The organism is Streptomyces sp. NPDC037288, from assembly GCF_055603265.1.
Window position 1 is genome coordinate 54,234 of the sequence record NZ_JBVJVY010000028.1, and the last position, 57,671, is coordinate 111,904.

The following is a 57,671-nucleotide window of genomic DNA, read 5'->3' on the forward strand; positions in this document are numbered from 1 at the left end:
GTTGAAGATCCGCTCGGTGGCGATCGCTCCGCCCATCAGCGCGCCGATGTCGGCACCGATGAAGGTGACCACGGGAATCAGGGAGTTGCGCAGCAGGTGCCGGACGATCACCCGGCGCCGGGGCAGCCCCTTGGCGATCGCGGTACGGACGTAGTCGGCCCGCTTGTTCTCCGCGATGGCGGTGCGGGTCAGCCGGGTGACGTAGGCGAGGGAGACGGAGGCGAGGACCAGGCCGGGCAGGATCAGCTCGTCATAACCGCCGTAGCGCACGGACGGGCTGATCCACTGCCATCTGATGCCGAGCAGCAGCTGGAGCAGCAGACCGGTGACGAAGGTGGGGACGGAGATCACCACCAGGGTGGCCAGCAGCACCCCGGTGTCGACGGGCCGGCCGCGCCGCATGCCCGTCAGCACGCCCAGCGTCACGCCGACGACGATCTCGAAGAGGATCGCGACGATCGTGAGCCGGATGGTGACGGGGAACGCCGCTCCCATCAGCTCGGTGACCTCCTGGCCGTTGAAGGCGGTGCCGAAGTCGCCGGTCAGGATGTTGCCCATGTAGGTCACGTACTGCTGCCAGAGCGGCTTGTCCAAGCCGAACTCCCGCTCCAGCTGGGCGGCCGTCGCCGGGTCGCAGGCCCGCTCCCCGCACAGACCGGCGATGGGGTCGCCCATCACGTTCACCATCAGGAAGATCAGCAGCGTCGACCCGAAGAACACCGGGATCATCTGGAGCAGCCGCCTCGCGACGTAGCGCCCCATGCGGCTCAGCCGACCTTGATCTCGTTGTAGACCGGCACGCTGAAGGGGTTGAGCGCCACGTGGGAGAGCCGGGAGGTGTAGCCGGCGCTGCCGTTCTGGTACCAGAGCGGGATGGCCGCCATGGTGTCGCGGACGACCTCCTCGGCCTGCTGGAAGAGCCTGACGGCCGTGGCCTGGTCGGTCTCGGCGTTGGCCCGGTCGACGAGCCGGTCGAACCGCTTGTCGGACCACTTGCCGTCGTTGGAGGAGGCGCCCGTGTAGTACAGCGGCTGCAGAAAGTTCTGGATCAACGGGTAGTCCATCTGCCAGCCGGCCCGGAAGGGACCGGACATCTTCTGATGGGTGGTCTGGTTGCGGAAGTCGGCGAAGGTGCCGATCGGGTTGCCGACGCAGGCCCGGTCGTTGCCGAGGGCGTTGTTGATGGAGTTGCAGACGGCGTCCACCCACTGGCGGTGCGAGCCGGTGTCCGCGTTGTAGGTGATCGTCAGCCGGCCCCCGGGGATCCCGCCGCCCTCCTGGATGAGCTTCCTGGCCTGCGCCGGGTCGTAGTCGCAGGCGTGGCCGCACAGGCCGGGCTTGTAGCCGCCGGCCGCGCCGAGCACCGGGGAGGTCCAGTCGGTGGCCGGGGTGCGGGTGTTCCGGAAGATGGTCTCGGTGATCTGCTTCCGGTTGATCGCCATGGACAGGCCCGTGCGGACCTTCCGCGCCCCGCTGGTGTTCCACTTCGGGTCGTAGTAGGGGAAGGCCAGGGTCTGCAGGATGCCGGCCGGGGTGTTGATGTAGCGGCCGTTCAGGTCGGTCACGACGTTCTTGAGCTGGCTGGCCGGCACGTCGTCGACGAGGTCGAGGTTGCCGGCCAGCACGTCGGTGTACGCGGTGCCGCTGTCGGTGTACACCAGCAGGGTCACGCCGACGTTCCGGGCCGGGTCGGGGCCGGGGTAGGCGTCCCACTTCCTCAGGTTCATCGCGGAGCCCTTGGTGTACGACTCGATCTGGTAGGGCCCGTTGCCGACCGGTTTTCTCACCCAGGCCGCGTGGTCGGTGAAGAAGGCGCGCGGGAGGGGGACGTAGGCCGCGTAGCCGAGGGTGTCGGGGAAGCTGGAGAACTTCTGGTCGAGGGTGACGGTGAAGGTCCTGGGGCCGGTGACCCTGAGCCCGGACAGGGTGTCGGCGGTCTGCGCGCCGTTGTCGGGGTGGACCTTGTCGTAGCCCTCGATGTAGCCGAAGAAGTACGCGTTCTTCTGGTTGTTGCGCAGGCTCGCCCCGTAGTTCCAGGCGTCCACGAAGGACCGGGCGGTGACCGGTTCGCCGTTGCTGAACCTCCAGCCGTTCTTGACGGTGACGGCGAAGTGCCGCGAGTCCGGCGTGTCGATGCGCTCGGCGAGCATGTTCCGGGCCTTGCCGGTCTTCGGGTCGTACTTCTTCAGGCCGCGGAAGATCATGTCGAGGACCTTGCCGCCCTGCACCTCGTTGGTGTTGGCGGGCTCCAGCGGGTTCTGCGGGTCGCTCCAGGAGGAGGTCAGCACGCCGGGGCCGCCGAACCCGCCGCCGCCCCCGCAGGCGGTGACCGTCAGCCCCGCGGCGATCGCGCAGGCGGCCCATCCGGCGTGCGCTTTTCCACGCATGCAGTGCCTCCTCCGCGCTCACCGATCCGATACCGGCCACTATCGGATCCGATACGGGTCAATATCGGCTCACACGGCGCGTATCGCATGCCCGTCGCCGGATTGAGGGGCCTTTAGGGGGACAGGTCATCCGAATGCAGACAGCCACCTGGGCGAGCGCGGACGATCTTCCGCGGATGGCGCAACAGATCTCCGCGCAACGTTGCCGAAACGTTGGATTGCGACGTGCCGATGTACGCATTTCGACACACTACCGTCCGCATATCGAACTCATTGCCTGATTGGTCCAGTTGGTCCGATGTGAAGCACGGATTGATTACAGCGTGCTACCCGCGTAGCTACGGAACAGTCAAGTCTGAGCAAAGAACGTAAAGACGCAACCAAGGCGATCGAGAATTTATTGACCTTGAATGAATTGCGTTGAAAAAGTCCGGCGTAGCCCGTAGGGGAGCGCCCTGCGGAGCCTTGACCACAGGGCACGGAGCATCATGACCCCCGCATCTCCTTCCCCGGCCGCCCCACTCGAGGTGACCGACGAAGACAGCGCCGCATCGGCGAAGCCCGCCAACCCGAAGGGCACCGAGAGCCGCTCTCCGGGACGGCTGGCCTGGACCCGCTTCAAGCGGGACCGGACGGGCGTCATATCCGCCTTCGTGGTGATCTTCTTCTTCGTCGTCGGCATCGCCGCACCGCTGATCGCCAAGATGTACGGCAAGGACCCGTACACCACGTACGGCATGAACATCCCGGGCCTGCTCAACCAGTTCAACTACCCGATCAAGCCCAACGGCGGCATCAGCTCCGACTTCTGGTTCGGCATCGAGCCGCAGCTCGGGCGGGACGTCTTCACCTTCCTGCTGTACGGCATCCGCAACTCGCTGCTGATCGCCACCGCCGCCGCCCTGCTGACGACCCTGTTCGGCGTCGTCATCGGCATCACCGCCGGCTACCTGGGCGGCAAGACGGACTACCTCGTCGGCCGCGTGATCGACATCCTGCTGGCGTTCCCGCAGACGCTGTTCTTCATCGCCTTCTGGCCGGTGGTCATCGCGATCTTCGTCCCGCCGACCGACAACACCCCGGTCTGGCTGACCGTCACCAGCCTCATCCTCGTGATGACGGCCTTCGGCTGGGCCTCCATCGCGCGTCTGCTGCGCGGCGAGGTACTCGCCCTGCGCGAGCGCGAGTTCGTGGAGGCGGCCAAGGTCACCGGCGCCTCCCCGGCCCGGATCATCTTCAAGGAACTGCTGCCCAACCTGTGGACGCCGATCCTCATCCAGGCAACGCTCCTCCTGCCGACCTACGTCACCACGGAAGCGGCCCTCGCCTTCCTCGGCGTCGGCCTCTCGGACCCCACCCCCGACTGGGGCGTGATGATCCAGAACGGCGCCAAGGTCTACCAGGACGACATCACCTTCATGCTCTTCCCGGGCCTGGCCATGGTGATCTTCGTCGTCGCCTTCAACCTCCTCGGCGACTCGGTCCGCGACGCCCTGGACCCGAAGACCAAGCGCTGAGTTCCGCCCCGGCCGGGCGACGGGGCCCGGCCAGGCGCAAGCACCTCTCTTCCTCCACTACGAACGGGTCAGCCATGTCTCTCTCCCGCAGAAACTTCGTCATCGCCACCTCTGTCGCGGCCGCAGGCTCGACGCTGCTGTCCGCGTGCAGCAGCGGCGGCGGGGGCGGCAACGGCAGCCCGACCGACGGTGCCACCTCCTACACGGCCGCCAAGGTCGCCATCGGCACCAAGGCCGACTCGACCGGCCCGGCCCCGGAGATCCCCGGTGCGAAGAAGGGCGGCACGATCTACGGCCTGTCGCCGCAGGACTTCTCCCACCTGGACCCGCAGCGCATCTACTACGCGTACAACTCCTCGGCCGCGCTGCTCCTGCACCGCTGCCTGACCGGCTACAAGACCGACTCCCAGGGTCACCAGACGCTGGTCGGCGACCTCGCCACCGACACCGGCACCGCCTCCAAGGACAACAAGACCTGGACCTTCACGCTGAAGGAGGGTCTGAAGTGGGAGGACGGCAGCGAGCTGACCGTCGAGGACGTGCGCCACGGCATCGAGCGCCTGTGGGCCCCGTTCATCACCGAGTCCGCCACCTACGTCCAGATGGCGCTGACCGGCAAGGGCGCCAAGTGGCGTGACGCGTACGAGGGCCCGTACAAGGGCAAGCACCTCGACTCGATCGTCACCGACAAGGCGAAGCGCACGATCACCTTCCACCTGGCCGAGCCCAAGCCGGACTTCAACTTCACGCTGGGGATGCACTCGTACGCCGCCACCTCGCCGAAGCTGGACACCAAGGAGAAGTACGACAAGCGGCCGGTCGCCTGCGGTCCGTACAAGATCAAGGCGCACACCACCGACAAGTCGATGGTCCTGGTCCGCAACCCGCACTGGGACCCGGCGACCGACTCGATCCGCAACGCCTACCCGGACAGCTTCGAGTTCACCTTCGGCATCACGATCCTGGAGTCCACCGACCGCTTCATCGCGGACCAGGGCAACGACAAGCAGGCGGTGTCGATCTACAAGGAAGTCCCGGCCGAGCGCATCCAGAAGGTGCTCACCGACCCGCAGCTGAAGGCGCGTACCTTCAACGGCCTCCTCACCGGCCTGTACTACTACGCGATCAACACCAAGCGCGTCACCGACCTGAAGGTCCGCCAGGCCCTGAACCACGCCTGGCCGCTGCAGCAGATCCGGCAGATCTACGGCGGCCCGACCGCCGGCGACTTCGCGACCTCGATCATGAGCCCGGACCTCATCGGGTACGAGAAGTACGACCTCTACGGCAAGAACACCAAGCCGCAGGGAGACCCGGAGAAGTCCAAGGCGCTCCTGAAGGAGGCCGGCAAGCTGGGTGTGAAGGTCGTCTACGCCTTCCCGAACGACCCGACCTACATGAAGACCAAGGTCGTCATCGAGAACGCGCTGAAGGCGGCCGGCTTCACGCCGGTCATGAAGCCGATCGACCAGACCACGTACTACGACCAGATCCAGCAGATCGACAACAGCTACGACGTGATGTGGTTCGGCTGGTCCCCGGACTGGCCGACCGCCTACACCGTGATCCAGCCGCTGTTCGACGGCGCCGCCATCGGCAACGGCCAGAACAACATCTCGCAGACCAACATCAGCTGGATCAACGACGGGATCAAGAAGAACGCGGTGATCGCCGACCAGCAGGAGGCCGGCAAGGCCTGGGCCGCGCTGGACAAGCGGATCATGAAGGAGGTCGCGCCGATCATCCCCGAGACCTTCCAGCGCCGTTACTACCTGCACGGCTCGAAGGTCGGCGGCGCCCAGATGGACCCGCAGTTCGCCTCGACCCTGCTGTACAAGACCTTCGTGAAGGCCTGACGTACGACCCCTGGCGGGGCGGCCCCGGTGCCGCCCCGCCCTCTCAACCCCCTACGGCATCCGTCAGGAAAACCCAACTGCCATGCTCCGCTTCCTCATCCGCCGGACCCTCGGCGCCGCTGTGATCCTGCTGATCATCAGCGCCCTGGTGTTCGTCCTGTTCTACGCCGCTCCGCGCGACCCCGCCCGCATCGCGTGCGGCAAGGTCTGCACACCCGAGACCCTGGCCCTGGTGAAGAAGAACCTGGGGATCGACCACTCGCTCCCCGTGCAGTACTGGGACTGGCTCAAGGGCCTGTTCGTGGGGCGTGACTACACCTCGTACGGCCGCTGCGACGCGCCATGCCTCGGCTACTCGTTCCAGAACCGCGAGCCGGTCATGGCCACCATCGAGGACCGCTTCCCGACCACACTCTCGCTCGCTCTCGGCAGCTCCGTGGTCTTCCTGCTCTTCGGTGTCGGCACGGGCATGCTGGCCGCGGTGAAGCAGGGCAAGGCCCTCGACAAGGTCGCCAGCTCGGCCTCGCTGGTCGCGTCCTCGATGCAGATCTTCGTCGTCGGTGTCCTCGCCACGTACCTCCTCGTGGACCAGTGGCACCTCATGGACCGCGCCAACTACACACCGTTCACCGACGACCCGGGCAAGTGGTTCAGCGGCCTGCTGGTGCCGTGGCTGGTGCTGTCGCTGATCTTCACCGCCAACTACACCCGTATGACGCGTTCCCAGATGGTCGAGTCGCTCAGCGAGGACTACGTCCGTACGGCCCGCGCCAAGGGACTGTCCCGACGGGCGGTGTTCTTCCGCTTCGCCTGGCGCGGCGCGATGGGCCCGATCATCACCATCTTCGGCCTCGACCTCGGCCAGCTGCTCGGCGGCGCGATCATCACCGAGTGGACCTTCAGCCTCCAGGGCATCGGTACGCTCTCGGTGAAGGCCGTCGGCACCAACGACCTGCCGGTGCTGCTCGGCGTCGTCCTGGTCGCCGCTGCCGCCATCGTCGTCTCCAACATCATCGTCGACGCCGTGTACGCCCTCGTCGACCCGCGCGTGCGCCTCGCCTAAGGAGAGATCATGAGCACCCCCTTCCTCTCCCTGCGCGACCTCCGGGTCCACTTCTCCACCGAGGACGGCGTCGTCAAGGCCGTCGACGGGCTGTCCTTCGACCTGGAGAAGGGCAAGACCCTCGGCATCGTCGGTGAGTCCGGCTCCGGCAAGTCCGTCACCAACATGGCGATCCTGGGTCTGCACGACCCGCGGAACACCACGATGGACGGCGAGATCCTGCTCGACGGCAAGGAGCTGATCAGCGCCTCCGAGTCCGAGCTGGAGAAGCTGCGCGGCAACAAGATGTCCATGATCTTCCAGGACGCGCTGGCCTCGCTCTCGCCGTACCACACCATCGGCGCGCAGATCGCCGAGACGTACCGCAAGCACACCGGCGCCTCCAAGAAGGAATCCCGGGCCCGTGCGATCGAGATGCTCCGCCGGGTCGGCATCCCCCAGCCCGACACCCGCGTGGACGACTACCCGCACCAGTTCTCCGGCGGTATGCGCCAGCGCGCGATGATCGCCATGGCCCTGGTCTGCGACCCCGAGCTGCTCATCGCCGACGAGCCGACGACCGCCCTCGACGTGACGGTGCAGGCCCAGATCATGGACCTGCTCAAGGACCTCCAGCAGGAGTTCGGCACCGCGATCATCTTCATCACGCACGACCTGGGCGTGATCGCCGACATCGCGGACGACGTGCTGGTGATGTACGGCGGCCGGTGCGTGGAGCGCGGCACCAAGAAGCAGGTGCTGAGCGCCCCGGACCATCCCTACACCCTCGGCCTGCTGAACTCGATGCCGAGCCTGGACGGCCCGGTGGACGTGCCGCTGACGCCGATCCCCGGTTCGCCGCCCTCGCTGCTCAACCCGCCGTCCGGCTGCCGCTTCCACCCGCGCTGCGGGTTCGCCGAGAAGGTCGCCGACGGTCTGTGCTCGACCGGCCGCCCCGAGCTCGAGGTGGCCGAGGGCCGCGGCTCCGCCTGCCACCTCACCCCCGACCAGAAGCGGGAACTGTTCGCCGACTTCGCCGCAACCCGGCACAACTGACGGATACCAGACGGGACTTCACACCATGAGCAACACGAACCCCCTCCTGGACGTCTCCGGGCTCACCAAGCACTTCCCGATCAAGGGAGGCTTCCCCATCCGCCGTACGGTCGGCGCCGTGCAGGCGGTCGACGGCCTGGACTTCCAGGTGGCCGAGGGCGAGAGCCTGGGCCTCGTCGGCGAGTCGGGCTGCGGCAAGTCGACCACGGGCCGGCTGATCACCCGCCTCCTGGAGCCGACCGGCGGTAAGATCACCTATCGCGGCCAGGACATCACGCACGCGGACCGCCGGCAGCTCGCCCCGATCCGCTCCGAGATCCAGATGATCTTCCAGGACCCGTACGCCTCGCTGAACCCGCGGCAGACGGTCGGCAAGATCATCTCGAGCCCGATGGAGATCAACGGGATCCAGCCCGAGGGCGGCAGGGAGAGGCGGGTCCGCGAACTCCTGGAGATCGTCGGCCTCAACCCCGAGCACTACAACCGCTTCCCGCACGAGTTCTCCGGCGGCCAGCGCCAGCGCATCGGTGTCGCACGGGCGCTGGCCCTGGAGCCGAAGCTGATCGTGGCGGACGAGCCGGTCTCGGCCCTCGACGTCTCCATCCAGGCCCAGGTCGTCAACCTGCTGCAGAAGGTCCAGAAGGAACTGGGCATCGCGTTCCTCTTCATCGCCCACGACCTCGCGATCGTCCGCCACTTCTCGCAGCGCGTCGCGGTGATGTACCTCGGCAAGATCGTGGAGATCGCCGACCGCGACGACCTGTACGGCAACCCGCGCCACCCCTACACCCGGGCCCTGCTGTCCGCCGTACCCGAGGCGACGGTGGACGCGGAGCCGCGCGAGCGCATCCGCCTGGTCGGCGACGTCCCGTCCCCGATCAACCCGCCATCCGGCTGCCGGTTCCGCACCCGCTGCTGGAAGGCCACGGAGAAGTGCGCGAGCGAGGCACCGCCGCTGGTCCAGGCCGAGGGCAACAAGCCCGGCCACCTGACGGCGTGCCACTACCCGGAGACGGCGGAGACGGTCCCTGCCCCCCGCGCCTCCGGGGACCGCCTCTCCAAGGACCCCGAGGCGGCGGCCTGACACACCCCTTTTTCCGTCAGCCGCCCCTTGCGGAACGGACTTCACCGGCCCCTTGACCCGAGCCCATGACGTCCGCTTCCAGGGAACGAAGGCCCGCGTCTCCCCAGACGCGGGCCTTCGGCCTGGTGCTGGGCGGATTCGGCGCACCTTCCCCGGTCAGCCCGCACCTGCGCCTGTCTGGCCAAGAGTTGAAAAAGGCTCAAGAACTGCACCGTAACCTGACGCACCGTTCAGCAACGTGTGTCAGACTGCCGCGGTGGTAGATCATGTCTTCACAGATCTCACGCTCGCCGCGTTCTACGACCACCTCAACCCCTGGGGACCGGGTGACGACTTCTACCTCGGTCTGGTGCGGGAGGCGCGCTCGGTGCTGGACATCGGATGCGGCACCGGGCGGTTACTGCGGCGGGCCCGGGCCGAGGGGCACCGGGGCCGGCTGATGGGGCTCGATCCGGCCGCCGCCATGCTCGTCCAGGCGCGGCGGGCCCGACCGGACGTCGCTTGGGTGCTCGGCGACATGCGTACCCGGCTGTGGAACAACGAGTTCGACCTCGTCGTCATGACCGGACACGCCTTCCAGGAGCTGGTCCCCGACGAGGACATCCGCAGCTGTCTGCGCGCGGTCCGGGCGGCCCTCGCCGACGGCGGACGGTTCGTGTTCGAGACCCGCAATCCGGCCGCCCGCGCCTGGGAGCGATGGGTCCCGGAGCGGGTGCACGAGATCACCGCCGACGACGGGACGCCGGTGCGGGTGTGGCACGAGGTGCAGGGCGACGGGCTCAACGCGGGCCGGGTGCGGTTCACGGAGACCTACGACGGCGACGGCTGGCCGGCCCCGCGGGTGTGCCGCAGCGTCCTGCGCTTCCTGGACACGCAGTCGCTGGAGGGCTTCTTGACCGACGCCGGGCTGACGGTTGTGGAGCAGTACGGGGACTGGGGGCGAGGGCCGCTCACTCCCAGGAGCCCCGAGATCATCACCGTGGCCCGGCCGACCTGACGGGCTCGACGCCGGCAGCCCCGCGACCGGACCGCGGGGACCGGCTCGCTCTACGACTGCTCCCCCGCACCCTCCTCCAACGCCGCCAGGGCCGGGTCCAGCACGATGTCCTCGTCCCGTGCCTCGATCGTCGGCTCCTCAGGGAAGTGGCAGGCCGTCAGGTGGCCCTCGCGGTTGCCGGAGATCCGGATCAGCGGTGGCTCCTCGGTCGCGCACTTGTCCTGGGCCTTCCAGCAACGGGTGCGGAAACGGCAGCCGGAGGGCGGGGAGATCGGCGAGGGGACGTCGCCGGCCAGGCGGATCCGCTCACGTCCGCCCGCGTCCTCCGTCGCGAGGTTCACCTCGGGGACAGCGGACAGCAGGGCGTGGGTGTACGGGTGGCGCGGCCGGGTGTAGATGGATTCCCGGTCACCCACCTCGATGATCTTGCCGAGGTACATCACCGCGACGCGCTGCGAGAAGTGCCGGACGACGGCCAGGTCGTGGGCGATGAAGAGGAACGCGATGCCCAGTTCCTTCTGGACCTCCTGGAGCAGGTTCACCACCTGTGCCTGGATGGAGACGTCGAGGGCCGAGACCGGCTCGTCCGCCACGATCAGCTTCGGCTCCAGCGCCAGCGCCCGTGCGACACCGATGCGCTGGCGCTGGCCGCCGGAGAACTCGTGCGGGAAGCGGTTGTAGTGCTCGGGGTTGAGGCCGACGATCTCCAGGAGTTCGCGGACCCGCCTCTCCCTGCCGCCCTCGGGCTGGATCCCGTTGATCTCCATCGGGCTCGAGATGATCTTGCCGACCGTCTGCCGCGGGTTCAGCGACGAGTACGGGTCCTGGAAGATCATCTGTATCTCGGAGCGGATCGGGGCGAGCTCCTTGCGGGTGGCATGACTGATGTCACGGCCCCGGTAGGTGATCGTGCCGCCGGTCGGCTCCAGGAGGCGGGTGATCAGCCGGCCCGTGGTCGACTTGCCGCAGCCCGACTCGCCGACCAGACCGAAGCTCTCCCCGGCGTGCACGGCGAGGTCGATCCCGTCCACGGCCTGGACCGCGCCGATCGTCCGGCGGATCGGGAAACCGCCCTTGACGGGGAAGTGCTTGGTCAGGCCCGAGACCTGCAACAGCGGCTCGCCGTCCGTGCCCGCGCCGTGCTCACGCGGGGCCGTGAGGACGTTCTCCCCTGTCATCTCCCCTGCCGTCTCCTCTGTCATGACACTGTCCTCCTAGCCCAGACGGGGCTTGATCTCCTCGATGAAGACGGTCCGCTTCTGTTCCTCCGTGAGATGGCACGCGGAGGCCCGGTCCGGTGCCATCAGTGGACGCTCGCGCACACAGCGGCCCGTGCCCTCGACCCGGTCCTGGAAGGTGCAGCGGGGGTGGAAGCGGCAGCCGGACGGCGGGTTGAGCAGTGAGGGCGGCGAACCGGGGATCGGGGACAGCTGGGCACCGAGGTCGGAGTCCAGGCGCGGCATCGAGTTCAGCAGGCCCCAGGTGTAGGGGTGGCGCGGGGACCTGAGCACCTCGTCGACCGTGCCCCGCTCCACCGCGCCGCCCGCGTACATCACCATGATGTCGTCGGCCATGTCGGCGATCACCCCCAGGTCGTGGGTGATGAAGACGATGCCGGTTCCGAACTCCTGCTGCAGGTCCTTCAGCAGGTCCAGGATCTGCGCCTGCACCGTCACGTCGAGGGCGGTCGTCGGCTCGTCGGCGATGAGCAGGTCGGGGTCGCAGACCAGGGCCATGGCGATCATCGCGCGCTGGCGCATCCCGCCGGAGAACTGGTGCGGGTAGTCCTTCGCCCGCTCCGCGGGGTTCGGGATGCCGACCTTGCCGAGCATGTCCACGGCGCGCTCCCAGGCCTGCTTCCTGGAGGCGCCGTTGTGCTTCATGTACGGCTCGGCGATCTGCCGGCCGACCGTGTAGTACGGGGAGAGCGCGGTGAGCGGGTCCTGGAAGATCATGGCGACCTTGTTGCCGCGCAGTTTCTCCAGCTCGGACTCCCGGGCCGTGGTCAACTCCTGCCCGTCCAGCAGGATTTCCCCCTCCACCGTGGTGAACATGGGGTTGTGCAGGCCGAGGATGGTCAGGTTGGTCACCGACTTGCCCGAGCCGGACTCCCCGACGATGCCGAGCGTCCTGCCGCGCTCCAGGTCGAAGGAGAGCCCGTCCACGGCCCGTACGACGCCGTCCTCGGTCTTGAAGCTGACGTGCAGGTCCCGCACCGAGAGCAGGGGACCGGTGCCGGCCGGGTTCGGAGCACCGGCCTGCTTGGTCAGAGTGGTCACGACAGTGCTCCTAGGACAGCCGCACGCGCGGGTCGATGAAGGCGTAGGCGGCGTCGACGATGATGTTGAACAGCAGGATCATGCTGGCGGAGAAGAGCATCACGCCGAGCAGCAGCGGCAGGTCACTGAAGAAGACGGACTGGACGGCGAGGTTGCCGAGCCCGGGCAGGCCGAAGGTGTACTCGGTGATGATGGCGCCGCCGAACAGCGAGCCCAGGTCGATGCCGAAGATGGTGACGATCGGGATCAGCGAGCCGCGCCAGGCGTAGCGGAAGAACACGTATCTGCGGGACATGCCCTTGGCCCGGGCGGTGCGGACGTGTTCCTCCTGGAGCTGTTCGATCATCGAGGACCGCGCCATACGGGTGTACTGCGCGGCGAAGATCGTGGAGAGGATCACCCACGGGATGATCAGGCCCGCGAACCAGGAGACCGGGTCCTGGGTGAACTCGTTGTAGGCGGGCTTGTCGAACCAGTGGGTCTGGTAGACGAGGATCGCCAGGGCCAGCGGGCCGAGGAAGTAGATCTGCAGCGAGCTGATCACCATGGCGCCCGCGGTGGCCGTCTTGTCGATCAGCGTGCCGCGCCGCCAGGCGGCGAGCAGCCCGGTGCCGAGCCCGACGAACAGGAAGCACACGGCCGCGCCCAGGGTGAGCGAGACGGTGGTGGGCAGGCGGTCCATCAGGGTCGACCAGACCTGCTCGTTGGTGTGGTACGAGTAGCCGAAGCAGGGGGCGGGGCAGGGGCCCTGGGCGAACTGGCTGCTGCCCATGACAAGGTTGTGCAGGAAGATCCCGTACTGCTCGGTGATGGGTTTGTCGAGGCCGAGCACATGGTGGATGTTCGCGATGCTGTCGGGGTTGCAGGTCTTGCCGCACATCATCAGCGCCGGGTCCCGGGGCACCCCGAAGAACAGCACGAACGTGACGATGCTCAGCAGGAACAGAATGACGACTGCACCGATGAACCGGCGCACGAGGAAGCGCAGCATGACAGGGCAGCTCTCAGACGTCGGCGGCCTCGGCGGTACCCGGCGCGCTCCTTCCGCGGGAGCGCGCCGGGTGCCGGGCGGGGACGGTTACTTGATGAAGAGGCGACGCGGGTCGACGCCGCCGATCACGTCGTCGTAGACGAGACCGCCGACCTGGGAGCCGGCGATCTGGACCTGCTTGTAGTACGCGGTCGGGACGACGTTGACGACGTCCTTGACGATGTACTGGTCGAGCTTCTCCCACTCGGCCGCCGACTTGACCGGGTCGGTGATCTTGCTGATCCGGTCGATCTCGCTGTTGATCTTCGGGTCGTTGACCTGCGAGTAGTTCTGCGCGCCGTCGGCGATCACACGGCCGTCGTACAGCGGCGGGAGCACGGTCAGGGCGGACGGCCAGTCGGCACCCCACGCGGTGTGGAAGATGTCGTAGTTGTTGTTCAGCTTGGAGACCTGGTCGTAGTAGGTCTCGGAGGGGATCTCCTGGCGCTGGACGTCGAAGCCGGCCTTCTTCAGGCCCGCCGCCATGGCGGTGGAGTACTGCTGGCCCTCGGGGGTGTTGATGTAGCCGAAGGTCAGCTTCATGTTGAGCTTGCCGGCCTTCTTCAGCAGCGCCCTGGCCCTGTCCGGGTCACCGGCGGGCTTCTTCTTCTTGCCCCACGGGTCGAAGGAGGGGTCGTAGCCGGAGACGGTCGGGGAGATCAGGCCGCCCGCGACCTCCATGGCGTCGGTGCCGCCGTAGGCGCGCAGGAACGGGGTGACCGGCAGGGCGTAGGCGATGGCCTCGCGGACCGTCTTGTCCTTCATGGCCGGGTGGCTCATGTTGATGTTCATCTGGCCCACGTACGGCTGGTAGCCGCCGACCGTGCGGGACTTCATCTTCGGGTCCTTGAGGACCTGGGACAGGTTGCCCGCGTCGACCTGGTTGTTGAAGCTGATGCCGGTCCGGTCGGCGCCGCTGTCGGCCAGCAGGGCCTTGGTGGAGGTCTCGTACTGCTGGTTGAACGTGATGTTGAACCGGTCCACGTACTGGTGCCGGATCGGGTCCGTCTTCGGGTCCCAGTTGGTGTTCTTGACCAGCACCATCGACTTGCCGGACTTGAACGACTGGATCTTGTACGGGCCGGAGACCACCGGGGCCTTGTCGTACCGCTGCTTGGTGTCCCCCTTCTCCGAGACCACCGCGTAGCCGGACATCGCCAGCGCGTAGGGCAGGTCGGGGTGCGGGGTCTTGAAGTGGAAGATGACGGTTTTCTCGTCCGGGGTCTGCAGAACGGAGTCGGGCAGGTGCTTGCCCTTGAACGGCCCGTCCGGCAGCAGCTTGCGGTAGTCGGCGCCGGAGGCGTTGGCGAGCCACTGCTGGAGGTAGGCGGGGCCCTGGTTGATGAACGGCGCGAAGAGCCGCTCGACGCTGTGCCGGATGTCCTTGGACGTGATCGGGGTGCCGTCCTGGAACCTGATGCCGTCCTTGAGTGTGTACTTCCAGGTCTTGCCGCCGTCGGTGGTGGTCCCGGAGTCGGTGGCGAGGTCGCCGACCACCTCGTGCTTCCTGCCGTCGTCGCTCGTGGACTTGTAGCCGGTCAGGCCTCTGTGCAGCAGCTGCGCGACGGACATCTGGTCCGAGACGTAGATCTGGCCCGGGTCGAGGTGCGCGTACGAGTCCCGCTGCAGCACCTCCATGGTGCCGCCCGACTTGGCTCCGGGCACGGGAGCCGCCGGGCCGGTGGACTCCGCCGCGCCACCGAACTTGATCGACGCCTGCTGTCGCTTGGCGTTCTCCTGGTCCTTCTTGTCGTTGGCGCTGCTGTCGCTGCCGCCTTTGCTGCAACCGGTGAGCACGAGAGCTCCGGCCGCGAGCACGGAGAGTGCGCCGTATACGTGGCGTCCGCCCCTACTCATCACGAAATTTCCCACCCATCTGTGAAAAGTGACGATCCGTGTGGTTGACGTGGTGCCAGGTCAGCGCGCGGTCTTGGGATCGAAGGCGTCTCTGACCGAGTCCCCGAGCAGGTTGAACGCGACGACGAAGACGATCATCGAGACGCCGGGGAAGAACATGTAGGTGATGTCGTTCTGCATCACCAGTTCGGTGGACGCCTTGGAGAACATCTGCCCCCAGTCCGGCGTCGGTTCGACGATGCCGACGCCCAGGTAGGACAGACCGGCCTCGGCGGTCACGAAGTTGGGCAGCAGATACGTCGACTGCACCAGCAGCGGGGTGACGATGTTCGGCAGGATCTCCTTGCGGATGATCCGCCATGGCGAGGCCCCGCTGACCTTGGCCGCCTCGATGAACTCCCGCTCGCGCAGGGCGAGTGCGGTGCCGCGCAGGATCCGGCCGAGGCCCATCCAGCCCAGGAACCACTGGACCAGGATCAGGGCCACCACCCGGACGTAGGTCGGTGTCTCGTCGCGCGGGCTGACGAAGAGGGAGACCACGACCGGCATGCTCGCGATGAAGAACAGCTGGGCCGGAAACGCGAGCAGGAAGTCGATGACCCGGCCGATGAAGTAGTCGGTCCTGCCGCCGAGATACCCGGCAGCGACACCGAGCAGGATGCCGGTCACGACCACGGCGACGGTGACGGCGACCGAGATCATCAGGGAGGTGCGGATGCCGTAGACCAGCTTGGTGAAGACGTCGTAGCCGTTGCCGGGTTCGAGGCCGAACCAGAAGTCGCCGCTGATACCGCCGTTGGGCTGGACCGGCACGCCGGCACTGTCGAAGAGGTCCGGACGCTCGTCCGCGTACACCGTGTACGGGTTCTTGCCGTACAGCTTGGCGATCAGCGGGGCGAGCAGGCCGGTCAGGAAGAAGAAGCCCACGACGTAGGCCGAGATCACACCGGTGCGGTCGCGCCTGAAGCGCATCCACATCAGCTGGCCGGGAGACCGGCCCTCGAGCTTGACGGTTTCGCTCTTCGCCGCCGGCCCTGGTTCGCCGTCGACGACGACCGAAGTCCCGCCGCCCTCAATGTCGATAGGACTTGTCACGGTTCGTCCGTTTCAAGGTATGAGTGACTCCACGCGTTCACCAACAGGAGGGGGTTTCCGTCGCCCCTCCGACACCCCTGACGGAGGGACAGACATCCCCTGGTGCTCGCGAGTCGACGCACTGTCCCCACAGTGCGCGAGACCCGTTGACCCGAGCGCTTCGCGGCTAACTATCTGCCATGGGTCGACCACCGACCACCGCCCGTAGATCTCAATTCAGTCACGGATCGCCGCGGAAGCTTCCAAAATCTGGACAAAGTGTTCGACAGAAGAAGGCACGAAACGGACTTGTTACATGGGTATCGGGCAACGGTCTCCGCATGCCGGACATAGGCGCCCCGAAAACGGGTTGCAAAAAGCCCGGGTGCCCCCACCATGGGGGGCACCCGGGCTCAACGGGTCCTGGATCAGCCGTGCTTGGCGCGGCTCGCGGCGCGGGCCCGCTCACGCTGGTCGAGGTTGACCTTGCGGATGCGAACGGCCTCCGGGGTCACCTCGACGCACTCGTCGTCACGGCAGAACTCCAGCGACTGCTCCAGCGACAGCTTGCGCGGCGGCACGATCGACTCGGCCACGTCGGCCGTCGAGGACCGCATGTTGGTGAGCTTCTTCTCCTTGGTGATGTTGACGTCCATGTCGTCGGAGCGGGAGTTCTCGCCGACGATCATGCCCTCGTACACCTCGGTGCCCGGCTCCACGAACAGCACACCGCGCTCCTGCAGGTTCGTCATCGCGAACGCGGTGACGGCACCGGCGCGGTCGGCGACCAGCGAGCCGTTGTTGCGCGTCTGCAGCGTGCCGAACCAGGGCTCGTGGCCCTCGTGGATGGAGTGGCCGATGCCGGTGCCGCGGGTCTGGGTCAGGAACTCGGTACGGAAGCCGATCAGACCGCGGGACGGGACGACGAACTCCATGCGGACCCAGCCCGAGCCGTGGTTGGACATGTTGTCCATGCGGCCCTTGCGGACGCCCATGAGCTGCGTGACGGCGCCCATGTGCTCCTCGGGCACGTCGATCGTCATGCGCTCGACCGGCTCGTAGACCTTGCCGTCGACGTCCTTGGTGACGACCTGCGGCTTGCCGACGGTGAGCTCGTAGCCCTCCCGGCGCATGGTCTCGACCAGGATGGCGAGTGCCAGCTCGCCACGGCCCTGCACCTCCCAGGCGTCCGGACGCTCGGTCTCCAGGACACGCAGGCTGACGTTACCGATCAGCTCGCGATCCAGGCGGTCCTTGACCTGGCGGGCGGTGACCTTGCGGTCCTTCACGGCCGCCTTCGCGTCCGCGCCCTTGCCGGTGCCGCCGCGGCCGACCAGCGGCGAGGTGTTCGTACCGATGACCATGGAGATCGCGGGCTCGTCGACCGTGATCAGCGGCAGCGGGACCGGGTTCTCGGTGTCGGCGAGGGTCTCACCGATCATGATCTCCGGGATGCCGGCGACGGCGCAGATGTCACCGGGACCGGCCTTCTCCGCCGGCTTCCGGGTGAGGGCCTCGGTCATCATCAGCTCGGAGATGCGCACGTTGCTGACGGTTCCGTCGCGCTTGATCCAGGCCACCGTCTGGCCCTTGCGCAGCTCGCCCTGCTCGACGCGGAGCAGCGCGATACGGCCGAGGAAGTTGTCGGCGTCGAGGTTGGTGACGTGGGCCTGCAGCGGCGCGTCCTCCTCGTACGTCGGCGCCGGGATGTGCTCCAGGATCGTGGAGAAGAACGGCTCCAGGCTGTCGCTGTCCGACGGGACGGTGCCGTCGGCCGGCTTGGTCAGCGAGGCGACGCCGTCACGGCCGCAGGCGTAGACGATCGGGAACTCGATCTGCTCCTCGTCCGCGTCCAGGTCCAGGAAGAGGTCGTAGGTCTCGTTGACGACCTCGTCGATGCGGGAGTCCGGGCGGTCCGTCTTGTTGATGCACAGGATGACGGGCAGGCGCTGCTGGAGCGCCTTGCGCAGCACGAAGCGGGTCTGCGGCAGCGGACCCTCGGAGGCGTCCACCAGCAGCACGACACCGTCGACCATCGACAGACCGCGCTCGACCTCGCCGCCGAAGTCGGCGTGGCCGGGGGTGTCGATGATGTTGATGGTGATCGGGTCCCCGCCGTCCTTCGGGTGGTACTTGACCGCCGTGTTCTTGGCGAGGATCGTGATGCCCTTCTCACGCTCCAGGTCGTTCGAGTCCATCATGCGGTCGTCGACCGAGTCGAGCTGGTGGGCGGCGAACGCGCCGGCCTGCTTCAGCATGCCGTCGACGATGGTGGTCTTGCCGTGGTCGACGTGAGCGACGATGGCGACGTTGCGGATGTCGTGGCGCGTGGCCATAAGCTGCCGTACTCCCGGAGTGGTGAGGATCGCCCTGCGCGTACGTCTGTGTCGCACGGGCCCTGCCGGGCTGGACACGCCACGGCCTCACCCCATGGTACGTGGCCCCGAGTGAGTCGGCCTTCTCAGGGCCACACGGCGATCTCCGTGCAGGTCACTTCGTGGGACTGGGGGAGATCTTCGCCCCCTTCTTCAGGAAGCCCATGTCCTCGTAGACCGGTGTCTGGAAACCGAACGCCCCGGCGTTGACCAGGTTCTTCCGCGCACCCACCAGCTGGGGCCGCTGGTACAGGGGAATCGATCCCGCCGCGGCCCAGATCCTGGAGTCCGCCTTGCGGATCAGGGAGACCTCCTCACCCTCGTCCAGCGTCGCCACGGCCTGGTCGAAGAGCTGGTCGACCTGGTCGGTCCCCACGCGTGTGTAGTTCTGCTCGACGTTCAGGGAGCCGTCCGCCGCCGGTACCGGCTTGGCGTAGACCGGCCGGTCGTCCGTCGCCGGGAACGCCGAGGTCGGCCACGAGTACAGCGCGAGGTCGTAGTCGCCGGAGGCGATGTGGTCCTTGAAGTAGCTCTCGTCGGAGACCTTGGTGATCGTCGTCCGGATCCCGAGCCGCTCCAGCATCGCCGAGATCCGCACGGCGACCGAGTTCAGCACCTCGGAGCCGGCGCCGGACGGCAGCACGAAGCGGAGCGCGAGCGCCTTGCCGTCCTTGGCGAGCAGGCCCGCCGGAGCGGCGGCCGGCGCGGCCGTGCCCTTGGGGGCGTACGCACCGGGCACACCCCCGTGCTTGCCCCCCTGTGCGATGTGCCGGTCCCCGCCGTCGTCGCGGCCCCCCGACTTGCCGTCCCCGCTCTTGCCGTCCCCGCTCTTGCCGTCCCCGCTCTTGTCGTCCTCGCCGACGATGTACGCGCCGTCGTCACCGCCGTCGGACTTGTCCTCCTGCTCCTTCTTGCCCTTCCCGTGATCACCCTCGGAGCCCGCCGCCTTCTCGCCCTTCCTCTCCTCCTTGACCGGGCCGCCCGGCACCCAGCCGGCGTCGGCCAGCAGCGCCTGCGCCGCCTTGGCGTCCTGGTCACCGATCGCGTCGCTGTTGTCGGAGTAGGCGGCCTGCCCGGACAGGGCGAGGTGGCTGCCGACCGGGACGGCGGGCAGGCCGAGCGGGGTGAGCACCAGTTTGGCCAGTTCCTTGCGGTCCACGGCGCGGGCGACGGCCCGGCGGACGCGCTCGTCGGCGAGGGGGCCCCCGGAACCGTTGAGGGCGAGCTGGGTGTAGGCGGGCTCCAGCGACTTGCGGACCTCGACGTCGCGCAGCGCCTGCTGCTCGTCCAGGTACTCGGCGATGGCCGTGCGCAGCTTCGTCCGACCCGCCCCGGCCCGGTCGGAGCCGAAGCCGTGCGCGAGCGCCCAGGAGCGCAGCTTCGTCAGGGAGGTCCTGCCGGAGCCCTGCAGCGGGTTCGTGGTGCCGCGGGCGGCGAGCCCGATCCGCTCGGCGTCGGCGGGATCGACGTCGGCCAGGTCCACGCTGCCGTCGGCGAGCGCGACCGCCCGCTGGTCGCGGGCCACGGCGTGCAGCACGATCTCGTTCAGTTTGGCGGGCCTGCCCCACCAGCGAGGGTTGCGGGTGAGGACCACGTCCTTCGCGGCGGGGTCGACCTTCTCCACCTTGAAGGGGCCGGCGGTGACCGTCAGCTTGCGGCGGGCACCGTCGTTGAAGGCGTCCGGGGTGCCCATGACGTCCTTCGGGTACAGCGGGGAGAACAGCGACTTCCAGTCGGCGTAGGGGCGCGAGAAGGTGACCCGGACCTGGAGGTCGTTGGCGCCGCGTTCGATCTTCTCGATGCGGTCGTAGCCGGCGTTGCGGGCGGTCCAGTAGGCGCTGTTCCTGCCGGACAGGGCGCGCCACTGGGCGACGAAGTCGGCGGCGCCGATCTCCCGGCCGTCGCTCCAGACCGCCTGCTGGTTCAGCTTGTACAGCACGACCTGGCGCGGTTCGGTCTCGATGACCTTGGCCGACTCCAGGTAGGCGGGATTGGGCACCGGCCGGCCGGTGGCATCCAGCCGGAACATCGACGGCAGCACGGCCTGGGCCACCCGGGTGGTGCCCGCGTCGGCGTCGGCCTGGAAGGTGTTCAGGGTCTCCGGGACGGCGTCGACGGCCCACTTCAGCGTGCCGCCGTCGACGACCAGATCACGCGCCACCGGGGCGATGTCCTGCCCGGCGAGGGGCTTGGGGGGCTTGTCGTCGGAGCCGCATCCGGCGAGGAGGGGAACAGCGAGCACACCGGCGGTCAGAAAGGTGACCGAACGCATGACGCTCCGCTGGGGGTGCCGCGAGCGGGCGCCGGCGCCGTCATGGGACATCTCTGCTACCTCCGGGGAGCCACTGGCTTTATGCTCACATTTGTCGGTATATGGAGCTGATCACCTTTGGCGGTATATGGAGCTGATCAGATCTATGCGGCCCACTGAAGAGGAAAGGATCCGGCAACCGCGGGCGACACGGCGGCGACGGGCGGTAACCCCACCCGTGCGGCGCAACACCACCCGAGATGCACCCGTACGCCTCCGCCAATCGCTGCACATGCCTTCACACCGGCAGGTGCGGCGCGCAACACTCCAAGGCGCATGAACGTTGCCGCCCAGGGTTCGCCGGACCCACGGAAGTGAGGGCAAGTCATGTCCGTGCACGACGACATCACCTCGGTCCAGCGTTCCCTCGACGACCTGTACCGGTCGCTGGGACGCCTGGAGCACCAGCTCGACAGCGGCGGCCTGGAGATGCGCCGGGTCCGACTGGACGCCGACCATCTGCGCGAGAGCCTGGCGCTGCTGCGCGCGGCGACCGCCGCGCCGGACGCCCCGCGCCGGCCCGACCTCGTCACCATCTCCGACACGCCGTACGACATCAGCCTGTGGACGGACTCGGACGACGAGGGCCTGGGCGCCCGCGACCGCCGCGCCCCCTGAACCCCGACCGACCGGAGTCCCCCTTGGCTACTGGTACGGAACCCCAACAGAACAACGGCGGCGTACGGACCGGTACGCGCGCCGCGATCGCCGCCCCGCATCTGCGGACCGACCGCTGGTGGCTGGCGCCCGCCGTCACCGCGGCCGGTCTGCTGGCCTTCGTCGTCTACTCGACCTGGCGGGCCTTCGCCGACGTGTACTACTACGCGGCGCCCTACGTCTCACCGTTCTACTCGCCGTGCCTGGCGCAGAGCTGCAAGGTCATGCACGCCGGGCCGAACTGGCAGCTGTTCGGCAGCTGGTGGGGCGTCTCCCCGGCGATCATCATCCTGATCTTCCCGCTCGGCTTCCGGCTGACCTGCTACTACTACCGAAAGGCGTACTACCGCAGCTTCTGGGCGTCCCCGCCCGCCTGCGCGGTGGCCGAGCCGCACCGCACGTACACCGGAGAGACCCGCTTCCCGCTGGTCCTGCAGAACCTCCACCGGTACTTCTTCTACGCCGCCCTGCTGGTCGCCGGCGTGCTGACCTACGACACCGTGCTGGCGTTCCGGGACACGCACTACCGCTGGGGCCACATGGGGCTCGGCACCCTGGTGTTCCTGGTCAACATCGTGCTGATCTGGGCGTACACGCTGTCCTGCCACTCCTGCCGGCACATCGTCGGCGGCAAGCTCAAGCACTTCTCGAAACACCCGGTGCGCTACAAGGCGTGGCGGTTCGTCGGCAGGCTCAACGCCCGCCACATGCAGCTGGCGTGGGCGTCGCTGCTGAGCGTGGCGCTCGCCGACTTCTACGTGTATCTCGTCGCGTCCGGCGTCTTCGCCGATCCCCGCTTCTTCTAGAGACCAGTGAGGTACTGAGCTGATGTCCGTGGTCGACCGCCAGGAGTGGGACGTCGTCGTGGTCGGTGCCGGCGGCGCCGGACTGCGGGCCGCGATCGAGGCACGTGAGCGGGGCGCCCGTACGGCGGTGATCTGCAAGTCGCTGTTCGGCAAGGCGCACACCGTGATGGCCGAGGGCGGCATCGCGGCGGCGATGGCCAACGCCAACGAGCACGACAACTGGCAGGTCCACTTCCGCGACACCATGCGCGGCGGCAAGTTCCTCAACCAGTGGCGGATGGCCGAGCTGCACGCGCAGGAGGCCCCGGACCGGGTGTGGGAGCTGGAGACCTGGGGTGCGCTGTTCGACCGTACGAAGGACGGCCGGATCTCGCAGCGCAACTTCGGCGGCCACGAGTATCCGCGCCTCGCGCACGTCGGCGACCGTACGGGCCTGGAACTGATCCGCACCCTCCAGCAGAAGATCGTCGCCCTGCAGCAGGAGGACTTCAAGGAGACCGGGGACTACGAGTCCGGGCTGAAGGTCTTCCAGGAGTGCACCGTCACCCGCGTCCTGAAGGACGGGGAGCGTGTCTCCGGGGTCTTCGCCTACGACCGCGAGACCGGCCGTTTCTTCGTCCTCGAAGCCCCCGCCGTGGTGATCGCGACCGGTGGTATCGGCAAGTCCTTCAAGGTCACGTCGAACTCGTGGGAGTACACGGGCGACGGACACGCACTCGCGCTCCTCGCCGGGGCGCCGCTGCTGAACATGGAGTTCGTGCAGTTCCACCCGACGGGCATGGTCTGGCCGCCGTCGGTGAAGGGCATCCTCGTCACCGAGTCGGTGCGCGGCGACGGCGGGGTGCTCAGGAACTCCGAGGGCAAGCGGTTCATGTTCGACTACGTCCCGGACGTGTTCAAGGAGAAGTACGCCGAGTCGGAGGAGGAGGCCGACCGCTGGTACGACGACCCGGAGCACAACCGGCGCCCGCCCGAGCTGCTCCCCCGCGACGAGGTGGCCCGCGCGATCAACGCCGAGGTGAAGGCGGGCCGGGGTTCGCCGCACGGCGGGGTCTTCCTGGACGTGTCCACCCGGATGCCCGCCGAGGTGATCCGGCGCCGGCTGCCCTCCATGTACCACCAGTTCAAGGAGCTGGCGGACGTCGACATCACGGCGGAGGCGATGGAGGTCGGGCCGACCTGCCACTACGTGATGGGCGGCATCGCGGTCGACTCGGACACGGCGGCGGCGCGCGGCGTGCCGGGCCTGTACGCGGCCGGTGAGGTGGCGGGCGGCATGCACGGCTCCAACCGGCTCGGCGGCAACTCCCTCTCCGACCTGCTGGTCTTCGGGCGGCGGGCGGGCTGGCACGCGGCGCAGTACGCGCAGGGGCTGGCGTACCAGCGCCCGCCGGTGGACGACGCGCAGGTCAACACGGCCGCGGCGGAGGCGCTGCGCCCGTTCTCGGCGGAGACGGACCGGGAGGGCGAGGCGGGCCCGCCGGAGAACCCGTACACCCTGCACCAGGAACTCCAGCAGACCATGAACGACCTGGTCGGCATCATCCGCCGCGAGGGCGAGATGGAGCAGGCCCTGCACAAGCTCGGCGAGCTGCGCCTGCGGGCCCGCCGGGCCGGCGTGGAGGGCCACCGCCAGTTCAACCCCGGCTGGCACCTGGCCCTCGACCTCAGGAACATGCTGCTGGTCAGCGAGTGCGTGGCACGGGCCGCGCTGGAGCGCACCGAGTCGCGCGGCGGACACACCCGCGAGGACCATCCGACGATGGACCGCGCCTGGCGCAACGTGAACCTCCTGTGCGCCCTCACCGACCCCACCGGCGGCCTCGTGGCGACCGACCCCGGCCGCGGTCAGATCCGCCTCACCCGCGAGACCACCGAACCCATCCGCCCGGACCTGCTCGCCCTCTTCGAGAAGGAGGAGCTGGTCAAGTACCTCGCCGAAGAGGAGCTGTACGAGTGAGCAGCTACGAGGCCCGCTTCAAGGTGTGGCGGGGCGACGCACAGGGTGGTGGCCTGGAGGACTTCGAGGTCGAGGTCAACGACGGCGAGGTGGTCCTGGACATCGTCCACCGCCTCCAGGCCACCCAGGCGCCCGACCTGGCCGTGCGCTGGAACTGCAAGGCCGGCAAGTGCGGTTCGTGCTCGGCGGAGATCAACGGCCGCCCGCGGCTGATGTGCATGACCCGTATGTCGGTCTTCGACCGCGCGGAGACGATCACTGTGACTCCCCTGCGCGCCTTCCCGGTGATCCGCGATCTGGTGACGGACGTCGGCTTCAACTACCAGAAGGCGAGAGAGGTCCCGGCGTTCGTGCCACCGGCCGGCGTGGGGCCCGGCGAGTACCGGATGATGCAGGAGGACGTGGACCGCTCGCAGGAGTTCCGCAAGTGCATCGAGTGCTTCCTGTGCCAGGACACCTGCCACGTCGTCCGTGACCACGAGGAGAACAAGACCGCTTTCGCGGGCCCGCGCTTCCTGATGCGGATCGCCGAACTCGACATGCACCCGCTGGACGCGGCCGCCGAGACGGGCCTGGACCGCAAACGCACGGCGCAGGACGAACACGGCCTCGGCTACTGCAACATCACCAAGTGCTGCACGGAGGTCTGCCCCGAGGGCATCAGGATCACCGACAACGCCCTGATCCCGCTGAAGGAGCGGGCGGTCGACCGCAAGTACGACCCGCTGGTGTGGCTGGGCTCGAAGATCAGGAGGAGGTCTTCGTAGCGGAGCGTCCGGGACGCCGGGCCAGGAACTGGACGCCCATCCCGCCCAGGAACAGCATCCAGCCGGCGAGGGGCAGGGCGGACAGCCCCGCGTCGGCGAGCGGCCCCAGAAACATGAACAGGCCCAGCCCGAGCGCGGTCACCAGCGTCCCGTACCCCCACAGCCTTGGCCGCAGCACCCTGCGGCGGGCCAGGGGCGGCACCCAGTCCGTGGTGGCGGACGCGACACCGGCCGCCGCGAGCAGGGCCACGGCCGCCACGGCCGGCACCACCACGTACATGTGCATGCCGCTGGTCGTCCCGCCGGTGACCCAGTTCTCCTCGTACGCCCGCCAGTCCGCCTCCGTGGCCGCGAAGTCGACATACAGGGCGACGCCGAAACGGACGCGGTCGGGGTCGGTGCGGGACAGGCCCAGGCGGACACCGCGCACGGCGGCCGGGACGGTCTCCGCGTGGGCCCAGTGGCCGAAGCGGTTCTCGTGGTAGAAGGGCAGGCCCATGAGGAGGTCGGTGGTGTCCGGGGTGACCTCCAGGGCGAGGCTCGTCTGCTGGGCCACGTAGCCGCCGTAGAGGCTCTGCAGCGGCTGCATCGTGTCGTACGACATGACGGCGATCTGGTCCACGCGGCGGGCCACCTGCCCGAAGTAGGACTGCGACCACCACTTGGGGTGACCGGTGGTCGCGCCCCAGAAGGAGTGGAAGGCCGGGAGCGGGTCGATCTGGTGGGCGGCGACGGAGAGCAGCGCGTGGTGGGCGTGGGTGAGCGTGCGGAGGTCGTCGAGGAGGGCGAGGTAGTTCCTGTCGCCGGAGTGGAGGGGCTCCAGGTCGAAGTGGGCGCCCTGGAAGCCGGCGGCGAGGATCCGGCGGGTGGAGGCGAGGATCGCGGCGCGGGTGGCGGGCCGGTCCGGACGCAGCCCGTCGGGGCCCTCACTGGCCAGCTTGTCGCCGAGCCAGGCCTGGACGCGGACGCCGGGTGCCGCGCGGTGCAGGGCCGTGGTCAGCCAACGGGCTTTGGCGTAGGACGCCTTGGGGAGGGTGCCGTCATGTTCCAGGGGGCCTGCGTGGACGTACAGGTCCCGGATGCCGGTGGTCTTCAGGCGCCGGGCGAGGGTCTGGACGTCGCGGTCGGTCTTACGGCCGTCCACCCAGGCGTGGCCCAGCCAGAGGGCGTCCTGGTGGCGGGTGGTGGTGCCGGGTTGCGGGGTGCCGGTGCAGTTGATGCGAAGGGCCGCTTCGGCGGTGAGGAGGGGGAGGAGCAGGAGGGTGAGTACGGCGAGGGCGCAGCGCAGTGCGCGGCGGCGTCGCCGTCCGGCCGGTGCGCCGGCCGCCGTTCCTTCGGTGTCCATTTCTGTCCCCTGTCCTTCTCTTCCCCCACCCGTATCCCTTCCGCTCGCGAAGGCGTCTACCTGCCCATACGCTCCGAAATGTGACGTCCTCCCTGATCCGGGGCCGGCCCCGGCGTGCCACGGCGCACATACCGGTGCGGGTGGCGCATGCCGTGCTGGGTGCCGCGGTCGGGGCCGGGTGGCTGGTGTTGCCGGTGATGACGGTCGGCACACAGGATCCGGTTCCCGTGGCGCCCGCCGGCACGGTCGCGAGCGCCGCCGCGCCGCAGCAGGACGAGACGTCCGCCGCCGATCTCGTCCTGCCCCTCGCCGCGGGGGTCGCGGCCGTGGGGCTGGCCGGATACGGCTATCTGCGCCGCACCCGCCGCGCCCGCACCCGTACGACCCCCGGGATCGTCTCCGTCGCCCCGCCCGCCCCCACCCCGGCCGACTTCGAGCGCCAGGCTCGCGCGGCACTGGTCCTGGCCGACGACTGCGTACGGACCAGCCGTGAGGAACTCGCCGTCGTCCAGCGGCAGTTCGGGGAGGCCGCGACCGAACCCCTCGCGCACGCCCTGCGGGCCGCCGAGACCGAGCTGACGGCCGCGTGCGCGATCTGGCGGCGGTACGCGCAGGGGACACCGAAGGACGCGGCGGCGCGGCGGCAGGCGCTGGTCGGCGTGGTCGGCCGGTGCGCGGAGGCGGGACGCCGGCTGGACACGAAGGCCCCCGAGCTGGACCGGCTGCGGGAACTGGACGGGCCGGGGGCGGCCGGGGCGCTGGAGCCGGCCGAGCGGCGGTTCCGGCAGCTGACGGGGCGCACGGTGGCCGCGCAGGACACCCTGGCGGAGCTGCACGAGCGGTACACCGCCTCGGCCGTCGGGCCGGTCACCGGGTACGTCGAACAGGCCAAGGACCGGCTGGTGTTCGCCACCGTCCGGCTCAACGAGGCCCGTCAGGCGGCCGACGCGGGCGACGGCGGACGAGCCGCCGGGCAGCTGCGCGCCGCCGAGGGCGCGGTGGCCCAGGCCGAGGTCCTGGTGACCGGGGTGGAACGGCTCGCGGCCGGGCTCCGGGAGGCCGCGGAGCTGGTGCCGGCCGCGCTGACCGGCGCGGAGGCGGAGATCGCGGCGGCCCGGAAGGGTGGCGTGCGGGGGTCGCTGACCAGCGGTGAGCTGCACGCGCGGCTGGCCCACGCGGACGGCGTGCTGGCCGCCGTACGGGAGGAGCGGACGGCGGGCCCGTACGACCCGCTGGACGCCCTGCGCCGGATCGCCCGGGCCGTGGAGCGGCTGGACACCGGCCACTGGGGCGCACCGGCCGCGGCGGCGCTGCTCGTGGCGAGGGGTTCCGTCGCCGGGGCGGAGGAGTTCGTCACCGTGCACCGGGGCGCGGTGGGCCCGGAGGCACGGGTTCTCCTGGCGGAGGCGGCACGGGAGCTGGGCGCGGGCCGCGCCGGCCAGGCCGACGCCCTCGCCCGCGAGTCCCGGGACCTGGCGGAACGGGACGTACGAGCACACGGCAACCCGTACACGGGCGTCGGCGGTGACGCGCCGGGACTGTCCGGTGCGGTCCTGGGCGGTGTGCTCCTGGCCGAGGACCAGGACGGGGGTCCGCCGGCCGGCTACGGCGGCCCGGAAACAAGAGGCCGCCACGGCTTGCGGCCGCACGCGTAACCAACGGGACCCGGCCGGGGCCGACGCGCGCGGCGGGTCCGCGGGCGCGTCGGGGGCGGAGCCCCCGGGGGGCCCGGGTCAGAAGAGGCTCAGCAGGGCCTCCGCCGGGTCGGTCAGCCCCGCTTCGCCACCGGGCAACGGCAACTCGAACCACACCGTCTTGCCGCGAGGCGTCCTGCGGGAGCCCCACGCCGCGCTCAGCAACCCGACCAGCTGCAACCCCCGGCCCCCCTCGTCCGTGTCCCGGGCCCTTCGCCGCCGAGGCTGCACCAGGCCGGAGTCCCACACCTCGCAGACCAGTGTGCGGTCCAGCAGCAGCCGGAGCCGGATGTCCCCCTCCCCGTACCGCAGCGCGTTGGTGACCAGCTCGCTGACGAGCAGCTCCGCCGTGTCGACCAGGGGCTCCAGATCCCAGTTCAGCAGCTGCGCCCGGGCGTACTCCCGCGCCCGCCCCACACTCCGCGGCTCGCGCGGCAGCGTCCAGTCGCCGACGGAATCGGCCGGCAGCCCCTGCACCCTCGCCATCAGCAGCGCGATGTCGTCCTCGCCGTGGTGGGTGTCGAGGGTGCTCAGGACGTGGTCGCAGACGTCCTCCAGAGGGCGGGAGGGGTCGGTGAGCGCCCCGACGAAGGCCTGGAGCCCCTCGTCCAGGGGGTGGTCGCGGGACTCGACCAGGCCGTCCGTGTAGAGAGCCAGCAGTGCGCCCTCGGGCAGCTCGACCTCGACCTCCTCGAAGGGCTCGCCGCCCACGCCGAGCGGCATGCCGGGCGGCACGTCCAGCATCAGTGCGGCCTCGCCGGGCTCGACCAGCACCGGCGGCAGATGGCCGGCGTTGGCGAACGTACAGCGTCTGGTGACGGAGTCGTACACCGCGTACACACAGGTCGCGAGGTACACCTCGGACAGGTCGGCGTCCCGGGGCTGGCGCGCCGTACGCGTGGCCTGCTGGACGCCCGGGGTACCGAGCCCCCGGGCGATCTCGTCCAACGCCGAGAGCACCTCGGCCGGTTCGAGGTCCAGCAGGGCCAGTGTCCGTACCGCGGTGCGGAGTTCGCCCATCGCGACCGCCGCCCGCAGGCCCCGCCCCATCACGTCGCCCACGACCAACGCCGTACGGTGCCCCGGCAGTTCGATCACATCGAACCAGTCGCCGCCCACCTCGGTGGCCGCGTTGCCGGGCAGATAGCGGCAGGCGATGTCCAGCCCGGAGGCCTCGGGGTCGCCCGGCGGCAACAGCGAACGCTGCAGTATCAGCGCCCGCTCGTGTTCCCGGCGGTACAGGCGCGCGTTGTCGATGCAGACGGCGGCGCGCGCGGCCAGCTCCACCGCCAGCTCCCGGTCACGGTCGCCGAACGGCTCGCTGCCCTTGGTGCGGGCGAACTGGGCGAGGCCGACGACCGTGTCGTGGGCGACCATCGGCACGGCCAGCGTGGACTGCACCAGGCCGCCCTCCTCCGCGGGCACCCGCTGCGGCCGGGCGGTGCGCAGGGCGTCCGCACAGGGCGAGTTGAAGGGGAAATGGTGGACCGCGCCGACCTCGACGGACTCGCCGGAGCTGGTGAAGGGGACGCCGGCGACCGCGCTCGCGAAGGCGACGCGGCGCAGTTCGGCACTGCCGTCGGCGAGGCCGGGCGGGGTCTCGTCGCCGGCGAGCAGGCCCTGGTAGAGGTCGACGGTGGCGAGGTCGCAGAAGCCGGGGACGACGACGTCGAGCAGTTCCCGGGCCGTGGTCTCCAGGTCGAGGGAGTTCCCTATGCGGGCGCCGGCCTCGTTGAGCAGGGCGAGGTTGCGCCGGGCGGCGGCGGCCTCGCGGGCGGCGGCCCGGCGGGCGGTGATGTCGGTGCCGAGCCAGGCGATACCGATGGGCCGGCCGCTGCCGCTGTGCACGCGGTAGAGGTTGACGGACCAGTGCCGGCGTTCCTCGGAGCCGGGGACGTACCCCGTGACATGCATGTCGGTGATGGACTCACCGGACTGCAGCACCCGGCGCAGCGTGGCCGAAACCCGCTCGGCCTCACCGCGCGGCAGATAGTCGTGCACGCCCTTGCCCCGGTGGTCGTCGGGGGTCCCGCCGAAGACGGAGGCGAACCGCTCGTTGGCCCGACGTACCGTCAGATCGTCGTCGATCAGCAGGAATCCGAAGGGAGACTGCCCGAAAATCGCCTGCGAGGCGGCGAGATCGGTCTCGATGCTGCGCAGGGTCCGCACGTCCACGACGATGCAGACGGCCGCCCTGTCGCCCTCGCCGGTCCGGGTGGGCATGACGTAGACCTCGGCGAGGCCGTCCTCGCCGCGCGTGCCGTCCGCCTTGTCCGGCATACGGAAGGGCACGACCCCGGTCCACTCCCGCCCGTCGAGGATTTCGGCCATCTTGCGCTGGCCGCGCTCGCGCAGGTCGGGGTCGATGAAGGCCTCTATGGGGTCCATGCCGACGGCGCGTGCGGCGGGGATGCCGAAGAGCTGCTCGGCGCGCAGGCTCCACTGGTCGACCAGTCCGCCGGGGCCGATGGAGAAGGACGCGACCTTGATGTAGTCGTAGATCGAACCGGGCGGACTGCTCTGCCACATGGCGTCGCCGGGAGCCGCGGCAGTCTCCGCGGCCTGGTGCCTCGCGCCGTCCGACGGGTCCTCGGACTCCGTGGCCTTCGCTGGTATCCCGCTCACGCGAACCGTCCCCTCCAGCTCACCGCGTCCGGCACCGGTCACCGGGGGCGGCTGCCCGCAGTATCCAGCACTACGGTGCCGCACGACACGGTGTTCACGATCACAGCTCGGTCCAGATGTTTTTCGGACCGGTCCGTGACAACACTTCCAGTCTTCTAACCAGGGAACACGCCCTCGAATCACGCACCGCAGGACCGGCCGCGCGCCCGGAGCGCACGGTGGGCGGACCACCGCCGGCCGTACACCCCCGTGCCCCCCGGATGCTTCCGGCTCACCCCGGCACCGCCAGTTCGAACCAGACGGTCTTTCCGCTCGCGCCGGGCCGGGTGCCCCAGCGGCGCGAGGAGCCGGCGACCAGTTGCAGCCCGCGCCCGCTCTCGTCCTCGTCGCGGGCGACGCGCTCGCGCGGCGGGTCGGGCAGCGGGTCGGAGACCTCTACCCGCAGGGTGTCGGCCGGCCCGCCGGGGCGTACGAGCCGTACGCCGATGGGACCGGTGGCATGCCGCAGCGAGTTGGTGACCAGCTCGCTGACCAGCAAGGCGGTGAGGTCGGCGAGGCAGTCGAGGCCCCAGCCGTGCAACTTCCCGCGGACCGCGGCGCGTGCGGTGCGGACGGCGCCCGGCTCCGCGGGAAAGGTCCACTCGACGCAGTCGCCATCAGTGTCGATCACGCCGATCACTTCCCAGGCCAGCGAGCCCACCCATGTCCGGTTTCATGGGGTTAATGGGCACATACCCGATATCCCGTGGGCAGTACCGCGCGGGAGGGCGCACTGTGGCACGAACGGCGTATCGGGGGGCTCAGCGGATGCCCTGGGTGAGCCGGGGGGCGACTTCGCGAACGGCGGGGACGTCCTGGTCCAGCCAGGGCACGTCCCAGACCTCGGCCGGGGCGAGCCAGCGCAGCTCGTCATGGTCCTGGAGGGGCCGGGGCGCGGGTGAGCCGGGGAGCAGGCGGGCGGTCCACACCTGCAGGACGTACGGTGCCCGCAGCGGCCACTGGCCCGGCACGCGCTCGACCGGTTCGGCGTCGATGCCCAGTTCCTCGCGGAGTTCACGCACCAGGGCGCCTTCGGGCCGCTCGCCCGTCTCGACCTTGCCGCCGGGCAGCTCCCAACGGCCCGCCAGGTCGGCGGGGGCACTACGGCGCGCGGCTAGCAGCCGGCCGCCGTCGAGCAGGGCCGCTCCCACCACCACGATCCGGTCCGTCATGGGTGTCTTGGGTGTCGTGGGCGTCATGGGGCGGAGCCTACGGGAGGCGCCGCGCGGTCAGTTCCGGGCGCCGTCCCCGTTCTGGCCGATGCGCTCGACCCAGTACAGCTGTTTGTGGCCCTGGTCGTCGAGGCTGTCGGCGATCTTCTGCGCCTCGGCGCGGGTCGCGTACCGTCCGACGCGATAGCGATTGCCGTTGTCGTCCTGCCGTATCACGAGCCAGGGCAGCGAGACCGTCCCCTCACTCATGGCCCCCACCACCCGCGCCGCTCCTTCTCGCACCGCCCCACCACCCGCTTCCCGTCCCGGGCCCCCGCCGAGCCCCGCCTAAGGAAACCGCAATCCGCATATGCCCGAGCGTACGCCCAACCTTCACGCAGCGAATACGCCTTTTCACAAAGAGGTACGCAACCAGCCAGAACGCCGGGGGCGCACGGGAGCGAACGCGCCGTCGTGAACACCCCCGTCGTGCGTCGTGGGCATACCCGAGTGACCCTTGTTCACCTGGGAATACGGCCGGATTACAGCGGCCGGTCGGCCCCGGCCGGGGCCGCGTCACCGGAGCGTCAGGGCGCGAAGGGCGCCCGGGGTGTGCGCTACCTCACTCGCAGGGCGTGCGCACCCGCCCGGGAATCCGGGCGCCACTTCACGGCGGACGGCCCCACCGGCCGCCCGCCGTCACTTCACGGGCAGGTGGTACGCCACCCGGTACCGGTCGGCCGGGATCACCACGTCGGCGGTCTCCACCGGGCGGCCGGAGGCGTAGTACGTGCGCTGGACGACCACGACCACATGGCCGGGGACACCACCGAGGACGTGCAGTTCCTCGGCGAGGCCGGGGCGGGCGCCGACCTCCTCGGTGACGTTGTCCACGATGACGTCGATGGCGCGCATGCGCTCGACCACGCCCATGCCACCGAGCGGGCCTTCCTCGGGCAGCATCACGGGGGTGCGGCCGGTGACGGCGAGGGGCTCCCAGGAGGTGGAGAGCATCATCGGCTCGCCGGCCTCCCGGAACAGGTACTTCGTGCGCATGACCCGGTCGCCGGCCCGGATCGCGAGCCGCTCGGCGATGGCGGTCCCGGCCTCGGCCTGTTCACTGCTGGACTCCCAGGTCCCGCGCACCGAGGCGTCGGCCTGCTCCTGCCGGAAGGGCGTGGCGCCGCCGGCCGGGCGGTACCCGGAGCGGGCCACCCGGCGGGGCACGGGCCGCTCGCGCACATACGTCCCGGAGCCGGACCGGCCCTCGACCAGCCCCTCGGCCATCAGCACCTTGCGGGCCTCCAGCGCGACCGTGTCCGAGACGCCGTACTCCTCGCGGATGCGGGCCTGGGAGGGCAGCCGGGTGTGGGGCGGCAGTGAACCGTCGACGATCTTCTTGCGGAGATCACCCGCGACACGCAGGTACGCCGGCTGCTCACCGAAAGTCACTGGCCGCTCCCATCAGGTTGTACAGACAGCAACAGCCTGGCAACCCTGGGTTGTATCGTGCAAGCAAAGGCCAGAGAATCACTCGATGTGATGACATGGGGCGCGCGGGGGCTTTACCCAGGCACTTTCTCCCCCGTATAGATGCGCTCACACCTGTGGGGGCCGGGGGCGGAGGTACGGATACCGGTACCGTGCTCCTGGGGCGGACGCGCGCAGTGGAACGGGGGCGGAATGAGGGTGGCGACCCTGACCGGGGGCCGGGTGGGCGGCGAGGTCGTACGGGCGGTGAACGGTCTCACCAGGCGGTGGGCGGCGACCGCGCGGAACGGCACGGTCTTCTCGGCGGCCGGGGTCTGGCCTCTGCTGGCCTTCCTGGCCGACGGCGCGACGGGCCCGGCGCGGACGGAGCTCGGCGAGGCCCTCGGCCTGCCGGCGGACCAGGCGGCCCCGGCGGCACGGGAGTTGCTGGGGGCCCTGGGGGCGGTGTCCGGTGTGGACGCGGCACTCGGCCTGTGGACGCACCATGCGCTCGCCCTGCGCGAGGAGTGGCGGGCGGGGCTGCCCGCCGGGACGTACGGGGTGTTCGGGGACGACCTCGTCACCGCGCAGGAGCGGCTGGACGCCTGGGCGGCCGACCGGACCGGCGGGCTGGTCGAGCGCATGCCGGTGACGCTGACCCGGGACGCGCGGCTGGTGCTGGCCAGCGCCCTCGCGCTGCGCACGACCTGGCGGCAGCCCTTCACGGAGCTGCCGCTCAGGCCCGACGCCGGCCCCTGGCAGGGGCGCACACTGCGCGGGCTGCACCGCCGGAGCGTACGGCCGGACCGGGTGGGGGTGACGGGCACGCCGGACGGCTTCGTCACCGCGCTCACGGTGCCCGGCGACAACGGCCTGGACGTCCATCTGCTGCTCGGCGAGGAACGCATGACGCCGGGTCAGGTGCTCGCGGCCGGTGTGTCCGTCGTGGAGCGGGCACTGCCGCTCACCGGGGGCGGCTCGCTGCCACCGGGGCATGTGGGGCCGGGGCTGTACGTGGAACGACAGCCGGCCGTCGAGCCGGCCCCGCCGGCGCTGGACGTGCGGACGGTGGTGTACGAGGTGCGCGCCGACCACGATCTGCGAGCCCTGTCGGACCTCTTCGGCCTGACGGCGGCGTCGGACACCCGGGCCGGCCACTTCCCGGGGGTGAGCGCCCAGCCGCTGGCCGTCGGAGAGGCCCGCCAGTCGGCCGTGGCCCAGTTCGGCGCGCTCGGCTTCCGGGCGGCGGCGGTGACGGCCGTGATGGCGGCGCCGGGCAGCGCGCCGCCGCAGTTCCGCTACGAGTCCACGGTCGTCCGGGCCGTCTTCGACCGTCCCTTCGGCTTCCTCGCCGTCGACCGCGAGTCCCGGCTGGTGCTGGCGGCGGGCTGGGTGACGGATCCGGCGCCGGAGCCCGTCATGAGCTTCCCGGGCGCTGTTCCTCCAGCACTCTGACGCAGCGCGCGAGCAGCCCGGTCAGGGCGTCCCGCTCCGCGTCGGTGAACTCCGCGGCGAGGGCCCGCTCGACGCGCACGGCGGAGGTGTCGGCGTCGGCGAGTACGGCACGGCCCTCGTCCGTGAGCCGGGTCTCCAGGACGTTCTTGTGCCACTCGTGCGGGCTGCGGGTGATCAGGTCGCGGTCCTGGAGGTTCTTCAGAACCGTGTTCATGGTCGGCGGGGTGACCCCGCACAGCCGGGCCAGGGCCGCCGCGGAGATGCCGGGGTGGGCGGAGAGGTGGAGCAGCGCGGCGTACTGGGCGACGGTCAGGCCCGCGGGCTTCAGGACCGCCGCCTTGGTCGCGTTGAGGGCTTGCTCGGCCCGCTTGAGGTGGGAGCCGAGGCGCTCGGACGCGGGCATGGAGGTCACCCGGCCACATTAATGCCTGGGCGAGGATTAATACGCTGGCGATGATTAGAGCTCTAATATAGGTTCGCAGTCGTCATCCAGTGAGTAGCCGAATCGAGAGGCACTGCCGTGTCCCGTTCGATCCACCGCCGTACCTTCCTGACCGGTGCCGCCGCGGCGGCCGTGGCCGTCGCCGCGCCCACGGCGGGCGCGGCCACCGGTCCGCGGATCTCCACCGCCTTCACCCTGCCCGGCGAGCGCGCCTACCCCGAGGGCATCACCCTCGACCCGCGCACGGGCGACGCGTACGTCGGCTCCTTCACGACCGGCGCGGTCTACCGCGCCGCGGCCGGCAGCCGCGCCGCCGAGGTCTTCCTGCCGGCGGGCGCCGACGGCCGGACCACCGCCAACGGCCTGAAGTGCGACCGGACGGGCCGGCTGTGGGTCACCGACCACACCACCGGGATCGACGTCTACGACCTGGACGACCGCTCCCTGCTGGCCCGATTCGCGATACCGGACGGCGCCGCGCACTTCCTGAACGACCTCGTGGTCACCGCGGACGGCACGGCCTACGCCACCGACAGCGTGCGTCCGGTGATCTACCGCGTCACCCCGGCCGACCTGGCCCGCGCCCGCGGCGGGCGCGCGCCGCTGACCGCGTACTACGACCTGAGCAGCGCCGTACCCGCACACGCGCCGGACGCCTACACCCTCAACGGCATCGTCGCCGACCCCGCCGGACGCCTGCTGTTCGCCGTCGACATGACCGGCGGCGGCCTGTACCGGGTCGGCGTGGCCGACGGCTCCGTGCGCCAAGTGACTCTGCAGGGGGGTGACTTGAAGCACGGCGACGGCCTGGAGCTGGCCCACGGCACCCTGTGGGCCGCCCACAACGCGACCAACACCCTCACCCGCTGGCACCTCTCCCCCGACGGCACCAGGGCCCGCCTGACCCGCACCCTGACCACCCCCGCCCTGCAGATCCCCACCACCCTGGCCCGCGACCACCACGGCCTCCTCGTCGTCCGCTCCCAGTTCGACAAGGGCGGGCCGATGGGCGAGGGGGTGCCCGAGACGCCGTTCACCGTGGCGCGGGTGACGGGGATGTGATCTCGTGGCCGGGGCCTTGCCGAGTCGCTACGGTTGAGCCATGACCGCACTGCCCGACTGGATGCGCCCACCGCGCGATGAAGGCTGGTTCGCGGAGGACCTGGACCGCCTCCCCGAGGCGCCCCGCCACACCGAGCTGATCGATGGAGCTCTCGTCTTCATGATGTCGCCGCAGCGGTCCTGGCACGGCCGCCTCGTCACCGCACTCACCACCACGCTGGAAGCCGCCAGGCCCGCTGGGTTCGAGATCGAACGGGAGATGACGATCCGCCTCGACGAGCGCAACCGCCCGGAGCCGGACCTGCTGGTGACGACCGCACCCTATGAGCCGGACCGCACCTGGTACGCGCCAGAAGAAGTGCAGCTGGTCATCGAGGTCGTCTCCCCCGAGTCCGCGCACCGCGACCGCACCGTCAAGCTGCGCAAGTACGCGGCGGCCGGCATCCCGCACTACTGGTGCATCGAGGAGGAGAACGGCGCTCCCGTCGTCCACGTCTACGAGCTGGACGAACCGACCGGGACCTATGCGCCCGCCGGTATCTTCCGGGGCGCCCTGACGCGTCCGGTGCCGTTCGAGATCAGCCTGGACCTCGACAAGCTCCTCCCGTCGCGGGACACCTGAACCAAGGCGGCCCGCAGACGGAAGGCGGGCGGGCGGTACGGGGTCACCGTCCGGCTCGGCCGCGTCGTTCGTACACCGTCACCCGCCGGCCACGGACCTGCTCGTCCGCCACCGGGGTGAAGTACTTCCTCAGCACGGAGAGCTTCACACTGTCCCGCTGCGCCGTCACCGGCCTTGCCACCTCCGTGGCGTCCGTGACCAGAAGGATCCGCCTCTCGGCCAGCATCGCCGTCCGGATCCGGGCCGGGCCGGCCTCCTCGCCCTTCAGCGTCCCGGACGCCACCGGGCTCTCCACCAGCGCGATGTCCCGCAGGCCGGTGAAGGCGTCGGGGGACACCAGCGCGGTGTCCCGTCGGGCCGCCGGTACGAAGAGCGTCGCGTCCCCGGTCTCCTTCAGGCGCCGCACGTCCGCCGCCACTGCCAGGACGTCGTCCACGCGGCTCGACGGGGACCGCTTGGCCAGCGACTGCGGGAGCAGCGCCACGAACGCCACGATGACCGCCACGGGGACGAGCCACCTCGACGCTCTCGGGAACCGTGGGGTGGCCGCCCGTACCGCCGAGCCCAGGGCCGCACCGATCAGAAGCGCCAGACCCAGCAGGCAGAACAGCACGTACCTGTCCACGAACAGGGGCTTGACCAGCGAGATGCCGATCAGGGCGAGTTGCGGCACCGCGAGCAGGGGCAGCCCGACGGCCGCCGCCGACAGCCGCCCTGCCGGGGGCCGGTCCAGCAGGGCTCCGAGGCCGCCGATGGCCAGGAGGACCGCCGGGCCGATCAGCATGTGCCAGGTCAGCGGCGGTATCCACGCTATCTGGTCGGACTGGCTGCGGCTGAAAAGAACCAACGGCAGATCGCCCGCCACGGCGACCACCGCGACGGCCGTCCAGCGCACCCACACGCCCCGCCCGCGCCGTGTCCACAGCAGAGTCGCCGCGTGCGCGGGCAGGATCAGCAATGACAGCCAGTTCAACAACCCGCACGCGAGGACCGTTCCGGCGTACGCCGCCCAGCCGACCGCCCGGCCGCGCCCTTCCAGCAGGGTCACCAACAGCAGGGTCGAGATCCCGGCCCCGGCCGCCACCAGCGCGTACGGGCGGCCCTCCTGGAGATAGAACTGCACGGAGGGAAGCAGCCCGAGCGCCAGCCCTGCTCCCAGGCCCGCCCACGCCCCGGCGAGCCGGTGGCCCAGGGCGGCCACGCAGGCCGCCGCCACCGCCATCGCCAGCACGGAGGGCAGCCGCAGGGTGGTGGTGCTGGGCCCGAACCATGCGAAGAGTGCGTGCATCAGCAGGTAGTAGAGCCCGTGCACGGCGTCGACGTGCCCCAGCATGTGCCAGATGTCGGCCACAGAGCGTCGGGCCACCTGCCAGGTCGCGGCCTCGTCCCGCCACACGCTGTGCTGCCGGGAAAGCCCCCACAGGCCGAGGGCGAGGGTCCACAGCATCGCGACCGGCCAGACGGGAAGAGCGCGCCGGGCAACGGATATGGCAGAGGTCATGGGGTCCAGGTCTTACGGGTGGCGGCGGACGGGATGCAGAAGAGCGCGCACCCGCCAGGGAGTGGCGGCCGTCAACAGGACACCGAGCGACAGGCAGAGGGCGGCGGTGCACCAGCTGACGGGGTCCGGGGCAGGGGCAGCCGTCCAGTCCCACCAGGCGCCGTCGCTCAGCCAGATGAGCGGAAAGACCGAGGCGACCGGCAACACCCACGCCAGGCTCCAGCCGATCACCCGTGCGGAAACCCGGGCGAGACCGAACCAGACCAGCATCGAGCGGACGAAGCAGACTCCCGTGTGCGCCCCTGCGGCCAGCCCTTGGACGGCGAACGAGCAAAGGCCCGCGACGACGGTGAGGGCCAGCACATAGGCACCGAGCAGGCGGAAGTAGCGCGGCCCGGCGGCCCGCTCGTACGCATCCATGGTGCTGGTGCCGGCCGCCGCCAGGAAGACACCCGACAGCAGGGGCAGATCACGCCTGAACGGGATACCGGTGGTGACTCCGTCGTCCAGGGAGGGCAGCGGTATCTCGAAACCGCCCAGGAAGGCCGAGAGCAGCGCTACCAGGGTGACCCCGGCCAGGATCGGCCAGAAACGGTGCAGGCGCGCGAAGCGTATGAGCGCGGTGACCTGCATCAGGGGCTGCAACCACTCTTGCGGAGAACCCTGAACTGCTGGTCGGTCCACTTCCGTTGTGCGGATTCGGACATGCGGACGGCGGCGGCGGCATCGGCCTGGGCCTGCGAGACACCGCTCATGGACAGACCCGCGTCGGCGACGCCCGGGTCTTCCGCCATCGCCCTGTATTCGAGCCACAGGGTGACCCGGTCCTTGGCCAGCTGCCAGGAGTCGCGCCGCGCGGCAGGCGGTCGGCACTTCGGGAACGAGGTGTAGAAGACGCTGTTCGACATGGCGATGGCCGCGGTGCGTACGTGCCCTTCCGTGACATCGAACCCGTCGTCACCCATCGACGTGGGCGCCAGCCCGTATTCACTCATGCGGTGGGGCATTTTGATCCACGGCTGAGGAATGCGCGAGACATGGCCGGCCATGCTCACGAGGTCGGCGAGGTATTTGCGGTGCTCGGGCCACACGCAGACGCGGGAGGAGCCCGCGGCGACCTTCCCGCAGAGCGGCTGAACGGCCGTGGCGGGCCGCTCGACCCGAACCTCACCGGCCGCCGGGAGGGCGACCAGGGCCAAGGCCGCACCGGCCGCGGGGACGATGACGGAGAGGCGCTGGACACCGGAGGGGGACCAACGCCGAAGCCGGCCGCCGGCCGTGTGCGGCCGGGGTAGCGTCACCGCGAGGACCGTCAGTGCGGCGGCGAACGCGAAGCGCACGGCGAGGGGCTGGAAACGCAGCATCTGGTCCGGCGTACCGGAGAGGACGAACAGGCCGAGGTGCTGGCCGACCCCCATCATGACGACGAAGCCGCCCAAGGCGCAGACCACCGGCGTGAACGCGGGGGACGGCGACCAGCGGCCGGCCAGGTGGCCGACGGCGGCGAAGAGGATCAGCGTGTTGGCGCCCATCAGGACGTAGGACGGCCAGAGGAAGCCAGGGCCCGCGTCGGACAGCGACACCGCCCCGGCGACCAGGCAGCCGACGGCATAGGCGGTGAAACCGAGGGTGAGCGTGGCCGCCAGCCGTGCGCCCTCGACACGCCACCCCGGGCGCGCTGCCGCCAGCAGCGACTCCGGCATCTGCGCGCGGGAGGCCCGTCCGGCCTGCCAGGCGGCGACCGCGGCCAGGACCGGTCCCAGGAAGAGGGTCACCACTTGCGCGGCGGCGCTGGCCTCGGGCCATACGCCCATCCAGTACCGGGTGCGTCCGAAGAGCACCACCAGGTCGACACCGATGAGAACGGGCAATGCGGTGAGAACAGGAGAGCGGCGCAACTCCATACGGAAAATGCTCAGCATGCTGTACCCGCTTCGCTGACTCGGGTCCCCAGCTTGGTCATGTATCCGCGTTCCAGAGGACTGTCCCCGGGGGCGGCCGGATCGGCCTCGTCGGCCAGCTGCGCCGGCGTGCCGCGGTAGATCGCCTTGCCGTCCCGCAGTACGACGACGCTGTCACAGGCGGCACTGACGTCTTCGACCAGGTGTGTGCTCAGGACGATGGCGGCACCCTGCCCCGACAGATTGCGGATCAGGCTGCGGAATTCCAGTCGCTGCGCGGGATCGAGGCCCACCGTCGGCTCGTCGAGCAGGATGAGTTTCGGCGAACCCACGATCGCGCTGGCGATGCCCGCCCTGCGCAGCATCCCCCCGGACAGCGACTTCATCTTGTGCCGGGCCCGGTCCGTGAGACCCACCGCGCTCAGGGCGTGATCCGTGGCCCGGCCCGCGTCCTTCTCCGGGACCTCGCGCAACCAGGCGCAGTAACGCACGAAGTCACCGACGGAGAAAGCGGGGTAATAACCGAAGTCCTGCGGCAGGTAACCGATGTCGCGCCGAGCCGTACGGGCTTCCCTCTCTCCGGTGACCGCGGCACCGAAAAGCTCAAGAGACCCCGAGAGCGGAGGCGTCACCGCACTGAGGGTACGGAACAGGGTCGTCTTGCCCGCACCGTTCGGCCCCAACAGGCCTGTGATGCCGGGCGTGATGGTCAGGTCGAGCTTGTCAATGACCAGTCTGTCCCCGTACCCCTGCGAAAGGGCAGTCAGCGTGGCGATAGCCCTGTCAGGCATCAAGTTCTCCAAACGCCTTGTGGGGCAGGAATGGCTCCTGCCCCACAAGTTGAGACGGACGACGACTAGACAGTGACGCGCGTCTTGTTGATCTTAAACGTGCACTCGTAGGAGCTTATCTTGCCGACGTAACCCCACTTGGCGTGGGCGAACTTCTGCTCGTCCAGCTCGTTGTTGCAGTCGTACGTCACGAGATACGAGTCGGCCGGAGCGTACGCGTGGTCGCAGTAGGCGTGACCGGAGGTGCTGTACCAGTACCCACGGCATCCGTACGTCCAGTGGCTCTCCGCGGAGGCGCTCGCCGACGGCCCGGCCATCGAGAACGCCGCCGTGGCCAGCGCCGCCACGACCGCCGCCTTCCCGATGGTCTTCGTCAGGCTCCCCTTTGCGATCCCCGTCTTCATTTTTCCCCTCAAGGTCAGGCACACCCGCCCGTCTCACCACCGAGACAGGCACAAACATCGAGACCTTAGGAATCATTCAGGCCAAGAACAAGATCATTTCCGGCCGTACGGATACCGCCAGCTGGCTCAAACTCACCCTTACGGGTGAACCCATTCCGGCACAATCAGGGCGATATCCGCCCAAATCCTGGGCCAGCACCGGGACGAGTCCGAGCCGGCACCCGCCCGTTTTCAGCTCTCGATCAGGCGCCGGAACTCGACCGTGTCGAAGATGTCCTCCATGCGGACCGCCAGCCCGTCCCGCAACACCCAGGAGTGGACGAACGACAGGGTCGCCGAGGTGCCGCGCACCGAGGTCACCTCGCGCACGCCGAACACCGCCACCCGGTCGCCGTCGGCCACGAACTCCCGGGGCTCCAGGCGCATCCCGCCGACCACGGCGGGGACACGGGCCAGGAACTCCCTGACGCCCGCGTGCCCCCGCTTGGTGCCGCCGAGCCCGTAGTCGGCCATCCCGTCCGGATGCACCCACTCCAGCTGGGGGTCCAGTGTCTGCAGCAGCGCGTCCACGTCGCGCGCCCGGAAGGCGTCGTAGGCGCGCCGGATCAGCCGCAGATTGCGCTCGGTCGTCGCCGTGGCCGTCGCCGTCGTCGTTGTCTCTGTTGTCATCGTTGCTGTCGGCATGCCGTCGGTCCCTTGTTCAGGCGCGGAGGTGGTCGGGGTGCAGGGCGCGCAGCGTGCGCTCGATGCCGTCCCGCCAGCCGACCCGGCACGGGCCGGTCAGCCGGCGGCGCAGGGCCGGGTCGAACTGATAGGTCTCCCGGGTGACCGCGCTCGGCTCCAGCCGGGCCGGCACGCCGGTGAGGGCCTCGATGTGCCGGATGCAGTCCGTGACACCGACCGCCTCGTCACCGCCCCAGTTCACCAGCGCCGTCGGGACCGACGCGGCCCGCCACAGATGCGGGACCTGGTCGACGAGGTCGTCGGTGTACAGCAGCGAGCACCAGTTCTGGCCCTCCAGCGGTACGGCGATGGGGGCGCCGGCGAGCATCTGCCGGAAGTAGAGCATCGGCACGCCGCCGTAACTCCCGGGCCCGTAGGCGATGTTGAGCCGGGCGATGGTGGTGGGCAGGCCCAGCACCCGGGCGAAGGCGCGCACCGCGCCCTCGGTGGCGAGCTTGCCCATCGGGTAGGCGGGCAGCCAGTCCGCTGCGCCGTCCACCGGGTCGTCCTCGGTGTACCGGTGGTCCAGGGTCTGCCGTTTGTACAGCGCGCCGGTGGAGACGTACAGGAAGGCATCGGCGGAACGGCAGTGGCTCATCAGGCGTCCGGTGGCGACCGCGTTGATCTCGGCGGTGGCGTTGAAGTCGCCGTCCTCGCCGCGCCGCACCGCCGAGTGCAGCACGTGGGTGAAGTCCTCGGGGAGCCCCTTGAGCGCGTGCGGGGACGGGTCGGCCATGTCCCACCGGAAGGTGGTGATCCCGCACCGGGTCAGGGCGCGTTCGACGGCCGGGTCGCCGAAGCGGCCCAGGCACCACACGTCGTTGTGCTCGGCCAGCGCCTCGGCGACCGGCCGGGCGACCTGCCCGGTGCCGCCCGTGATCAGGATCTTCGCGCCGTGCGGCGGGGACGCGGGCCCGGTGCGGGAGGTCATCGGTCGCCTCCCCGCCGGATCGCGATCTCGTCGGCCTCGGCGAGGCGCAGGTCCAGCTCCCGGCGCAGGACCGCCTGGAACGTGGCCACGTGCTGCGGGGCCAGCATGGTGTAGTGCTCGCCGGGCACCTCGAGGTAGCGGTTGGGTCCGGTGGTGAAGGCGTCCCAGCGGCGCAGTTCGTTGTCGAGCCAGTCCTGTCTGGTGCCGCGCAGCGGGAGCGCGTGGAAGACGCTCATCGAGGGCACCGTGCCGCTGGGCTCGTAGGTGCGGCCGAGGTCGGTGAGGGAGTTGGCGAGCTCGGCCCAGGCAGCGAACCGGTCGGTGGTCAGGTCGAGTTCGGCGAGCCGGCCGGCCGGGGCCAGGGCGATGAGCCGGGCGGCCTGTTCCTCGCGGGGAAGCGGGCGCAGCAGGGCCGGCAGTTCCAGGCTCTGCTTCTTGTCGATGAGGGCCAGGAAGAAGGCGAGGTTCGTCGCCGTCTCGGCGAAGTCCAGTTCCTCCATGCGGTACTTGATGTGCGGGGGGAGGTTGAAGCTGCCGACGAAGTCGACCCGCTCCCCGCGCTCCCGCAGCACCTTGGCGATCTCGAAGGCGACCGCGCCGCCGAAGGAGTAGCCGGCGACCGCGTACGGGCCGTGCGGCTGCCGCCGCTGGATGGCGTCGGCGTAGCAGTCCACCATCTGCTCGAACGTCGCGAACGGCTTCTCGCCCTCGTCGAAGCCGCGGGCCCGCAGGGCGTAGAACGGCCGGTCGCCCGTGAAGTACTTGGCGAGGTTGACGAAGACCAGTACCTCGCCCACGCCCGGGTGCACGCAGAACAGAGGCGTCCTGGTGCCGCCGGTCTGCATCGGCACCACCGGGTCGTACTCCCCGGCACCCGAGGCGGTGCCCGCGTCGAGCCGGGCGGCGAGGGCGCGGACCGTCGGTGCCCGCAGGACCGTGATGACCTCGAGGCCGCGCACTCCGAGCCGCTCGGCGACCCGGGAGCGCAGCCGCAGGATGTCCAGCGAGGTGCCGCCCAGGTCGAAGAAGTTGGCGGTGGCGCTGATCCGCTCCGGGTCGGTGTCGAACAGCTCGGCGTAGATCTCCGCGAGCACCCGTTCGGTGCCGTTCCGGGGGACCGTGTGGCCACCCAGCATGCGCACGGTCAGCTCCTCCACGGCCCGCCGCTCGGCGTCGTACGCCCCCGCCTCCAGGCGCCGGCGCATCAGCGAGCGCTGGATCTTGCCCAGGCTGGTCTTGGGGAAGGCCCCCGGGGGCAGTGGCAGGACCAGCGCGGGCCGGAAACCCCAGTGCAGGACGACGGTGCCGCGGATGGCCGTGAGCACCCGGTGCAGGGCGGCGTCGGTGGTGACGTCGGCCTCGGGGGCGAAGGCGATCACGAGTTGCTCGGTGTCGCTGCCGGCCGGGCGGACGGGGAAGGCGGCGACGTAGGAGCGGGCGACCCCGTCGAGCGGTTCGAGGACGGACTCGAGGTCGTGGCTGAAGTAGTTGACGCCGTTGACGATGATGCTGTCCTTGCTGCGCCCGACCAGGGTCAGCCGTCCCTCGTCCAGCCGGCCCAGGTCGCCGCTGCGGAACCAGCCGTCCGCCGTGAACGCCTCGCGGGTGGCCGCCTCGTTGTTGTAGTACCCGGAGGTGACCATCGGGCCGCGCAGCTGGAGTTCGCCCACCCGGCCCTCGGCCAGCGGGCGGTCCTCCGGGTCGGCGATACGGATCCGCAGGCCCTGGACCGGGGTGCCCAGCCCGGCGAACTCCGCGCCCCGGTCGGCGTCCGGGAACGCCTTGCGGGAGTACACGCTGCCCGCGCAGGTCTCCGTCATGCCGAAGGCGGGCCACAGCGTGTCCCGTGCCAGCCCGTAGCGGGCGAGGTGGTCGAGGAACGCCTCGCCGGTGGCGACGACGACGGCCTCGCCGCCGCTGACGATGTGCCGCAGCCTGGACAGGTCCAGCCGCTCGCCGCTCGCGCGCAGCCGGTCACCGGCCGCGTTGATCAGTCCGAGCAGGAAGTTCGGGGTGAAGGTCATCGTCACGCCGTGCCGGGAGATCAGCCGCAGGAACTCCAGCGGTTCCCCGAGGACGACCGGTGCCTCCACGTGCAGCTGGCGGCTGCCCGTGGACAGCGGCAGCAGATGACACTCCAGCAGGGCGGCCACATGGTCGAAGGACACCCAGTTGAGGGTGGTGTCCCGGGCGGTGAGCCGGTGGTGGCCGTTCTTGGCGGACATGGAGGCCAGCAGGTTGGCGTGGCTGAGCACGACCGCTTTGGAGTTGCCCGTCGATCCGGAGGTCAGGACCAGCACCGCGGTGTCCTCCGGCGCCGCGTGGTGGACATCGTCCGCGGCGATCCCCCCGGCGGTCCGCAGTTCCTCCAGGGAGGCCACCGACAGCCCCGCCACGGACGGCAGTTCGGCGGCCAGTGCCTCACCGGTGACCACGAGCGGTCCGCCGAGCAGGGTGTTCACGTGCTCCAGCTGGGCGCCCCAGCGCTCCCGGTCACCGCGCAGCGGCGCCATGGGGCACGGGACGAAGCCGCCGAGGACCGCCGCCCAGAACACCGGCAGGAAGTCCTGGGGCCGCTCCAGGATCGGCACGACCCGGTCGCCCGGCCGCAGCCCGCGGGCGCGCAGCGCGGTCAGCAGGCGGGCCGACTCGGCCAGCAGCTCCGGGTACGACTGGTGCCGGCAGGGTGCGCCGGCCGGGCCGAGGCAGTAGCCGACACCCGAGTCGGGATACCGGTCCGCCGCGGTCAGCAGCAGGTCGGCGAGGGAACGCGGGGCGGAGCATGGAGGGTTCACCGTCGTATCTCTCCCTGTCTCCGGACGACGCGGCGGTCACCGCTCGGGCCGGAACGTGAAGAACATGAAGGAACGGACGTTTGGTGCCAAGGGGGTGACATATCCGTGCCGGTCTCACCGTCGGCTGTCCTTTTCCTCGGACGTCGTGCGAAATACCGGTTCTCCGTCCGGGATTTGTGGATCATGCCGAGCCTGCTGTCCGACCTGCATTTCCCGCCACCGGACGACAGCCCCGGTGTGGTCGGAAAGCTGTGCGCGGGTGGCTTGTTGTCACCCGGTCACCGTAGGCTTGAGCACGGCTCAAGCACGATTCGAGACGGAGGGGTTGGCCGGAAGGGGACAGCGGTGCGACAACGCGTGAGGGCGATGGTCGCGGACCGTGGCGCAAGCGGAAGTGGAGCGTCGACTTCGGGGATACGGGTGTCAGTTTGCTGTCAGCGCCGCTGGGAGAAAACGCCGACCGCCCGGAAAAGGAAGAGACGCGTCCCGATTACGCGGGCAGGCTTGATCTTGTTGACTGGCTGTGAGCAAACGAACTAGTGTCTCAGCCGAAACTCAACCTCGCCCGCCGCCAAGTAAGTTCACTATTGAACACTTCTGAATTCACACACCCAGGCGGGGGCCGATGGGCTCGCCGGACGTCGGCGAGCGCGGCGTGTGAGGCACGACCACGTCTCGGGTAACCAAGGGGGAACAGTGACCGGAGCCGTCATCGACTCACCAGGGGCGCGTTTGGGGCGGGAGGCCGACCCCGGGGACCACGCGGCCCACGTCGAGCAGACACTGCTGCAGGCGCGGGCGCTCATCGCATCCACCGTCTCTCTCTACCGGCAGCACCGGCCCGGCGGATCCGACGGCACCCACACCAGCGTCGCGGTACCGCGGGAGGCGCTCGCCCGGCTCCTCGGCGAGGCCCGTCACACGGTGTGTGTCGCACTGACCGCGCCCGACGAGTTCAGCGCCACCGTGAAGGCCCTGCTGACCGCGGCACGGCCCGGCCCGAACGTCCGGGTGCTGTGCGCCACCGCGGTCGTGGACTGCTCCCTGGCCCGGCTCAGCACCGCGGGCGGCAACCGCTTCGAGGTGCGGTGCTCGGAGGGCGAACTGCGGGACGCGGTCGTGGTCGACGGCGCCCGCGCACTGGTCCGCACCCTGCCCGGCGACGACGAGGGGGCCCAGGCCACCCTGGTGACCGACACCGCCGCCGTGCGCGCCCTGGAGCTGCTCTTCGCCGGCACCTGGTCCCGCTGCCGCCGGCTCGACGACCACCTCGCCCTCGGACCGCGGCTGCACAGCGAGCTCAGCCGCAGGATCCTGGAGCGGCTGCGCTCCGGCCAGACCGACGACGTCGCGGCCCGCGAACTCAACGTCTCCCTGCGCACCTACCGCCGCCACGTCGCGGAGATCATGCGGGAACTGGGCGCCAGCTCCCGCTTCCAGGCCGGCGCGCGCGCGGTGGAACTGGGGCTGATGCGGGAGAGATGAGCGGGCCCACCGCACAGTGAACACGCGCCGCCCGGCCGCCGACGGGAAGGGCGCAGGACACGCAGGACAGCACGCCCGGCGGGGAACAAACGGGGAACGGGGAGTAGTACGACGTGTCCGACCGGGCTGAGGACGAACTGGAGCAGACACTCCTCCAGGTTCAGTCCCTGATCGAGTCGACGGTGGCCATCCACCGCGACCGTAGTGTCCAGGAAGAACGCATCACCGTGATCGACGGCGGCTATCACGCGGTGCTGCGGCAGGCGCGGGAGCTCATCCACGGGGCGACGCGGAGCATCGACATCGTGCACGCCCGGATGCCGGACGCCACGGACGAGCCAGGTGGTGGCGAGGGAGCCGAACGGCGGCTGATCTACGACGCGGCGGACACGGTCACGGTCCGGCTGCTGAGCAGCCCCGCCCGAGTCGACGAGGACTTCGTCCGCGAACAGCTCGGCAAGGAGAGACCCGTGGCCATCCGTATCGCCCGGGTGCCGCCGCTGCAGGCGCTCATGGTCGACGGCACCACCGCGCTCGTCGTCGCCGAGTCAGCCGTCGGCCGCCGGGCGTCGATCATCCGGGCGCCCGAGCTGCTGCACACCCTGGCCACCCTGTTCGAGAACGTCTGGCGCGACGCCGTGCCCGCCGGCGAGCGGATCGTCTTCGGCAACCGCGACCGCGGCGCCCTCGCCCGCCAGATCCTCGCCGCCCTGTGGGCGGGGGTCACCGACGAGGTGGCCGCCCGCGACCTGGCCGTCTCGGTGCGCACCTACCGCCGCCATGTCGCCGAGATCATGGCGCTGCTCGGCGCCAACTCCCGCTTCCAGGCCGGGGTGCGCGCCGCCGAACTCGGCCTGCTGCCCCCGGCGGCACCGCCCGCCGACCGCCCCGGCCCCCGGCCGTGACCTCGTCGCTGGCAGCTTCCTGAAACCTCTGTTGCCGCCCGGCGCGCACCACCAGTTGTATGGGGCGCGAGAAAGGGATTCACCCCTCGCGGGGTTTTCCAGAATTCCTTCCCCGGCGGCACCCGAGAATCCCCCGTTTCCGGTCCGCCGGTGTGCGGGGACCCGTGCGCTGACCATTCCCGTACGGGTCCCCGCCCTCCCCGGTGCATTCACGCGGAAGGCGGGTCCATGAGTCGCATGCCTATCGCCCTGCTCTTTCCTGGGCAGGGAACACAGAAAGAGGCCATGGGCGAACCCTGGCGGGAAACTCCGTCCTGGGAGCTCACCCGGGACATCTCCGAGGTCACCGGAGAGGACATCGCCGAACTTCTGCTGCACACCCCGGGCGAGCGGCTGCGCCGTACCGACCTGGCCCAGCTCGCCGTGTTCAGTCTCTCGGTGATCGCCCACGCCGAGGCGGTGCGCCGCAAGGCGCTTGGCGGACCGGTGATCGCCTGCGCGGGCCACAGCCTGGGCGAGTACGCCGCCCTCGTCGCCGCCGGCGCGCTCACCGTGCCCGCCGCCGCCACGCTGGTCGCCGCCCGGGGCCGGGCCATGCGCGAGGCCGCCGAGGCCCACGAGGGCACCATGGGTGTCCTCGTCGCCGCACCGCTGGAGCAGGTGGCCGCCCTGACCGAGCAGGTGCGCGCGGACGGCTTCGAGATCTGGGTCGCCAATGTCAACGCCCCCGGCCAGACCGTGGTCTCCGGCTCCGCCGACGCCGTCGACCGCATCGCCGCCCAGGCGCCCTCCATCGGCGCCAAGCTGATCCGCCTCCAGGTCGGCGGCGCCTTCCACAGCCCGTACATGGCGCCCGCCGCCGACACCCTGCGCACCGCCCTGAAGAACACCGCCTTCGCCCCGGCCCACCGGCCGGTCGTGGCCAACGTGGACGCCGAGGCCCACACCGCCGACGACGACTGGACCGACCTCGGCACGCGCCAGCTCACCTCCCCGGTGCTGTGGCAGCAGAGCGTGCGCACCCTCGTCGGCCCGCTCGGCTGCGCCCGCCTCGTCGAACTCGGTCCCGGCCGCACCCTGGCCGGGCTGGTCCGCCGGATCACCTCGGACACCGACGTCGTGTCGCTGGACGCGCCGGGCGCCCTGGACTGACCACTCCCACGCCACAAGGAGACCCACCCGCCATGGCACTTGGCACCGAAAGCATCTGGCTGCGCCGGCACGCCACCGCCGCACCGCCCCGGCTGCGGCTGCTGTGCCTGCCGCACGCCGGCGGCTCGGCCGGCTTCTTCCACGACTGGGGGCGCGCCTTCGGTGACGACGTGGAGGTCCTCGCCGCCCGCTACCCGGGCCGTCAGGAACGCATCGCCGAGGACCCCTGCGACACCGTCGAGGAACTCGCCGACGCCCTCGTGGACGAGCTGCGGCCCCTGCTGGACACCCCGCTGGCCGTCTTCGGCCACAGCATGGGCGCGTCCGTCGGCTACGAACTCGCGCTGCGGCTCCAGGCCCGCCACCGGGTGACCCCCGCGCTGCTGATGGTCTCCTGCCGCAAACCCCCGCACCTGCTGACCCCGCGCACGGCCGCCCTCGCCGACGACACCGCGCTCGTCGCCGAGGTCCGGCGCCTGGGCGGCACCGACACCGCGCTCCTCGACGACCCGGACCTGCGTGAGCTGGTGCTCCCCGCGCTCCGCGCCGACTTCGCCGCGGTCGCCCGCTACACCGCCCGGCCCGGCATCCCCCTGGACTGCCCGGTGGCCGGCTACCTCGGCTCCGGCGACCCGGACATCACCGCCGACGAGATGGCCGGCTGGGCCGCCGTGGCACCGAAGGGCTTCGACCTGACCGTGCTGCCCGGCGGCCACTTCTACCTGGCGGGCCGGCGCGACGCGCTCGTCGGGGACATCCGCGCACGGTTGGCCGGGCAGTGGTGACCACCGCGACCCGGCCCCGGCAGACCAGCGGGGTCGGCGTACTCGACAAGGCGGCGGCCCTGCTGGACATCGTCGAGGGCGGCCCCGCCACCCTCGGCGACCTGGTCACCTTCAGCGGCCTGTCCCGGCCCACCGTGCACCGCCTGGCCATCGCCCTGGAGCGGCTGGGTCTGCTCACCCGGGACCGGCACGGCCGCTGGGTGCTCGGCCCCCGGCTCGACGCCACCGCCGTCGCCGTGCACAACGACCGGCTGGCCGGAGCGGCCGGACCGGTCCTCGCCGAACTGCAGTCCGGGACCGGCCTGGACGCCCGGCTCTACCGTCGCCGCGAGGGTCTGCAGATCTGTGTCGCAGCCAGCGCCGGACCGGGCGGCCGGACCGGACCGGTGCCGGTCGGCGCGGTCCGGCCCGCCTCCGCCGGACCGATCGCCCAGGTCCTGATGGCCTGGGCCGAACCCGACGCCCTGTACCAGGCGCTGAACTCCGCCCGGTTCACCGCGGCCCAGCTCACCGTCGTACGCCGTCGCGGCTGGGCCTACGGGCCCGACGCCGTACCGCCCGGCAGCGTGTCCTACGCCGTACCGGTGTGCACCGGGGACGGCCGGGTCGCCGCCGCGCTCGCCCTGACCGGGCCCGCCGCGCGCATGCCCGAGGCGCCCACGCGCCGGCTCGGCAACGCCATGTTCGACGCGGTGGCCGCCCTCACCGACGCCTTGCTGCGCCTGCGCGCGGACGACCGCCCGAACGGGCCGGACTCCGCCTGAATTCCCGTGCCGCACTGGCAGCTTGTTGCAGCCGCCGTTGTGCGGGTACGGACTCCCCCCGCACCATTCCCATACCGATGAAAAATACGCCGCACGCCCACTCCGCGGCCCATTCGATAAAGGGGTAAGAGCGTGACCACTGCCACGCGCGTCGAGCGTCTGGAAACCATCAAGGAAATCGTCTGCGACATTCTCGAGATCGAGGAGGACGAGGTCACCGAGACCAGCCTCTTCAAGGAGGAGCACAACGCCGACTCACTCCGCGCCATCGAGATTCTCGCCGCACTGGAGAAGGAGTTCGGCGTCGTCATCAACCAGAGCGAACTGCCCCGCATGGTGAACCTCAAGGGCGTCTACGAGGTCGTCGCGGAGTCGGCCGGCTGGTAGTCGAACCGCTCACGCGGACTGGGAGGTTGGCATGACGACGGCAGCGAGCGGCCCCGGCCGGATACGGCCGGAGCGGCACCGGGTGGTCCTCACCGGACTGGGGGTGGTCTCCAGCATCGGACTCGGCGCGAAGGAGTTCCTCCAGGGGCTCCGTGAGGGCCGCAGCGGTGCGCGGCCCATCACGGTGTTCGACACCGAGGGCTTCACCCACGCGAACGGGTGCGAGATCACGGAATTCGACCCGCGGGACTGGATCAGCACGCTCGAGGTGGAACAGCTCGGCCGGGCCGCGCAGTTCTCCACGGCGGCTGCCCGGATGGCCCTTGAGGACTCCGGCCTCGACCTGGCCTGGCTGCGCGCCCGGCGCGGGCTGATCTCCATCGGCACCACCGACGGCGAGAGCTACGACCTCGACCAGTTGGTCGAGCGGGAACTCGCCCACGGCACGGGTACGTTCGATCCCGCGGCCGCCCGGCGGGTGCCGGCCGGGCGGCTGTCGGTGGCCATCGCCCAGGAACTGGGCCTGAGCGACGTGGAGGCGCTCACCATTCCCACCGCCTGCTCGGCGGGGAACTACGCCATCGGCTACGGCTTCGACGCCGTCAGCTCCGGCGAGGCGGACTTCGCCTTCTGCGGCGGCGCCGACGCCATGTGCCGCAAGACCTTCACCGGCTTCTACCGGCTCGGCACCATCGCCCCGGACCGCTGCCAGCCCTTCGACGTCGACCGCAAGGGCATCCTCACGGGAGAGGGCGCCGGCGTCCTGGTCCTGGAGCGGCTCGAGACCGCCCTGGAGCGCGGCGCCACCATCTACGCCGAGGTGCTCGGCTACGGCCTCAACTGCGACGCCCACCACCAGGTGGCACCCGACCAGGACAGCGTCGCCGAGCTCATGCGGCTCGCCCTGGACAACGCCGGCGTCGCCCCCCACGAGGTGGACCTCATCTCGGCGCACGGCACCGGCACCAAGGCCAACGACATCACCGAGGCGGGCGCCATCCGCCAGGTGTTCGGAGACACCCCGCCCCGCACCGTCTCCATGAAGTCCATGCTCGGCCACACCATGGGCGCGGCCAGCGCGCTCGGCGCCATCGGCTGCGCCCTGGCCATCCAGAACCGCTTCATCCCGCCCACCATCAACCACGTCACCACCGACCCCGAGTGCGACGTCGACTGCGTGCCCAACCGGGCGGTGGCGGCCGACCTGAGGATCGTCCAGAACAACGGCCTGGCGTTCGGCGGCAACAACGCGGCGGTCCTCCTCGGCCGGTACGACACCGACACGGCCGGCACCGGCCACCCGACCGACGCGCTCAGGGAGGCGTCATGACGAACCGTCCCATCGTCGGCATGGGCGCGGTCGCCGCCACCGGCCAGGGTGTCGACGCGCTCTTCGACGCGCTGTGCCGCGGCACCAGCGGTCGCGCCGAACTGCGCGGCTTCGACCGCAGCAGATTCCGCGCCCAGCACGCCTACGAGATCGACGACCGGCCCGTGACCGGCGCGGACATACCCGGCCGTGCGACCCGGCTGCTGCTCGACGCGGTCGGCCAGGCCGCCGCCGACGCCGGCCTCGGCGAGGACCTCAGCGGCATCCCCGTACTGGTCGGCACCGGCCTGCGGGAGCTGCGCTCGCTGGAGCTGTGGTGGCGCGACGGCTCCCCGTTCGCCGACTCCGGACTGCACTTCGGCACCGGACTGCGCGAACGCTTCAACGCCGACGTCACCCACACCTTCTCCAACGCCTGCTCCGCCTCGCTGTACGCGCTGGCGCTCGCCTCCGACCTGCTCGACCAGGACGGCGAGGGCGCCCCCGACACCGTGATCGTCGCCGGCGTCGACGTGCTGACCGAGTCCATGTACGGGCTGCTGGAGCGCGTCCACCCCGCGCCCCCGGACCGGGTACGGCCGTTCGACCGCAACCGCACCGGCGTGCTCATGGGCGACGGCGCCGCCGCCGTCGTCCTGCGCCGCACCGACGACGGCACCCGCCGGGTCCACGGACGGCTGCGCGGTGTCGCCGTCAACTGCGACGCCTACCACGTCACCGCGCCGTCCCCGGACGGCATCGCCCAGGCCATGCGCACCGCCCACCGGATCGCCGGCGTCAAGCCGTCCGACATCGACCTGGTGATGCTGCACGGCACCGGCACCCTGCTCAACGACGAGGCGGAGGCCACCGCCCTGCGGGACGTGCTCGGCGAGGACGCCTCGGCGCCGCTGATGACCGCCGTGAAGTCCATGACCGGCCACACCTCGGGCGCCTCCGGCCTGCTCAACCTGATCGTCGGCGTCCGCGCCCTCCAGGAGGGCCGGGTGCCCCCGACGGTGGGCCTGGACGACCCGGTCGACGAGGCCGCGCCGTTCCGCTTCGTCACCGGCGAGGCCGCCACCGGCCGCGAACTGAACGTGGCCCAGCTCAACGCCTTCGGATTCGGCGGCATCAACGCCGTGGCCCTTGTGGAGGGGACCCGATGACTCTCGTGACCACCCCAGCCGCCGTGGTGGTCTCCGGTGCCGCCGTACTGCTGCCCGGCGCCGACACCGTACGGGCCCTGGTCGACGGACCGGCCCCCGGCGGCGCCCCCGTCGAACCGGCCGACCACGTCGGCCGCAAGGGACTGCGCTACAAGGACCGGGCCACCCAGCTCGGCTACGCCCTGACCGCCGCCGCCCTGCGGGACGCCGGACTGCTCGGCGAGGACGGCCTGACGGTGCCCGCCGAGACCACCGGCATCGTCGCCAGTTCCAACTTCGGCAACCTGGACACGGTGGCCCGGGCCCTCGACACCATCCGCGAGGAGACCGTCACCGCCACCAGCCCGATGGACCTGCCGAACGCCTCCAGCAACGTCATCGCCTCCTCGGCGGCCATCCGCTACGGGCTGCGCGGCCCCAACCTGATGGTGTGCAACGGCGAGACCTCCGGCCTGGACGCCGTGCACTGGGCGGCCACCATGATCGCCGCCGGCCGGGCCGAGCGGTTCCTGGTGCTCGGCGTCGAACCCGACAACGAGGTCGTACGCCGCCTGCTGGGCGGCCGCCGCGCCGTCGACGGCGGAGCCGCCCTCGTCCTGGAGGCCCGCCGGGCCGCCGACCGGCGCTCCGCCACCGTCCGCGCCGTGCTCGGCCCCTACCGCAGGGCGGCCGACGAGGCACGGCAGCCGGCCGGCCACTGGGAGCCGCCCGAGCATCTCGGCAGCGCCTCCGGGGCGCACGGGGTGCTGCAGGTGGCCGCCGCCGTCGGCTGGTTCGACGCGGGCCGCCGCGAGCCGGTGCGGGCCGTGGCCGGCGGCGCCGGCCACGACGCCGGGGCGGGTCTGCTGCTGCTCGCGCCCGAAGCGGCCGAAGCGGCCTGACACCGCGGGAAACCGCGAGGAACGTGAGGAGAAGATGCCGGTGAACACTCACATCGACCTGCGGCCCGTCTCCGTCGAACAGCGCACCGACGGCAACGGCCCCCGCGTCCTGCTGCTGCACGGCCTGGCCGCCAACGACACGGTCTGGGAGCGCACCCTGCCGCTGCTGCCGGCCGAGTGGCGGCTGTGGACCGCCCGGCTGCCCTGGCGCACCGAGACCATCGCCGACTGGGGTGAGCAGCCCAACCTGCGCGGCAGGCTCGCCCACGCCCTGACGGCCGTGCCCGGCGGCGCCGAGGTGGTGATCGCCCACTCCATGGCGGCCAACGTCCTGCTGGACCTGCTCGACCAGACGCGGCGGGGCGGCGTCGACGCCCGGCGCCGCTTCGGCATCAGCACCCTCGTCCTGGTCTCGCCCTTCTACCGGGCCGCCGCCGAGGAGTTCGACTGGAAGACCATCAGCTACTACCTGAACGACTTCCATCTGATCATGGAGGAGGGGATCCGCGTCCACTCGGACGGCCGGCTCTCCCCCGACGTCCAGCAGGCCATGGGCGAACGGGTGCGTGACCGGGTCGGCCCGCACGGCTGGCTGCGGTTCTTCGACCTCTACCTGCGCACGCCCGCGCTGGACACCGGCGGGATCACCGCCCCCACCCTGGTCCTGGGCGGCGAGACCGACTTCGCCGCCCGCCCCGAGGAGAGCCTGGCGCTCGCCCGGGCCCTGCCCGACGCCACCGCCCGCATCCTGCCCGGCTGCGGACACTTCCCGATGCTCGAGGCGGCCGAGGACTTCGCCGCCGAGGTGAGCAGCTTCGTCAACTCGACCCTGGGCCTCTCCCCGCACGTGGGAGCCGCCCCTGTCCACGCCCTGGAGCCCCAGCGATGACCCTCGTCACGGACACCGCCGTCAAGGCACTGCTCACCACCGCCACCAGCACGCAGGTGCGCCCCCGCTACGAGGGCTCCAACATCTGCACCTGGATCGGCTTCAAGCACGTCAACTACCTGGTCGAGGAAGCCGTCCTGGACCACTTCCGGCAGGCCGGGCTGCCCGCCCGCGCGCTGTACGAGGAGCACGGCCTCGGACTGGACCTGGTCTCCCTCGACACCCGCATCCTGCACGCCTTCCACATGGACGACGTCGCCGAGGCGCAGGTCGTGCCCTGGACCAAGGACGACGACACCACCCTCGGGTTCAAGGTGACCGTCCAGTTCGAGCGCGACGGCGAGATCCACAAGGCCGTCACCTCCAAGGTCCGTGTCTCCCTGCGGATGGACACCTACCTGGAGGCGGCCGGCGAGGTGCCCGAGCAGCTCGCCCGGTTCGCCGTCTCCGGCCTCGGTGACGACCTGGAGCGCGAGCCGGGCACCGCGGCCCCGGCCGAGGAGGAGATCCTCGCCGCGCTGACCGCCGGGCAGAACGCCTACGCCTGGAAGTGGAACATCCCCTACCCGTACTGCCACTTCACCGAGCGCATCCAGATGTCCGGCTACCTGAGGCTGATGGAGGAGGGCAAGGACCGCTTCGTCGCCGACCGCGGCATCTCCATCAAGACCCTGCTCGACGACCGCCGCTGGATCCCCGTCGTGCCCCGCTCCGACATCCGGATCCTGGACGAGGCCCTGATGGAGGAGGACCTGTACACCGTCTACACGGTGGAGGAGGTCTTCAAGGACTTCACCTACACCTCCCGCATGGACTGGTACGTGCTGCGCGACGGCAAGCTGGTCAAGACCGCCACCGGGCGCATCGTGCACGGCTACGCCCTGATCGAGAACCGCAGGGACTGGAAGCTGGTGAACTTCGACCAGCGCGTCCTCGACGCTCTGCACGGGGCCGCCCCGAACGGCAAGGCGCCGCAGGCGTGACGGAGCAGGCGGTACAGGGCACCGACTGGGAGAGCAGCGCTCCGCGGCTGCTGCTCATCGAGAGCCAGAGCGGCACGGCCGCGGACCCCGGTTTCCGGCGCGACGCGGTCACCCAGGTGATCACCGGGCAGTCCGCCCTGCTCTTCCTCGTCCAGGACGGCGTCGTGCTCGCGGTGCCGGGCAGCGACACCGACCTGGACCGGTTCCAGAAGGAGGGCGGGGTGCTCGCGGCGGACAGCTTCTCCCTCGCCCAGCACGGGCTGGACACCGCCGGCCTCAGGCCTGAGCTGCGCGTCGTCGGCATGGACGTGGTGGCGGGCTGGATCCTCGACCCGGCGGTCCGGGTGGTGTGGCACTGAGTGGCCAGGCAGATTCCGCACACCGATGTGCTGCTCACACTCATGGGCGCACCGCACGCCGGTGACCAGGTCACCAGCGCGCTGCGGCTCACCCAGGCGCTGCTGGAGCGCGGCGCCGCCGTCCAGGTCTGGACGTGCGGGTACGCCACCCTGCTGACGCAGCGGGCGCAGGGCCCGGACAAGCCGCGCAACCTCGCCGAGTGGAACCGGGACTATCCGTCCCTGCCCGGGCTGGCCGAGGAGCTGCTGGACGCCTTCCCGGGCCGGCTGCACTGGTACGGCTGCCGGTTCTGCAGCGACGACCGGGGCGTGACGGAGCACCTGCCCCAGGTGGTGCTCCGCCCGCCGGCCGGCTACGCCGCGAACGTCGCCGCCGCCGACAAGACCCTGCTGATCGGAGTGATCTGATGACCGAGCGGTCCGGCGGGCGACAGCGGGTGCTGGCGATCGTGGAACGCGGCTTCCGGGGCGCCCTGGACAAGCAGTTCTTCGACGAGCTGTACCTCGCCACCGAACTGCACCGCCAGCTCGGCGGCCTGGACATCCTGCTGCGCGGCACGGCCGTCGGCTACGCGCTCGACGCACCGCCGCCCCCGG

General features: G+C 70.6%; 51 protein-coding genes and 1 pseudogene (2 of these 52 cut by a window edge). 28 read left to right on the forward strand and 24 right to left on the reverse strand.

Going from position 1 to position 57,671, the window contains the following annotated elements:
• On the reverse strand, window positions 1-762 hold the 5' portion of the coding sequence (locus tag ACZ7GZ_RS27695) for an ABC transporter permease (protein ID WP_471028199.1). Its footprint begins 159 nt before the window's first position; the window shows 762 of its 921 coding nt (coding positions 1-762); the start codon lies at window positions 760-762; its stop codon lies off the left edge, out of view.
• Window positions 763-767: 5 nt separating this feature from the next.
• Complete coding sequence (locus ACZ7GZ_RS27700) at window positions 768-2,387, reverse strand: peptide ABC transporter substrate-binding protein (RefSeq protein ID WP_471028202.1); 1,620 nt, start codon at window positions 2,385-2,387, stop codon at window positions 768-770.
• 488 nt (window positions 2,388-2,875) lie between these two features.
• Between ACZ7GZ_RS27700 and ACZ7GZ_RS27705 the strand changes: the two genes are divergently transcribed.
• From ACZ7GZ_RS27705 to ACZ7GZ_RS27730, 6 genes are all read left to right on the forward strand, one after another.
• A complete protein-coding gene (locus ACZ7GZ_RS27705; protein WP_471028203.1) occupies window positions 2,876-3,904 on the forward strand; it encodes an ABC transporter permease in 1,029 nt (342 codons plus the stop codon).
• 74 nt (window positions 3,905-3,978) lie between these two features.
• Window positions 3,979-5,760 (forward strand): ABC transporter substrate-binding protein, encoded by a 1,782-nt coding sequence (locus ACZ7GZ_RS27710; protein ID WP_471028205.1) that lies wholly within the window; start codon window positions 3,979-3,981, stop codon window positions 5,758-5,760.
• 82 nt (window positions 5,761-5,842) lie between these two features.
• Complete coding sequence (locus tag ACZ7GZ_RS27715; RefSeq protein ID WP_471028206.1) at window positions 5,843-6,823, forward strand: ABC transporter permease; 981 nt, start codon at window positions 5,843-5,845, stop codon at window positions 6,821-6,823.
• Between the two features lie 9 nt (window positions 6,824-6,832).
• On the forward strand, window positions 6,833-7,858 hold the full coding sequence (locus ACZ7GZ_RS27720; RefSeq protein WP_471028207.1) for an ABC transporter ATP-binding protein: 1,026 nt from the start codon (window positions 6,833-6,835) through the stop codon (window positions 7,856-7,858).
• Window positions 7,859-7,883: 25 nt separating this feature from the next.
• On the forward strand, window positions 7,884-8,942 hold the full coding sequence (locus tag ACZ7GZ_RS27725) for an ABC transporter ATP-binding protein (protein WP_471028208.1): 1,059 nt from the start codon (window positions 7,884-7,886) through the stop codon (window positions 8,940-8,942).
• A gap of 256 nt (window positions 8,943-9,198) precedes the next feature.
• Window positions 9,199-9,939, forward strand: a complete 741-nt coding sequence (locus ACZ7GZ_RS27730) for a class I SAM-dependent methyltransferase (RefSeq protein WP_471028209.1) — start codon at window positions 9,199-9,201, stop codon at window positions 9,937-9,939.
• Between the two features lie 50 nt (window positions 9,940-9,989).
• On the opposite strand, the gene ACZ7GZ_RS27735 is transcribed toward ACZ7GZ_RS27730, so the two are convergent.
• The 7 genes from ACZ7GZ_RS27735 to ACZ7GZ_RS27765 form a co-directional block, all read right to left on the reverse strand.
• Complete coding sequence (locus ACZ7GZ_RS27735; protein WP_471028319.1) at window positions 9,990-11,117, reverse strand: ABC transporter ATP-binding protein; 1,128 nt, start codon at window positions 11,115-11,117, stop codon at window positions 9,990-9,992.
• A gap of 36 nt (window positions 11,118-11,153) precedes the next feature.
• Window positions 11,154-12,218 carry an ABC transporter ATP-binding protein gene (locus ACZ7GZ_RS27740; protein WP_471028210.1) on the reverse strand — a complete coding sequence of 355 codons (1,065 nt, stop codon included), beginning with the start codon at window positions 12,216-12,218 and terminating at the stop codon, window positions 11,154-11,156.
• 10 nt (window positions 12,219-12,228) lie between these two features.
• On the reverse strand, window positions 12,229-13,209 hold the full coding sequence (locus ACZ7GZ_RS27745; RefSeq protein WP_471028212.1) for an ABC transporter permease: 981 nt from the start codon (window positions 13,207-13,209) through the stop codon (window positions 12,229-12,231).
• An 87-nt stretch (window positions 13,210-13,296) separates the two neighbouring features.
• A complete protein-coding gene (locus ACZ7GZ_RS27750; protein WP_471028215.1) occupies window positions 13,297-15,105 on the reverse strand; it encodes an ABC transporter substrate-binding protein in 1,809 nt (602 codons plus the stop codon).
• A 60-nt stretch (window positions 15,106-15,165) separates the two neighbouring features.
• Window positions 15,166-16,200, reverse strand: coding sequence for an ABC transporter permease (locus ACZ7GZ_RS27755; protein WP_471028219.1), 1,035 nt, complete (start codon window positions 16,198-16,200; stop codon window positions 15,166-15,168).
• Window positions 16,201-16,607: 407 nt separating this feature from the next.
• The gene (typA, locus tag ACZ7GZ_RS27760; RefSeq protein ID WP_471028222.1) at window positions 16,608-18,515 is read right to left on the reverse strand and encodes a translational GTPase TypA; all 1,908 of its coding nucleotides are present in this window, start codon (window positions 18,513-18,515) and stop codon (window positions 16,608-16,610) included.
• Window positions 18,516-18,669: 154 nt separating this feature from the next.
• Window positions 18,670-20,877, reverse strand: coding sequence for an ABC transporter family substrate-binding protein (locus tag ACZ7GZ_RS27765; RefSeq protein ID WP_471028223.1), 2,208 nt, complete (start codon window positions 20,875-20,877; stop codon window positions 18,670-18,672).
• Window positions 20,878-21,192: 315 nt separating this feature from the next.
• Between ACZ7GZ_RS27765 and ACZ7GZ_RS27770 the strand changes: the two genes are divergently transcribed.
• Genes ACZ7GZ_RS27770 through ACZ7GZ_RS27785 form a run of 4 tightly spaced genes read left to right on the forward strand, consistent with a single transcriptional unit; the run spans window position 21,193 to window position 25,055 of the window.
• Window positions 21,193-21,483, forward strand: a complete 291-nt coding sequence (locus tag ACZ7GZ_RS27770) for a hypothetical protein (RefSeq protein ID WP_471028225.1) — start codon at window positions 21,193-21,195, stop codon at window positions 21,481-21,483.
• 23 nt (window positions 21,484-21,506) lie between these two features.
• On the forward strand, window positions 21,507-22,328 hold the full coding sequence (locus ACZ7GZ_RS27775; protein ID WP_471028226.1) for a hypothetical protein: 822 nt from the start codon (window positions 21,507-21,509) through the stop codon (window positions 22,326-22,328).
• 22 nt (window positions 22,329-22,350) lie between these two features.
• A complete protein-coding gene (locus tag ACZ7GZ_RS27780) occupies window positions 22,351-24,288 on the forward strand; it encodes a fumarate reductase/succinate dehydrogenase flavoprotein subunit (RefSeq protein ID WP_471028229.1) in 1,938 nt (645 codons plus the stop codon).
• Entirely contained in the window at window positions 24,285-25,055 is a 771-nt protein-coding gene (locus ACZ7GZ_RS27785) for a succinate dehydrogenase/fumarate reductase iron-sulfur subunit (protein WP_471028230.1), read from the forward strand. The genes ACZ7GZ_RS27780 and ACZ7GZ_RS27785 overlap by 4 nt, the downstream gene beginning before the upstream one ends.
• A 307-nt stretch (window positions 25,056-25,362) precedes the next feature.
• On the opposite strand, the pseudogene ACZ7GZ_RS27790 reads toward ACZ7GZ_RS27785, so the two are convergent.
• Window positions 25,363-26,400 (reverse strand): annotated as a pseudogene (locus ACZ7GZ_RS27790) (glycoside hydrolase family 18 protein); the annotation flags it as partial.
• Window positions 26,401-26,480: 80 nt separating this feature from the next.
• Between ACZ7GZ_RS27790 and ACZ7GZ_RS27795 the strand changes: the two are divergent.
• The gene (locus tag ACZ7GZ_RS27795) at window positions 26,481-28,055 is read left to right on the forward strand and encodes a hypothetical protein (protein ID WP_471028232.1); all 1,575 of its coding nucleotides are present in this window, start codon (window positions 26,481-26,483) and stop codon (window positions 28,053-28,055) included.
• 78 nt (window positions 28,056-28,133) lie between these two features.
• On the opposite strand, the gene ACZ7GZ_RS27800 is transcribed toward ACZ7GZ_RS27795, so the two are convergent.
• The 5 genes from ACZ7GZ_RS27800 to ACZ7GZ_RS27820 all read right to left on the reverse strand — a co-directional run bounded on the left by ACZ7GZ_RS27800 (window position 28,134) and on the right by ACZ7GZ_RS27820 (window position 33,361).
• A complete protein-coding gene (locus tag ACZ7GZ_RS27800) occupies window positions 28,134-30,719 on the reverse strand; it encodes a SpoIIE family protein phosphatase (protein WP_471028233.1) in 2,586 nt (861 codons plus the stop codon).
• 271 nt (window positions 30,720-30,990) lie between these two features.
• Complete coding sequence (locus ACZ7GZ_RS27805; protein ID WP_471028235.1) at window positions 30,991-31,419, reverse strand: ATP-binding protein; 429 nt, start codon at window positions 31,417-31,419, stop codon at window positions 30,991-30,993.
• A 100-nt stretch (window positions 31,420-31,519) separates the two neighbouring features.
• The gene (locus tag ACZ7GZ_RS27810; RefSeq protein ID WP_471028321.1) at window positions 31,520-31,930 is read right to left on the reverse strand and encodes a (deoxy)nucleoside triphosphate pyrophosphohydrolase; all 411 of its coding nucleotides are present in this window, start codon (window positions 31,928-31,930) and stop codon (window positions 31,520-31,522) included.
• Between the two features lie 57 nt (window positions 31,931-31,987).
• Window positions 31,988-32,179, reverse strand: a complete 192-nt coding sequence (locus ACZ7GZ_RS27815; protein ID WP_471028238.1) for an SPOR domain-containing protein — start codon at window positions 32,177-32,179, stop codon at window positions 31,988-31,990.
• A gap of 429 nt (window positions 32,180-32,608) precedes the next feature.
• Window positions 32,609-33,361 (reverse strand): GntR family transcriptional regulator, encoded by a 753-nt coding sequence (locus ACZ7GZ_RS27820; RefSeq protein WP_471028241.1) that lies wholly within the window; start codon window positions 33,359-33,361, stop codon window positions 32,609-32,611.
• 231 nt (window positions 33,362-33,592) lie between these two features.
• On the opposite strand from ACZ7GZ_RS27820, the gene ACZ7GZ_RS27825 reads away from it, so the two are divergent.
• A complete protein-coding gene (locus ACZ7GZ_RS27825; RefSeq protein ID WP_471028242.1) occupies window positions 33,593-34,834 on the forward strand; it encodes a serpin family protein in 1,242 nt (413 codons plus the stop codon).
• Here the strand turns inward: ACZ7GZ_RS27825 and ACZ7GZ_RS27830 are convergent.
• Window positions 34,797-35,237 (reverse strand): MarR family winged helix-turn-helix transcriptional regulator, encoded by a 441-nt coding sequence (locus tag ACZ7GZ_RS27830; RefSeq protein ID WP_471028244.1) that lies wholly within the window; start codon window positions 35,235-35,237, stop codon window positions 34,797-34,799. The two genes, ACZ7GZ_RS27825 and ACZ7GZ_RS27830, sit on opposite strands and share 38 nt — an antisense overlap.
• A gap of 117 nt (window positions 35,238-35,354) precedes the next feature.
• On the opposite strand from ACZ7GZ_RS27830, the gene ACZ7GZ_RS27835 reads away from it, so the two are divergent.
• Window positions 35,355-36,338 carry an SMP-30/gluconolactonase/LRE family protein gene (locus ACZ7GZ_RS27835; RefSeq protein ID WP_471028245.1) on the forward strand — a complete coding sequence of 328 codons (984 nt, stop codon included), beginning with the start codon at window positions 35,355-35,357 and terminating at the stop codon, window positions 36,336-36,338.
• Window positions 36,339-36,378: 40 nt separating this feature from the next.
• Window positions 36,379-36,960 carry a Uma2 family endonuclease gene (locus ACZ7GZ_RS27840; protein ID WP_471028247.1) on the forward strand — a complete coding sequence of 194 codons (582 nt, stop codon included), beginning with the start codon at window positions 36,379-36,381 and terminating at the stop codon, window positions 36,958-36,960.
• 43 nt (window positions 36,961-37,003) lie between these two features.
• Here the strand turns inward: ACZ7GZ_RS27840 and ACZ7GZ_RS27845 are convergent, their stop codons facing one another.
• The 8 genes from ACZ7GZ_RS27845 to ACZ7GZ_RS27880 form a co-directional block, all read right to left on the reverse strand.
• Window positions 37,004-38,461 carry a glycosyltransferase family 39 protein gene (locus ACZ7GZ_RS27845; RefSeq protein WP_471028248.1) on the reverse strand — a complete coding sequence of 486 codons (1,458 nt, stop codon included), beginning with the start codon at window positions 38,459-38,461 and terminating at the stop codon, window positions 37,004-37,006.
• A 12-nt stretch (window positions 38,462-38,473) separates the two neighbouring features.
• Complete coding sequence (locus ACZ7GZ_RS27850) at window positions 38,474-39,094, reverse strand: hypothetical protein (protein ID WP_471028250.1); 621 nt, start codon at window positions 39,092-39,094, stop codon at window positions 38,474-38,476.
• The gene (locus ACZ7GZ_RS27855; RefSeq protein ID WP_471028324.1) at window positions 39,094-40,320 is read right to left on the reverse strand and encodes a DUF7224 domain-containing protein; all 1,227 of its coding nucleotides are present in this window, start codon (window positions 40,318-40,320) and stop codon (window positions 39,094-39,096) included. The genes ACZ7GZ_RS27850 and ACZ7GZ_RS27855 overlap by 1 nt, the downstream gene beginning before the upstream one ends.
• 56 nt (window positions 40,321-40,376) lie before the next feature.
• Window positions 40,377-41,165, reverse strand: a complete 789-nt coding sequence (locus ACZ7GZ_RS27860) for an ATP-binding cassette domain-containing protein (RefSeq protein WP_471028252.1) — start codon at window positions 41,163-41,165, stop codon at window positions 40,377-40,379.
• 53 nt (window positions 41,166-41,218) lie between these two features.
• On the reverse strand, window positions 41,219-41,557 hold the full coding sequence (locus ACZ7GZ_RS27865) for a hypothetical protein (protein WP_471028254.1): 339 nt from the start codon (window positions 41,555-41,557) through the stop codon (window positions 41,219-41,221).
• Between the two features lie 231 nt (window positions 41,558-41,788).
• Window positions 41,789-42,226: a nuclear transport factor 2 family protein gene (locus tag ACZ7GZ_RS27870; protein ID WP_471028256.1), complete on the reverse strand. Its 438-nt coding sequence runs from the start codon at window positions 42,224-42,226 to the stop codon at window positions 41,789-41,791.
• 31 nt (window positions 42,227-42,257) lie between these two features.
• Entirely contained in the window at window positions 42,258-43,211 is a 954-nt protein-coding gene (locus ACZ7GZ_RS27875) for an NAD-dependent epimerase/dehydratase family protein (protein ID WP_471028258.1), read from the reverse strand.
• Entirely contained in the window at window positions 43,208-46,006 is a 2,799-nt protein-coding gene (locus tag ACZ7GZ_RS27880; RefSeq protein WP_471028260.1) for an alpha/beta fold hydrolase, read from the reverse strand. The genes ACZ7GZ_RS27875 and ACZ7GZ_RS27880 overlap by 4 nt, the downstream gene beginning before the upstream one ends.
• A 696-nt stretch (window positions 46,007-46,702) precedes the next feature.
• On the opposite strand from ACZ7GZ_RS27880, the gene ACZ7GZ_RS27885 reads away from it, so the two are divergent.
• From ACZ7GZ_RS27885 to ACZ7GZ_RS27950, 14 genes are all read left to right on the forward strand, one after another.
• Window positions 46,703-47,491 carry a helix-turn-helix transcriptional regulator gene (locus ACZ7GZ_RS27885; protein ID WP_471028263.1) on the forward strand — a complete coding sequence of 263 codons (789 nt, stop codon included), beginning with the start codon at window positions 46,703-46,705 and terminating at the stop codon, window positions 47,489-47,491.
• 113 nt (window positions 47,492-47,604) lie between these two features.
• Window positions 47,605-48,396, forward strand: coding sequence for a LuxR family transcriptional regulator (locus ACZ7GZ_RS27890; protein WP_471028265.1), 792 nt, complete (start codon window positions 47,605-47,607; stop codon window positions 48,394-48,396).
• 228 nt (window positions 48,397-48,624) lie between these two features.
• Window positions 48,625-49,548, forward strand: a complete 924-nt coding sequence (locus ACZ7GZ_RS27895; RefSeq protein WP_471028266.1) for an ACP S-malonyltransferase — start codon at window positions 48,625-48,627, stop codon at window positions 49,546-49,548.
• A gap of 32 nt (window positions 49,549-49,580) precedes the next feature.
• Window positions 49,581-50,333 carry a thioesterase II family protein gene (locus tag ACZ7GZ_RS27900; protein ID WP_471028268.1) on the forward strand — a complete coding sequence of 251 codons (753 nt, stop codon included), beginning with the start codon at window positions 49,581-49,583 and terminating at the stop codon, window positions 50,331-50,333.
• Window positions 50,330-51,097: an IclR family transcriptional regulator gene (locus ACZ7GZ_RS27905; RefSeq protein WP_471028270.1), complete on the forward strand. Its 768-nt coding sequence runs from the start codon at window positions 50,330-50,332 to the stop codon at window positions 51,095-51,097. The genes ACZ7GZ_RS27900 and ACZ7GZ_RS27905 overlap by 4 nt, the downstream gene beginning before the upstream one ends.
• Before the next feature lie 132 nt (window positions 51,098-51,229).
• Window positions 51,230-51,484 carry an acyl carrier protein gene (locus ACZ7GZ_RS27910; RefSeq protein WP_471028272.1) on the forward strand — a complete coding sequence of 85 codons (255 nt, stop codon included), beginning with the start codon at window positions 51,230-51,232 and terminating at the stop codon, window positions 51,482-51,484.
• Window positions 51,485-51,515: 31 nt separating this feature from the next.
• Window positions 51,516-52,814, forward strand: a complete 1,299-nt coding sequence (locus tag ACZ7GZ_RS27915) for a beta-ketoacyl-[acyl-carrier-protein] synthase family protein (RefSeq protein ID WP_471028275.1) — start codon at window positions 51,516-51,518, stop codon at window positions 52,812-52,814.
• On the forward strand, window positions 52,811-53,962 hold the full coding sequence (locus tag ACZ7GZ_RS27920; protein ID WP_471028278.1) for a beta-ketoacyl-[acyl-carrier-protein] synthase family protein: 1,152 nt from the start codon (window positions 52,811-52,813) through the stop codon (window positions 53,960-53,962). Before ACZ7GZ_RS27915 ends, ACZ7GZ_RS27920 begins: the two co-directional genes overlap by 4 nt.
• The gene (locus ACZ7GZ_RS27925) at window positions 53,959-54,843 is read left to right on the forward strand and encodes a beta-ketoacyl synthase N-terminal-like domain-containing protein (RefSeq protein ID WP_471028280.1); all 885 of its coding nucleotides are present in this window, start codon (window positions 53,959-53,961) and stop codon (window positions 54,841-54,843) included. Before ACZ7GZ_RS27920 ends, ACZ7GZ_RS27925 begins: the two co-directional genes overlap by 4 nt.
• A 40-nt stretch (window positions 54,844-54,883) precedes the next feature.
• The gene (locus ACZ7GZ_RS27930; protein ID WP_471028282.1) at window positions 54,884-55,732 is read left to right on the forward strand and encodes an alpha/beta fold hydrolase; all 849 of its coding nucleotides are present in this window, start codon (window positions 54,884-54,886) and stop codon (window positions 55,730-55,732) included.
• Window positions 55,729-56,715, forward strand: a complete 987-nt coding sequence (locus ACZ7GZ_RS27935) for an acyl-CoA thioesterase family protein (RefSeq protein WP_471028284.1) — start codon at window positions 55,729-55,731, stop codon at window positions 56,713-56,715. Before ACZ7GZ_RS27930 ends, ACZ7GZ_RS27935 begins: the two co-directional genes overlap by 4 nt.
• Complete coding sequence (locus tag ACZ7GZ_RS27940) at window positions 56,712-57,074, forward strand: hypothetical protein (protein WP_471028287.1); 363 nt, start codon at window positions 56,712-56,714, stop codon at window positions 57,072-57,074. Before ACZ7GZ_RS27935 ends, ACZ7GZ_RS27940 begins: the two co-directional genes overlap by 4 nt.
• Entirely contained in the window at window positions 57,075-57,482 is a 408-nt protein-coding gene (locus tag ACZ7GZ_RS27945) for a hypothetical protein (RefSeq protein WP_471028288.1), read from the forward strand.
• A protein-coding gene (locus ACZ7GZ_RS27950; protein WP_471028290.1) for a hypothetical protein crosses the window boundary here: on the forward strand, window positions 57,482-57,671 show its 5' end (the start). 212 nt of this gene lie beyond the right edge of the window; the window shows 190 of its 402 coding nt (coding positions 1-190); it begins with the start codon at window positions 57,482-57,484; its stop codon lies beyond the right edge, outside the window. Before ACZ7GZ_RS27945 ends, ACZ7GZ_RS27950 begins: the two co-directional genes overlap by 1 nt.

Bases quoted from the DNA above. Each gene is read 5' to 3' on its own strand.
- ACZ7GZ_RS27815 (WP_471028238.1), bottom strand. From the start codon at position 32,179: ATGAGTGAGGGGACGGTCTCGCTGCCCTGGCTCGTGATACGGCAGGAC.
- ACZ7GZ_RS27895 (WP_471028266.1), top strand. From the start codon at position 48,625: ATGAGTCGCATGCCTATCGCCCTGCTCTTTCCTGGGCAGGGAACACAG.
- ACZ7GZ_RS27935 (WP_471028284.1), top strand. From the start codon at position 55,729: ATGACCCTCGTCACGGACACCGCCGTCAAGGCACTGCTCACCACCGCC.
- ACZ7GZ_RS27850 (WP_471028250.1), bottom strand. From the start codon at position 39,094: ATGCAGGTCACCGCGCTCATACGCTTCGCGCGCCTGCACCGTTTCTGG.
- ACZ7GZ_RS27825 (WP_471028242.1), top strand. From the start codon at position 33,593: ATGAGGGTGGCGACCCTGACCGGGGGCCGGGTGGGCGGCGAGGTCGTA.
- ACZ7GZ_RS27900 (WP_471028268.1), top strand. From the start codon at position 49,581: ATGGCACTTGGCACCGAAAGCATCTGGCTGCGCCGGCACGCCACCGCC.
- ACZ7GZ_RS27710 (WP_471028205.1), top strand. From the start codon at position 3,979: ATGTCTCTCTCCCGCAGAAACTTCGTCATCGCCACCTCTGTCGCGGCC.
- ACZ7GZ_RS27750 (WP_471028215.1), bottom strand. From the start codon at position 15,105: ATGAGTAGGGGCGGACGCCACGTATACGGCGCACTCTCCGTGCTCGCG.
- ACZ7GZ_RS27745 (WP_471028212.1), bottom strand. From the start codon at position 13,209: ATGCTGCGCTTCCTCGTGCGCCGGTTCATCGGTGCAGTCGTCATTCTG.
- ACZ7GZ_RS27830 (WP_471028244.1), bottom strand. From the start codon at position 35,237: ATGCCCGCGTCCGAGCGCCTCGGCTCCCACCTCAAGCGGGCCGAGCAA.
- ACZ7GZ_RS27865 (WP_471028254.1), bottom strand. From the start codon at position 41,557: ATGAAGACGGGGATCGCAAAGGGGAGCCTGACGAAGACCATCGGGAAG.
- ACZ7GZ_RS27915 (WP_471028275.1), top strand. From the start codon at position 51,516: ATGACGACGGCAGCGAGCGGCCCCGGCCGGATACGGCCGGAGCGGCAC.
- ACZ7GZ_RS27925 (WP_471028280.1), top strand. From the start codon at position 53,959: ATGACTCTCGTGACCACCCCAGCCGCCGTGGTGGTCTCCGGTGCCGCC.
- ACZ7GZ_RS27870 (WP_471028256.1), bottom strand. From the start codon at position 42,226: ATGACAACAGAGACAACGACGACGGCGACGGCCACGGCGACGACCGAG.
- ACZ7GZ_RS27715 (WP_471028206.1), top strand. From the start codon at position 5,843: ATGCTCCGCTTCCTCATCCGCCGGACCCTCGGCGCCGCTGTGATCCTG.
- ACZ7GZ_RS27920 (WP_471028278.1), top strand. From the start codon at position 52,811: ATGACGAACCGTCCCATCGTCGGCATGGGCGCGGTCGCCGCCACCGGC.
- ACZ7GZ_RS27875 (WP_471028258.1), bottom strand. From the start codon at position 43,211: ATGACCTCCCGCACCGGGCCCGCGTCCCCGCCGCACGGCGCGAAGATC.
- ACZ7GZ_RS27770 (WP_471028225.1), top strand. From the start codon at position 21,193: ATGTCCGTGCACGACGACATCACCTCGGTCCAGCGTTCCCTCGACGAC.
- ACZ7GZ_RS27705 (WP_471028203.1), top strand. From the start codon at position 2,876: ATGACCCCCGCATCTCCTTCCCCGGCCGCCCCACTCGAGGTGACCGAC.
- ACZ7GZ_RS27725 (WP_471028208.1), top strand. From the start codon at position 7,884: ATGAGCAACACGAACCCCCTCCTGGACGTCTCCGGGCTCACCAAGCAC.
- typA (WP_471028222.1), bottom strand. From the start codon at position 18,515: ATGGCCACGCGCCACGACATCCGCAACGTCGCCATCGTCGCTCACGTC.
- ACZ7GZ_RS27840 (WP_471028247.1), top strand. From the start codon at position 36,379: ATGACCGCACTGCCCGACTGGATGCGCCCACCGCGCGATGAAGGCTGG.
- ACZ7GZ_RS27845 (WP_471028248.1), bottom strand. From the start codon at position 38,461: ATGACCTCTGCCATATCCGTTGCCCGGCGCGCTCTTCCCGTCTGGCCG.
- ACZ7GZ_RS27765 (WP_471028223.1), bottom strand. From the start codon at position 20,877: ATGTCCCATGACGGCGCCGGCGCCCGCTCGCGGCACCCCCAGCGGAGC.
- ACZ7GZ_RS27720 (WP_471028207.1), top strand. From the start codon at position 6,833: ATGAGCACCCCCTTCCTCTCCCTGCGCGACCTCCGGGTCCACTTCTCC.
- ACZ7GZ_RS27735 (WP_471028319.1), bottom strand. From the start codon at position 11,117: ATGACAGGGGAGAACGTCCTCACGGCCCCGCGTGAGCACGGCGCGGGC.
- ACZ7GZ_RS27700 (WP_471028202.1), bottom strand. From the start codon at position 2,387: ATGCGTGGAAAAGCGCACGCCGGATGGGCCGCCTGCGCGATCGCCGCG.
- ACZ7GZ_RS27810 (WP_471028321.1), bottom strand. From the start codon at position 31,930: ATGACGGACCGGATCGTGGTGGTGGGAGCGGCCCTGCTCGACGGCGGC.
- ACZ7GZ_RS27780 (WP_471028229.1), top strand. From the start codon at position 22,351: ATGTCCGTGGTCGACCGCCAGGAGTGGGACGTCGTCGTGGTCGGTGCC.